This window comes from Rhodococcus sp. NPDC060086, assembly GCF_042730275.1.
Taxonomy (GTDB): Bacteria; Actinomycetota; Actinomycetes; order Mycobacteriales; family Mycobacteriaceae; genus Rhodococcus.
In genome coordinates this window covers 1-57,671 of record NZ_JBHWWZ010000024.1, presented here as the reverse complement: position 1 = coordinate 57,671, position 57,671 = coordinate 1, and the positions used below count along the sequence as shown (strand labels likewise).

The following is a 57,671-nucleotide window of genomic DNA, read 5'->3' as shown; positions in this document are numbered from 1 at the left end:
CTCGGTGCGGCACACCTATCTGTCCCAATCCGTGTTCGTCGCTGCCGCGGGGCTGCCGCTGATACCCGGCGCCCTGCGGCACCGGTTGCTCCGCGGCGCCGGGGTGCGAGTGTCGGCGCCCAGCCTGATCCACCGCGGCGTGGTGGTGCAGGGGCTGGGCCGGTTGACGCTCGGCTCCGGGGTGTTCGTCAACCACGGGTGTTTCTTCGACACGGTCGCCGACATCACCGTCGGCGACCGTGTCTTCCTCGCCGATCATGTGCGGGTCCTCACCAGCAGTCACCGCACCGGACCGAACGCACAGCGCGCCGGGCCGCTCACCGGAGAATCGGTACACATCGGGGACGGCGCCTGGATCGGGTCCGGGGCAGTGATCCTGCCGGGAGTGACGATCGGGGCCGGCGCGGTGATCGGCGCCGCTTCCCTGGTCACCGCCGACTGTGCCCCGAACGCACTGCATGTCGGCAGCCCCGCGCGGCACCGCCGCGACCTATCCTGACCGGCTCCCGATCGTCGGGGACGGCCTCACTGTGCCGCGCTGACCGAGGACATGTGGAAATCGGGGATACGCATCGGCGGCATCGCGGTGCGGGTGAACCAGTCGTTCCATTCCCGCGGCAATGTCCGCTCGGTCGCACCGACCTCGACGGCGCGACGCAACAGATCGAGCGGTGATTCGTTGAACCGGAAGTTGTTCACCGCGCCGCGCACCTGCCCGTCCTCGATCAGGTACACACCGTCGCGGGTCAGGCCGGTCACCAGCAGGGTCGACGGGTCCACATCCCGCAGGTACCACAGGGTCGTGAGCAGCAGACCCCGCTCGGTGCCGGCGATCATCTCGTCGAGGGTGGCATCCGAACCGCCGGTGAGCAGCAGATTCTCGCCGGGTACGGTCACGGGCGCGGAGAATTCTGCCGCCGCGGCCCGCGGATAGGCCAACGCGTGCACGGAGCCCTCGCGGATCCAGTCGACGCGCCCGACGTCGAGGCCGTTGTCGAACACCGACACCGTGTCGGTCGAGGCGGTCGCCGTGAGGAACGGTGGGCAGCGCAGGCCCGGCGCGCCCGGATCCGACGACAACGTCAACGGCAACGCCGCCACGGTCTCGCCGACGCGGGTACCACCCGGCCGTGACCATGCGGTGTGCCCTTCCTCGGCGCCGCGCCCGGCCATCGACCACATCAGATAGATCATCAGATCCGCCACCGCCGACGGTGGCAGCAGCGTCTCGTACCGGCCCGGTGGCAACGCCACCGAGGTGCCTGCCCACCCGAGCCGCCGGTCCAGTTCGGTGACCAGCGCCGCGGTGTCGACGTCGGTGAATTCGGTGGTGCCGGCCCCCGCCCACGCGCCGGCGCCGGACAGCCCGCCGCGTTTGGCGGTGATCTCGAGCGACCCGTCCTTCTGGGTCCACCGGCGCCGCAGCCCGGTGGAGGTGCCGAGCCAGGTGGTGTGCACCTGGTGGTGCGCGAACCCGTACAGCGGATCTCGTCCGGTGTCGCCGAATTCGCCGGCCAGCGCCTCGATCACGTCACCGAACACCTCGATGCCGGTGCCGGCCGCCGCGTCCGCCCAGTCGGCGGGCACTCCGTCGCCGGGCAGCAGCGGCATCGCGTCGGTGGCCTCGGCTGCGGTGTCGGCGGCCGCGACCGCCGCGGCCACCACCGCGGCGACCTCGTCGGCAGGCACACTCGGGGCGGTGACGATGCCGCAGCGGGGCTGCGGGTCGCGGCGAATGGCGATCACCGTCCAGCTGCGCGACCGCATCACCCCGTTGGTGGTCAGCGAACTGCCCGCCCACCGCACATTCGCGTCTTCGCTGTCGGTGACCAGCACGATCGTCTCGTCGGCGCGGGACGCGGCCAACGCGGAGTCGACGAGCCGGGGTGCGTCGATCATCGGCCGCTCTCCTGCCGGGTGTTGAGCACGTCGATCTGCCGCAGCAGCACCGACGGGCAGCCGTGGCTCACCGCCGCGATCTGTCCGGGTTGCGCTTTGCCGCAGTTCATCGCGCCGCCGAGCTGCCATGTCGAGCGGCCCCCGACCGCCTCGAGTGCACCCCAGAAGTCGGTGGTGGTCGCCTGATACGCCACATCGCGCACCTGCCCGGCGAGGCGGCCGCCGCGGATCCGGTAGAAGCGTTGCCCGGTGAACTGGAAGTTGTAGCGCTGCATGTCGATCGACCAGCTGCGGTCACCGACCACATACAGGCCGTCCTCGACCCCGCCGATCAGATCGGCGGTGGAGCGATCGACCTGCGGATCCGGTTGCAGCGACACGTTCGCCATCCGTTGCAACGGCACATGATGCGCCGAATCGGCGTAGGCGCAGCCGTTCGAGCGCGCCGCACCGGCCTTCGCGGCGAACGCCCGGTCGAGCTGAAACCCCACCAGCACGCCGTCACGCACCAGATTCCACGATTGGGCGGCCACCCCGTCGTCGTCGAACCCGACGGTGGCCAGCCCGTGCGGGTGGGTGCGATCGGCGGTGACGTGCATCGCGGCGCTGCCGTAGCGCAGCGACCCGAGCTGATCCGGGGTCGCGAACGAGGTGCCCGCATAGGCGGCCTCGTAGCCGATCGCCCGGTCGTATTCGGTGGCATGCCCGACGGATTCGTGGATGGTCAACCACAGGTTGGTCGGGTCGATCACCAGATCCGTCGGGCCCGCCGTCACCGTCGGTGCGTGCGCCTTCTCGGCCAGCAACTCGGGCAGCGCCGCGAGCTCACCGGACCAATCCCACACGGTGTCGGACGCGACGTACTCCCAGCCCCGCCCGGTGGGTGCGGCCAGGGTGCGCATCGACTCGAACGTCCCGGCCTCCCGGTCCACGGTGGTCGCCTCCAGATGTGGATGCACCCGCACCCGCTGCTGGGTGATCGACGAGCCCGCCAGGTCCGCGTAGAAGCTCTGCTCCTTGACCAGTTCGCATCCCGCCGCGACGTGATGCACCCCGTCCGATCCCTGCAACCTGCGTGAATAGTCGATCAATACCGCGATCTTCTCGCCGGTGGGCACCGCGAACGGGTCGATCTCGTAGTCCGAGCACCACCTGGTGTCCCGGTACACCGGTTCGGGTGCCCATTCGACGGGGTCGCGGTTGAGCGGGCGCAGTGCCCGTGCCACCGTCACCGCCCGCGTGGCCGCGTGTGCGGCGCCGTCGGGGTCCGGGTCGGGATGCGAGCCGAAACCCCAGGTCCCGTCGATCAGCACCCGCACCGCCACACCGAGATCCGACGCGTCCACTGCGGATTGGACTGCGCTGTCACGCAGCATCAACGATTCGGTGCGCACCCGATGCACCCGCACATCGGCGTGCTGGGCGCCGGCGGCGCGGGCCACCGACAGTGCCGCATCGGCGATGCGCAGCAACGGCAGCGCCAGGAAATCGGGATCGACGACATTCACCTGCAGCAGCGTATCGGCCCTGTTCATCCGAACTGCTGGATTCCGAGATTGATCACCATCGCTGTGACCACTATCAGGAGCAGGACCCGCACGAACCCGGCACCGCGCCGCAGGGCGGTGCGTGACCCGAGCACCGACCCGGCGACATTGCACACCGCCATCGCCAACCCGAGCGTCCACCACACGTGCCCGCCGAGGGCGAACAACACCAGCGCCCCCAGGTTCGACCCGAAGTTGAGGACCTTCGCCATCGCCGCCGAGGTGACGAATTCGCTGCCGAGCATCGCCGCGAACACGATGATGAAGAAGGTACCGGTGCCGGGGCCCAGGATGCCGTCGTAGAACCCGATGACCGCGGCCGCCCCCACGATCACCAGCACCACACGCAACACGCTCGGTTTGTGTGCCGGGGCGGTCCCGAGCGCGGGGCGCGCCGTGACGAACACCGCCACCGCCACCAGCACCACCATCACGAGGGGAATGAACGCGTCCGGGTCGATCAGCGACACCGCCGCCGCGCCCGCGGCCGCGCACCCCGCCGCGACCAGCGCCGCGGGGGCCAGGATCTTCCACTGCAACGGGATACGCCGCGCGAAGGTGAGCACCGCCGCGCCGGTGCCGAAGATCGCGGTGAGTTTGTTCGTCGCCAACGCGGCCTGCGGGGTGAGGTGCGGTGCGACGAGGAACAGGGCCGGCAGCAGGATCAGCCCGCCGCCGCCGACCACGGCGTCGACCCACCCGGCGGCTGTGGCCGCCACCAGCAGTACGGCCCAGTCCGCGGCGCTCATCACACCATTCGATCACGGCGCGGTGCGGTATCGGAGGCGGCGCACACGAACGATGCCGGGTCGGGAGAAAAATCGCGGTGCCGTTCGTTGATCGGGTAACGGCCGGTCATCCCAGAGCAGACGGTGCGGCCGGCACCCGGAAGGACCGCCATGTACCTGTTGTTGTTCCTCGCCTACGTGGTCGCGGAGATCGCCGTGCTCGCCTGGCTCGGCTCCACGCTCGGCGCGCTCGTCACCGTGCTGCTGTTCCTGGGGGTGAGTGTGCTCGGCTACGCAGTGCTGGCCTCCCGCGGGCGCCGCGCACTGCGTGATCTGACCTCGTTGCGCGGCGGCACACCGCCGAACCTCGATGTGACGCCGGAGCGGATGCTCACCGATGGTGCGCTCATCGGTGTCGGCGCCGCCCTGGTGTTGATGCCCGGGCTGATCACCAGTGTTCTCGGCATCGTGTTGCTGCTGCCGACCCGCGCGGTGCTGCGTCCGCTGGTGCGGATGTTCGCGGCGCGGCAGGTCGCGCGGCACGGCGCCACCGTGCGGGGGACCCGCACGGTGGTGGTGGACGGGCAGGTCGTCGAGCACACCGTGCTCGGTGCCGATCCGCGCCTGACCGCACCCGCCGCGAGCGACCCGGTGATCCGCAGCGACGGGGTGCTCGAGGGCGAGATCGTCGACACCCCGCCCCGCCGACACCCGTGACGAGAGGGCAGACTGGACTCTCGTGAGTTCAGCACCGCGCACCCAGCTGCTCGTCGGCGGCCGCATCTACAGTTCCTCCGCCCCGGACGCGACCGCGATGGCGGTCACGGACGGGCGCGTCGTGTGGGTCGGTCAGGACCGCCCGGGGAAGGCATTGCATCCGGACGCGGAGATCATCGACCTCGGTGGGCTGTTCGTCGCCCCCGGGTTCGTCGACACCCACATGCACGTCACCGCCCAGGGGCTGACGGTCACCGAGCGGAATCCGCTTGCGGTGGACCTGTCCGATGCCGGTAGCTGCGCCGAGATGCTGCGCCGGGTCGCGGAGTTCGCCGCCATCCATGACACCGCCGTCATCTGGGGGCAGGGTTGGGACGAGACCACCTGGCCCGATGCGGCGCCGACCACCGCGGATCTCGATGCTGCGGCTCCCGGCCGGGCGGTGTACCTCGCGCGGGTCGATGCGCATTCGGCGGTGGCCTCCACCGCGTTGCGGGCGGCCGCGCAGGTCACGAGCCTCGACGGCAGTCACCCCGAGCAGCCGCTCACCGCCGCCGCGCATCATGCGGTGCGCGCCGCCGCGCACGCGGCGCTGACCCCGCAGCAACGCGCTGGCGCCCGCACCGCGGCCCTCGACGACGCGGCCGCGCACGGGATCGTCGCGGTGCACGAGTGTGGTGGCCCCGACATCTTCGGTCTCGACGACTTCACCGAACTGCTCGCCCTCGACCATCCGGTGCAGGTGCGCGGCTACTGGGGGCAGGCCGTGACGACGGTGGAGCAGGCGCGCGCGGTGCTCGCGGACACCGGTGCCCACGCGCTCGGCGGGGATCTGTTCGTCGACGGCGCATTCGGGTCGCACACCGCGTGGTTGTCGGAGCCGTATCTCGATGCGCCGGACTGTTGCGGCCGCAGCTATCTCGATGTCGACGCGATCGTCGCGCACCTGCGGGCCTGCACCGTCGCCGGGATCCAGGCCGGATTCCATGTGATCGGTGACGGTGCGGTCGCTGCGGCGCTCACGGCGGTCGAGCAGGTCGCCGCGGAGTTGGGTGGACCCGCGGTCGCGTCGTGCGGGCATCGTCTCGAGCATGTCGAAGCGGTCACCGCCGCGCAGGCGCAGGTGCTCTCGCGGTACGGGATCCTGGCGAGCATGCAGCCGGGGTTCGATGCGGCGTGGGGTGGCACGTCCGGGATGTACGCGCAGCGGCTCGGCACCGAGCGGGCCGCGGCGCTCAACGATTTCGCGGCGATCGCGGCGACCGGCACGTCGTTGGCGTTCGGGTCCGATGCGCCGGTGACCGCGCCGCGCCCCTGGGCGATGCTGCGGGCGGCGGTGCATCACCGCACCGAGGGCAGCGGCATCTCGCCGCGCGCCGCGTTCGCCGCGGCGACGCGGGGTGCGTGGCGGGCCGGTGGGGTCCGGGACGGTCTGGCGGGAACGTTGGATCCGGGGGCGCCGGCGTCGTATGCGGTGTGGGAGGCGGGCGAGTTGGTGATCAGTGCCCCCAAGGACGGGGTGCAGCGCTGGTCGACGGATCCGCGGTCGCGGGTCGCGCCGCTGCCGGATCTGACTCCGGGTACCGAGGATCCGGTGCTGGTGCGCAGTGTGCATCGCGGCCGTGTGGTGTACGAGCGGTGAGCGCTGTCCCGCAGGACGCTGCGCCGGCCGCGCCGGGGGCCGGGTCGACGTGGACGCGGCGGCTGACCCCGGTGTTGGTGCGGTCGCTCGCCGCCGTGAGTGCCGGACTGCTGGTGTTCGCGAGTTTCCCGCCGCGGCCGCTGTGGTTTCTGGCGCCGGTGGGGATCGCAGTCCTGGTCACGGTGGTGACGGCACGGCCGATGCGGCGGTGGGCGGGGTTCGGGTACGGCTATCTCGCGGGGCTCGGGTTCCTGGTGCCGTTGTTGCCGTGGATCGGGGTGTATGTCGGTCCGCTGCCCTGGTTGGCGCTGGCCGCGGTCGAAGCGCTGTTCGTCGGCGTGTTCGGGGCGTTGGTGGTGCATCTGCGGTCGATGCCGGCGGCGCCGCTGTGGATCGCGGCGGCGTGGTCGCTGACCGAGTATCTGCGTTCGTCGGTGCCGTTCGGTGGATTTCCGTGGGGCCGGTTGGCGTTCGGGCAACCGGACGGGTTCCTGGTGTGGCTTGCCGCGGTCGGGGGCGCCCCGCTGGTGTCGTTCGCGGTGGCGTTGATCGGCAGTGGTGCGGCAGCGATCGTGGTCGCGGTGGTGCGTGGCCGCGCCCGCCGTCCCGGTACGCCGGGGCAGGGTGACTCGGCTCGCGGTGGTCTGCTGCCTGCGGTGACATGGACGGTGTTGGCGCCGCTCGCAGCGTTGGCGGCGTGGCCGTTGGTCGTCACCCCGGACACTGCCGACTCGGTCGGGCGGGAGGTGACGGTCGCCGCGATCCAGGGCAGCGTGCCGCGCCTGGGTCTGGAGTTCAATGCGCAACGCAAGGCAGTGCTCGACAACCATGTCGCGCGGACCCTCGAGCTTGCCGGGCAGGTCCGTGCCGGGGAGGTCGACGCCCCGGATGTGGTGATCTGGCCGGAGAACGCGTCCGACATCGATCCGCTGCGCAATGCCGACGCTGCCGCGGAGATCACCGCGGCGTCCGCCGCGATCGGCGCCCCGATTCTCGTGGGTGCGGTGTTGGTCAACGGTGACGGCACCACCACCAACTCGGTGATCGTGTGGGACGCGCAGGGCGGGCCCGGTGAGCGGCACGACAAGCGGATCATCCAGCCGTTCGGCGAGTATCTGCCGTATCGGTCGTTCTTCCGGTTGTTCTCCGAATACGCCGACCGCGCCGGGTTCTTCGTGCCGGGCAACGGTGATGGCACGGTCACCGCGGCGGGCATCACGATCGGTGTGGCCACCTGCTACGAGGTGGCGTTCGACCGGGCGTTCCGTGATTCGGTCGAGGCCGGTGCACAGCTGCTGGCGGTGCCCACGAACAATGCCACTTTCGGGGACACGGAGATGACGTATCAGCAGTTGGCGATGTCGCGAGTGCGTGCCGTCGAGCACGGTCGCAGCGTGGTGGTCGCCGCGACGAGTGGGGTCAGCGCGGTGATCGACCCCGACGGTCGGGTGCAGCAACGCACCGCTCTGTTCGAGCCGGCGGCGTTGGTTGCGCGCGTGCAGTTGCGGCAAGACGCTACGCTGGCTAGTCGGTTCGGACCCGTACCGGAGCTCGTGCTCTGTGCCGGGGCCGTGGCCGCCGCCGGTGTCGCCCTCGTGCGCGACCGCCGGCGACGCGATGCGTCGGGGTCACAGCCCGAGTCCGGCGCAGCATCAACCCCGGCCACCGGCCGGTTCGACAGGGAGGACCTTTGATGGCAGCGGTGACGCCGGCCGGGGACACGAGCGCACCGAGCGCCCGCACCCTGGTGATCATTCCGACGTACAACGAACGTGAGAACATCGGACGGATCGTCGAGCGGCTGCACGCTGCGCTTCCGCACACCCACGTGCTGATCGTCGATGACGGCAGCCCCGACGGCACCGGCGGGTTCGCCGACGAGCTCGCGGCGGCCGACCGAAAGGCGGATGGAGCAGGTGGGCGCATCGAGGTGATGCACCGCACCGAGAAGAACGGTCTGGGCGCCGCATACATTGCCGGGTTCCGGTGGGGTCTGGAGCGCGGCTACACCGTGCTCGTGGAAATGGACGCCGACGGCAGTCACGCCCCCGAGCAGTTGCATCTTCTGCTCGAGCGGGTCGATGCGGGTGCCGATCTGGTGCTGGGGTCGCGGTATGTGCCCGGCGGCACGGTCGTGAACTGGCCGTGGCATCGGGAGGTGCTCTCCCGCGGCGGCAACATCTACTCACGGCTTGCGCTCGGGGTGGCTGTCCAGGACATCACCGGCGGCTACCGCGCGTATCGGCGGCATGTGCTCGAAGCCCTCGATCTCGATGCGATCGCCTCGCACGGCTACTGCTTCCAGGTGGATCTGGCGTGGCGGACCCTGCAGGCCGGGTTCGACGTCGCGGAGGTGCCGATCACCTTCACCGAACGGGAGATCGGTGAATCGAAGATGAGCGGCAATATCGTGCAGGAAGCGCTGCTCAAGGTCACGCTGTGGGGACTCGCGTCGCGGGTGTCGAAGGCACGGGCTCTGCTGGCGCGGGCTCTGCCGGTGAGGTCGACCGGGCGCTGACGCTCGTCGGGGATCGGCCGTCGCTGTTCACCGCGGGGGGTCGAACGGGCCGCGCGCCACGAGGTCGGTTTCGACCCCGAGGTGTGCGCAGAGGCGGCGGATCGCGGTGCAGTCCTGTACCACCGGTTGCGCGGCGGCCGCCGCGGCGGTGTCGGTGAGCATGACCTGTCCGCCCGGGATCTGCTCGTGCGCGAGGATCGCGGCCCAGGTGTCCATGTCGTTGCCGGTGAATGCCTCGATCCCGGTGGCGAGCGCGTCGAGCAGCAGTTCGCGTTCGGTCGCGTCGAGTTCGTCGAACACCATGGTCAGTAGTTCCCCGGCGAGGGAGCTGTGGCACAGTTCGTCGCGGCGATGCACGGCGACGGTGCTGCGGTTGACCGGCTGGACCGTCTCGTCGCCGGTGAACAGACCGAGGTAGGCGCTGATCGAGGTTTCGGCGACGGTGGTGAACGCCAATCGGATCAGCGCCGCGTGCCGCGGGTCGAGGGCGTGGGCGACCGCTGCGTCGTGGGCGCGGACGGTGCGGCACGGCGGCAGGGCCGCATCGGGCATCGCCCAGCCGCGGCGTCGGCGGGTCAGCGCGTTGACGTTCTGGTGCATGAGCGTGTGGTATTGCTCGTCGACCATGGCCTGCAGTACCCCGACGGTGACGGAGTCGTGGGGGCCGAGACCGAACACGTCGGCGGTGATCAACCCGAATCCGGGATTGACGACGTGCTGTTCGATGTCGATGACATTTTTGTTGTAGGCGATCCAGGCCCATGCCTCGATCCGGGCGCGGTGCTGCTCATCGAGCGCGAGGTAACGCGGGTGGGTGTGGAACGGGATCATCGTGTCGGGGAAGTCGCGGAGCGTCGGCTCGAACATCGCGTCGAGGTCCGGTTCGGTCTTCTTGACCGCGGCGCGGCGACCCCAGGAGCGCGACAGTCCGCGGATCACAGCGCTTTCGACGGGGTCGGTCGGGTCGTGGTCGGGTAGTTCCGGTGGACGCAGCCGGGCCCGCACCGGTGCGGGGGCGGTGGTGGGTGCGAGTGGGATTGCGAGGTCGGGATCGATCATCGGGGCCCCCCGTGCTCGAGGTCGGGTCCGGGTGCTGCGGACGGCAGCATCGTCAGTAGGTGCCCGCACAGGGCACGATACCGGTCCAGTTCGGGTGCGAGTGGGGTTCGTGCCCGGGTCATCACCGCCGCGAACGCGTCGAACCGGTGGTCGGTGGCAGCCGCGTCGAGTTCGTCGAGGGCGTCGCGTAGTGCGCGGCGGGCGTGCGCCGCGTACGGGTTGGCCGCCTGGATGTCGTGGTACACCTCGGGCGCGCCGGAGGCGACGCGCGCGAGGAGGGCGCGCAGCAGCATGTGCGGCGGTGGGGCGGTGGCGTCCGCGGCGGTGGGCGGGTCGAGGGACTCGAGCGCCAACCCGAACGCGAGGACCGTCGCGTGGGTGAGGGCCTGGGTGGTGGCGGTGATCCGGTCGTGTTCGTCCGCGCCGACCGGGACGACGTGCGCGTCCCAACTGCGTAGCGTCGCGACGAACCGCTCGACCTGCGGTCCGTCGTGGTAGACGACGGTGGCGACGGGGCGGCCCGCGATGGCAAGGGACGGGGCGAACATGGGATTGATGCCGAGGGCCGGGTGGCCGGGTAGTTCGGTGTGTACGGCGCCGGCCATCGCGGTTTTGACGGACAGAGTGTCGACGAGCAAGGTGCCGGGCGGTAGCAGGGTCGCCAGGGTGGGGAGCGCGGCGAGGGCCACCGGTTCGGGGACGGCGAGGACCACGGTCGCGGCGGCGCGCAGTGCGGATTCGGCGGTGGGGGTCGGTGCCGTCACGTCCGCGCGGAGGGTGGTGCACTGCGGATCGTGTTGTCGGGTAGGGGGATCGGTGGGGTTCGGGTCGAGGATGTGGATCCGGTGGCCGTCGCGTCGGAGCGCCGCGACGAGCATCGCGCCGACGGCGCCACTGCCTCCGGCGACGACGACCGGCCCGGTGGGTGCCGCCGTCACCGGCGGGGTCCGTCGGTGAGCGAGGCGATGTCGCGGGGTTCGGTCGCGCCGGTGCCGCCCGCGCCGGGGTCGGCGAGGCAGCGGCGCATCGCGACGGCTTTGACCAGGGTTTCTTCGAGTTCGTCGTCCGGATCGGACAATGCGACGATCGCGCCGCCGATGCCGAAGCTGACCTGATGGTCGGTGGCGACCATGGTGCGGATGACGATGGACAGGTCGACCGTGCCGGTCAGGGACAGATATCCGAGTGCCCCGGAGTAGACGCCGCGTGGCCCGTCCTCGAGTTTGTCGATGATCTCCATCGTGCGCAGTTTCGGTGCGCCGGTCATCGAGCCGCCGGGGAACGCGGCCCGCACACAGTCCACCGCGGTCATGTCGGGACGCAGGGTTCCGCGGACGGTGGACACCAATTGGTGTACAGCAGAGTAGGTTTCGACGTCGAAGAGGGTGGGGACGTGCACCGATCCGGGGGTGCACACCCGGGAGAGGTCGTTGCGTACCAGGTCGACGATCATCAGGTTTTCCGAGCGGTCCTTCTCGCAGTGCCGCAGGTGCTCGCGCAGGGCGTGGTCCTGTGCGGCGGTGGTGCCGCGCGGCCGGGTGCCTTTGATCGGTTTGGATTCGACGACGCGGTCGGTGCCGATCCGCAGGAACCGTTCCGGGGATGCGCTGAGCACCGACAGTCCGGGAAATTGCAGCAGGGCGCTGTACGGGGTGGGGCTGATGCTGCGCAGTACCCGGTAGGTGCGCAGGGGGTCGATGTGCCGGTCGACGGTCGCGGTGTTGGTCAGGCACACCTCGTAGGTTTCGCCGCTGCGGATCTCGGCGAGGCACTGGCCGATGAGTTCGAGGTAGCGCTGCGGGTCGTGCCGTACCCGGATGTGCTCGTCGCGGTCGGCGCGCACGAGCAGCGGCGGCGGCGGGGCAGGCACCGAGTCGGACAGGGTCGCGAGGACCGCGGCGGTCTCGTCGAACCACGCCGCGGTCGCGGCTTCGCCGACCCGGTCGCTCAGGGCGAGCAGGTAGCAGCGGCCGGCCTCGTGGTCGAGGACGACGGCGCGATCGGCGAACACCATGGCGGCGTCGGCGACGGGGGAGGTGTGCACCAGTTGGCCGCCGGCGTCGGCTTTGAGTTCGTAGCCGAGATAGCCGACGTAGCCGAGCCCGAAGGTGAACGGTAGGTCGTCGCGGGGGGCGACCTGCCGCTCGGTGAGACGCCGGTCGAGGTGGTCGAAGAACGTGCAGTGGTAGGAGGTGCTGCTGCCGTCCCGGTGATGTTCGTGCACAAGGGTTTCCGCGACGCTGTAGGTCACGAATTCGGCGCGGGGTCCGGCGGCGTCGCCCATCACCGTGAACCGGGAGTCCGGTTCGAGCGCGTCGCTGCCGTCGAGTAGGAAACTGTGCGGGCCGGCCGCGAACAAGGCGTCGTACACCGCGTGCGGGTCGGGGTGGCAGTCGAGGGTGCGGCTTTCGAGCACGTACCGCGCTGCCGCCGGTGCCGGGGGCGGCGCGGCGACACCGTTGCGGCTGGTGCGGGCCTGCGTCGCGGTGGTGGCACGGAAGTTGTCGAGCAGTTCGAATCCGTAGTCGGTGCCGATGGATTCGGGGTGGAACTGCACCCCGAACAGGGGGCGGTGGCGATGCGCAACGGCCATGAGCAACCCGTCGGCGGTGCGGGCGAGCACCTCGAACTCGTCGGGTACCTGCTCGACGATCAGCGAGTGGTAGCGCACGGCGGTGAAGGGGGACGGGATGCCGGTGAACAGCCCGGTGCCGTCGTGCAGGATGTCGCTGGTGCGGCCGTGCACCGGTTCGGGGGCGCGGACCACGGCGCTGCCGAACAGGTGGCACAGCCCCTGATGTCCGAGGCACACACCGAGCACCGGGACGGGCAGTTCGGTGAGGGCGCGGGCGCTGATCCCGAAGTCGCGTTCGCGGTCGGGACGCCCGGGCCCGGGGGAGATGACGACGTTGTCGAAGTCGAGGGTGAGGATCTCGTCCCAGGCGGTGTCGTTGGTGACCACGATCGGGGGTGTGCCGTTGACGCGGGTCAGCAGGCTGTAGAGGTTGTAGGTGAACGAGTCGTAGTTGTCCACGAGCAGGGTGCGGACCGGGGGGGACGCACCGGGGGCGGGTGAGGACGCGGACGCCGACATGACGGGGTCAGCTCCGGCGTTCGCTGGATGCGGTGTCGTCCCGGTGGCTCGGCGCGGTGTCGTCCCGGTGGCTCGGCGCGGTGTCGTCGCTGTCGGTGACGATGAGGTCCTCGACCCGGCAGGCCTCGCCGATCAGCAGGTCGTAGAGTGCACGCACGAACTCGGCGGACAGGCCGTGGCGGTCGGCGTAGTCGCGGGCGCGGCGGTGGACGAGTTGCATGCGGCCGGGTTGCAGCACCGCGATGTCGTGTTGCTGTTTGAGTTCGGCGACGCGTGTGCACAGTGTCAGCCGGTCTCGGACGGCGTCGAGCAATGTCCGGTCGACGCGATCGAGTTCGACGCGCAACGCCTCGAGCGCGGCCGCAGCATCGGCGCCGGCGTCTTCGATGTGTGTGGTGGTGTCGATGTGCCTCGTGGTGTCACTGCCGGTGACGGTGTTGTTGTCGTTCACGTGTATTCACCCCCCGGGTGCTGCCAACCGGATGATCGTCGGATGATCGGTGCGTGATGTGAAGGTGGTGCCGGCGACCTGTTCTCGTCCGGCGGGTTCGCCCATAATTGCACGCCCATCCGCGGGGGTGCCCGCCATTTGATCTTTTTGTGGCGTGTCCGCGATCTGAGGTGGCCCTGCAATCCTGGGAAAAGGAAATGCCGTTGCGGGAATGGAATCCCGCAACGGCATCGCCGAGTGCGCAGCTCGGGTGGTGAGACCCGGTGGGGGTCGTTCAGCCGCGCCGCTTGCTCTTGATCAGGTCGAGACGTTCCTTGAGGAGTTCCTCGAGGTCCTCGACCGAGCGACGCTCGAGCAGCATGTCCCAGTGGGTGCGCGGCGGCTTGGTCTTCTTCGGCTCGGGTGCAGCTCCCTCGAGGAGGGTGCCTTCGAGGCCGTTCTTGCACATCCAGGTGCCGGGGATCTCGGCTTCGTCGGCGAACGGCACGTCGAACTCTTCGCCGTTGTCGCAGCGGTAGCGTGCCATCCGACGCGGCGCAAGATCGTGGTCACGGTCGGTTTCGTAGCTCACCGCCCCGAGTCGGCTGCCTCGCAGTACACGATCTGCCATGGTGGTGTCCTCTCTCGTAATGCTCCGCCCGGTGGGGCCCGGTACCGACGCGGCGTGTGCCGGGCGGTTCCCACGTCCACACCATGTCAACGTCGGCGGGGCCGAATCCGTTCCCGAACCGGGGACGCGGCCGATCTGCCAGTTTACCGGCACGGGTTCTGCGCTCGGTAACGTGTCACCCTATGGCCGGACGGGAACGCAGACCAGCGAGTTGTCTGTGGTGTGGACGACCGGTGCCGGAGGTCGGGACGGGGCGTCGTCGCCGCTATTGCCGCCAGTCGTGCCGGCAACGTGCCTATGAGCAGCGTGCCACCGCGACGAGCACGGGGCCGGCGGCCGATGCGGTGGTGTTGTCGTCGGCGGAGGCCGAGGCCGTGACCGATCGGGCGTTCGAGGTGCGGTGCGCCGCCGAGGACGTGGCGACCGCCGTCGACGAAGGTGCCGATCCGGTGGAGCTGCGCCGGTTGTGTGCCGAGCTGGTAGAGCTGGCGCGGGCGGCCGAACGACTCCGCTGAGGGTGCGTTGCCCGGCCGCCGTCTCGCCCGGTCGTTGGTCGTGTCGGTCAGACGAAGAATCCGCCCATGGTGTAGATGACCTGGCAGAACGCACCGTTGACGTACTGCACCGATCCGAACAGTGCCGCCATGACGGGTCCGGAACCCGGCGCGATGGTGGTGGAGAGCTGCGGGACCCCACCGACCTGATCGTCGAGGGTGGCGACACCGGCCCGGAAGTTCTCCATGTTCATCCACACGAACTTCAGGTCGGCGGCGGCCGGTTGGACGGGGATGGTCGGCTGCACGAACACCTTCATCTCCCCGAACCCGATGTCCGGGTCGGCGTGCGGGCCGGGATGTGCCCACCCGGAGGTCATCGCGAATGGAGTGAATCCGCCGCCGCAGCCGGGACCGACCGTCGGTGCGGGCGTCATGAACGGCTGCGGGATGTTTCGCGGCGGCGGTTCGAGGATCGTGGGGGTGCGCGCGGCGTCGACGAGTCGGTCGAGGGCGCCGACGAGGTCCGGCGAGCCCGCGAGGTCGGCGCGCAACTGGTCGACGGGCACCCCGGCAGGGGCGGGATCGGCGGCGGCGTGGGCGGGGACCGCGACGGCGAGTGCAGCGGCGAACAGGACACCGAGTGAGCGGGCGAACCGGCGACGCGACATCTGATGCTCCTTCGTGGGGTGTGGCAGTGGTGCGTCAGGGGGAACGGTCGGGCGCGTACCACGAGTAGTGGGACAGGTGTGATTCGAGTTTCGACAATAGGCACCGGGGGCGGGTTTTCGCGCGGTTTCGGCATTTGTCGTCGTGAATCGGACATTCCGGATTCGGATATCGAACAGTGATCGAATCGCGATGGAAAAGTAATTGTTCTCGCGGACAAAAATGGCATTCGCCATATTCCGGCTCCGCTCGAATTACCGACCGGTATCGCATGCGGTCTCGTCGCTTTTTCTGCGACGCGAAACCGCACCGGGACGCGACGGATGTGGTCTAGCTTGGGGAGTGCTTCCGATCACTCGGAACAATGCACGACCGGAAAAAGTGGGGCACCGATAGGGCCACCATGACGCGATGTCGGGGCGCGCCGGTTATCGGCCACATCGCTTCTCGGAGGGGTAATGTCGTTGCGATCTCATGAGCCGGCGCTGCCCGAAGGCGCCTTCCCGTTGTCGTCCGCGCAACGGTCGATCTGGTTCGCGCAGCAACTCGCACCGCACGTGCCGATCTGCATCGCGCAGTACATCGATCTGCGCGGCGACGTCGACGTCGATCTGCTGTGCCGGGTCTCGTTGCTCGCCGGCGGCGAGTTCCAATCCGCATACCTGCGGATCCTCGAAGTCGACGGCGAGCCCTATCAGGTCGTCGACAGCTCCATCATCTCCGAGACCATCCCGCAGTTCGACTTCCGCGGTGAACCCGATCCCCTGCGCGCCGCCCGCGACTGGATGGACGCCGACTACGCCCGACCGGTCGACCTGAGCACCGATCTGCTGGTGAACATGGCGGTCCTGCAGGTCGCCGACGACCGGTACTTCTGGTACACCCGCATCCATCATGTCGCGCTCGACGGCTATGCCGCGATGACCATGCTCAACCGGGCCGCCGCGCTGTACACCGCGGCGCACGAGCAGCGCGAACCCGACCCCGCGCGGGCCGCGGACCTGCGCACCCTCTACGACTGGGACCGCGACTACCACGGCTCGACCCGGTACACCTCCGACCGCGACTACTGGCTCGAACGGGTCGCCGGACTCGAAGCCGGCTCGACCCTCGCGCACCGCGACGCCCCGACGGCTGCGCAGAGTCTGCTCACCGGCAGCGCACTGCCCGATGACCTCGTGGGCGCCCTGGCCGCGAGCGACGACACCACCGCCGGTTCGTCGTCCACGGCGACGGTCATCGCCGCGTTCGCCACCTACCTGGCGCGCATGACCGGCCACGACGACGTGGTGATCAACCTGCCCGTTTCGGCGCGCACCACCGCGGTCGTGCGGCGCAGCGGCGGCATGCTCGTCAACACCGCGCCGCTGCACATCCGGCTCGCCGCCGACGACACTCGCCGCGCTCTGGTGCAACGGGTCCAGCTCGAGCTCACCGGGGCGCTGCGGCACCAGCGATTCAGCCTCGAGGACATCCGGCGCGAGAGCGGCGCGGCCGGAGATCCGACCCGGTACGCCGGGCCGATGGTCAACGTCATGCTCTTCCACCAGGAGATCACTCTCGGTGACATCCGCGGGGAATTCCACATCATGACCTCCGGCCCCGTCGAGGACCTGCTGGTCAACATCTATCAGAGCGGGACCCCCGCGAAGACCTTCATCGATTTCCGCGGCAATCCGCATCGCTACGACCGCGACGAACTCACCGAGCACCACACCGCGTTCGTGGCAGTGCTCGACGCGTTCCTGCGTGCCCCCGCGGACACGCCGCTCGACCGGATCGACACGGCCACCGCCGAGATCGGCCGTCGCCGCAGGCATGCCGTGGCGACCGCGGCATTCTGGCGCCGCACCCTCGCCGGGGCCCCCGAACAGCTCCGGTTGCCGCGCACCTCTCCCGGCGCCGAGCGCGCGGCGGACACCGAGAAGGACCCGTTCGGCACAGTCGAGGTGGCCGTCGCCGTCACGTCCGCGGACCTGGCCGCCCTGTGCGAGGGCTCCGACGACACCTGGTATCCGGCGCTGCATGCCGCCACCGCGATCGTCGAGGCCCGGCTGACCGCAGAGGAGAGCACCGTCATCGGCAGGCCCGGCCCCGCGGTGGTGCTGCCGCTGTGCGCTCGCGTCGACGCTGCGGAATCGTTCGCCGCGTTGCTCGCCCGCCTCACCGCCCTCGATGCGCAGGCCGCGGCGCACGACGAGATCACCGCCGACGACCTCGCTGCGTCCGGCCCCGTCCCGATCCCCCCGGTGGTCCTGTCGGTCACCACCTCCACCGAACCTCTCGAGCCCACTGCGCTGCCCGCTACCGCGCTGCAGTCGGCCGCCGCCTTGACCCTGCACGTCACGGTGAGCGCCGACGGGATCGCGGTACGCGCCGTCTTCCGTCGCGCCGAGATCGACGCACACACCGCCGAGGACTTCGTGGTCCGCGTCGGCCGCGTCCTGGCCGCAGCCGGGGACGACCCGGACTGCGCGGTCGGTGACCTGCCCGTCGTCGCCGCGGGCGAACCGGCCGGATTGCTGCCGGCACGGGGACGCCCGGCCATGTCCCCGCAGCTGTGGCCCGAACTGCTTTCCGCGGTCGCCGCGATCGTCCCCGACAGTCCCGCCCTCGTGTGCGGCGACCGGTCGGTGACCTACGGCGAACTCGACCTGTGGTCCAACCGCCTCGCTCGCATCCTCATCGACGCGGGGGCCGGACCGGAACGCATCGTCGCATTGGGTATCGCACGGTCCCTCGAGTCGGTCGCCGCGCTGTGGGCCGTCGCCAAGGCCGGTGCGGCATTCGTGCCGATCGACCCGGCTTATCCGATCGACCGTATCGAATACATGCTCACCGATTCCGGTGCCGTGCTCGGGTTGACGACCGGCGCGCACCGCACGCACCTACCCGACCTGGTGCCGTGGCTCGAACTCGACGACCCGGACCTGCGCGACCGCATCGAGCGCACCTCCGACGTTCCCGTCACCGACGCCGACCGGCCCTGCGACCTGCGCTTCGATCACGCCGCCTATCTGATCTACACCTCCGGCTCCACGGGTCGCCCCAAAGGCGTGCTCGTGCCGCATCGGGGCCTGGCGAATCTGTCGGCGACCCTGCACACCCGGCTCGCGCCGCCCCCCACCGCACGGGTCTCGCACTTCTCGTCCCCGAGCTTCGACGCGTCGATCTTCGAGTACATGACGGCATTCGCGGTCGGTGCGACACTCGTGGTCGTCCCGGCCACCGTGTACGGCGGCGACGAACTGACCGAGCTGCTCAACCGCGAACGCGTCACCCACATGTTCGCCACCCCCGCAGCGTTGGCGTCTCTCGATCCGGCCCGCCTGCAGGCCGGGTCGATCACTGTCGCCGGGGAGGCCTGCCCGCCGGAACTCGCCGCCCGGTGGGCGCCCGGTCGTCGCATGTTCAACGCCTACGGACCGACCGAGACCACCATCGTCGTCACCATCACCGAACCGCTCGTCGCGGGGGAGACCGTCACCCTCGGGGCTCCGGTGTGCGGGGTCACCGAGGTGGTCCTCGACACCCGGCTGCATCCGGTGCCGCGCGGCGTGGCGGGCGAACTGTACGTCGGGGGCCCCGGCGTCACCCGCGGCTACTTCGACCGTCCCGGCCTGACCGCGACCCGGTTCGTCGCCGACACCTACGGTGCGCCCGGATCCCGCACTTACCGCACCGGTGACGTGGTGCGCTGGCATCACGACGACACCATCGAATACCTCGGTCGCTCCGATTTCCAGGTCAAGATCCGCGGTTTCCGCATCGAGCTCGGCGAGATCGACGCTGCCCTGACCGATCACGACACCGTCGCGTTCGCCGTCACCCTCGGCCGCACCGCCCCCTCCGGCGATCCCATGCTGGTGGCGTATGTGCTGCCCGAGACCGGCCGGGCCATCGAGACCGACGCACTCACCGAGCACCTGCGGCAGCGGCTCCCCGCGCACATGGTGCCCGCCGCGCTGGTGGCGCTCGATCACATCCCGCTGACCCCGGTCGGCAAACTCGACCGCCGTGCCCTGCCCGAACCGGTGTTCACCACCACCGTCAGCGACGGCGCCCCGGTCTCGCCCACCGAAACCGCGGTGACGCAGATCCTGTCCGACCAGCTCGGTGTCGAGCGGGTCGGACTCGACGACAGCTTCTTCGACCTCGGTGGCAACTCCTTGATCGCCACCCGCGTGGTGGCCCGCCTGGGCGAGGCGTTCGGCACCGAGGTGGGGGTGCGAACCTTGTTCGAGGCGCCCACCGTGCGGACCCTCGCCGCGCACCTCGACGCGAGTGGTGCCTCCGCGCACCGGCTCCGGGTGCCGCTGACGGCACGGCCCCGACCCGAGCGGGTGCCGGTGTCCGCGGCGCAGCGGCGCCTGTGGTTCGTCAACCAACTCGACACCACCTCCGCCGCCTACAACATTCCCGTTGCCATCACCTTGACCGGCACCCTCGATGTCGCCGCGCTCACCGCCGCGGTGCGCGATCTGCTCGACCGGCACGAGTCGCTGCGCACCCTGTTCCCCGCGACCGCCGACGGACCGATCCAGCAGATCCTGCCTGCGACCGACCTCGACCTCGACGCGGCCCCGGTCGACGCGGCCGAGCTCGAGCGGGCCGTCGCCGAGGTCGTCACCGCCGGGTTCGACGTCACCGTCGACCCACCGGTCCGGCTCCGGCTGCTGCGGGTGCACGACGAACAGCACGTCGTCGCCGTGGTCGTGCATCACATCGCGGCGGACGGCGCGTCGCTGGCGCCGCTGGCCCGGGACCTGATGACCGCCTATCTCGCGCGCCGTGACGGGCAGAGCCCGCAGTGGAATGCGCTGCCCGTGCAGTACGCCGACTACACCCTGTGGTTCGACGAGATGCTCGGCACACTCGACGACGCCACCTCCCGCGCCGCCGAGCAACTCGGCTTCTGGCGTACCCGGCTCGCCGGCGCACCGGAGATCGGTGCGTTGCCCACCGACCGGCCGCGGCCCCCGGCCCAGTCGTTCCGCGGCGCCACCGTCGACTTCGACATCGCGCCCGCCCTGTACCGGAAGATCACCGCGGTCGCGCATGCGCACGGTGCCACCGAGTTCATGGTGGTGCACGCCGCACTGAGTCTGCTGGTCGCGCGCTTGTCCGGCAGCGACGACGTCACCATCGGCACCCCGGTCTCGGGGCGCGGGGAACGTGCCCTCGACGACCTGGTGGGCATGTTCGTCAACACTGTCGCGCTCCGCACCGCGGTGCCCGCGGCGACGCCGTTCGGCACCTACCTGCAGGCGGTACGCGACGGTGACCTCGACGCGTTCGCGCACGCCGACCTGCCGTTCGATGCCCTCGTCGATCTGCTCGCCGGGGCCAGGTCGGCGGCGCATTCGCCGCTGTTCCAGGTGATGCTCGCCTTCCAGAACAACGACACCGCTCACCTGGAGCTACCCGACCTGACCGTCGATATCACCGAAATCGACACCGCCACCACTAAATTCGACCTGCATCTGACTGTCACCGAGATGCCGGGGCCCGACGGCGGCACCGAGTCGCTGCGCGGCGCCCTGTCGTACGCCACCGACCTGTTCGACGCCGACACCGCCGCCGGATTCGCCGACCGTCTCGTGCGGCTGCTCACTGCCGCGGTGACCGCACCCGGCCGTGCCGTCGGCGACCTCGATCTGCTCACCACCGGCGAACGCACCCGAGTGCTCGGCGAGTGGAACGACACCACCACGGCACTGCCCGCCGGCGACACCCTGCTCGATCCGTTCGCCGTACAGGTCGCCGCCACCCCGCACGCCCCCGCCGTCGTGGCCGGCGTGCACACCGTCGGCTACGCCGAGTTCGACGCCGCCACCAACCGGCTCGCCCGCGTGCTGCTGCGCCGCGGCGCGGGGCCGGGCCGGGTCGTCGGCCTGGCCGTGTCCCGTTCGCTCGACCTGCTCGTCGGCATGTACGCCATCGTCAAGACCGGTGCCGCCTACCTGCCCCTGGACCCCGAGCATCCCGCGGAACGCACCGGCTATGTGCTCGGCAGTGCCCGCCCCGCGCTGGTCGTCACCGTCACCGCCGACGCCGGGTGCCTCGCCGGCGCCGAGGTGGAGGTGCTGCACCTCGACACCCTCGACACCGGCGCCGAATCCGACGCCCCGCTCACCGACACCGACCGTCGCCGGGCGCGCGGCGACGACCTCGCCTACGTCATCTACACCTCCGGCTCCACCGGCCGCCCCAAGGGCGTTGCGGTGACCCACCGCGCCATCGTCAACCGGTTGCGCTGGATGCAGCACACCTATCCGCTGACCACCGCCGACACCGTGCTGCAGAAGACCCCCGCGACGTTCGACGTGTCGGTGTGGGAGTTCTTCTGGCCGTTGCACACCGGGGCACGGCTCGTGCTCGCCGCGCCCGGCGGACACCGCGACCCCGACCATCTGCTCGAGCTCATCGACACCCAACAGGTCACCGTCGCACATTTCGTGCCGTCCATGCTCGCGGTGTTCACCGCCGCCGCGACCCGGCCGGGCGCCGGTACTTCACTGCGGCACCTGTTCGCCTCCGGAGAGGCCCTGCCCCCGGAGACCGCCGCCGCGACCCGCCGCGCCTTCCCTCAGATCGAGTTGCACAACCTGTACGGGCCCACCGAAGCCGCCGTCGACGTCACCGCCTGGACCACCAGCGACGACGACACCGGCACCGTGCCCCTCGGCAGCCCGGTGTGGAACACCCGCACCTACGTACTCGACGGCCGCCTGCATCCGGTCCCCGCCGGGGCGGTCGGCGAACTGTATCTCGCCGGGGTGCAACTCGCCCGCGGCTATCTCGGGTGCGGCGCACTGACCGCCGACCGGTTCGTCGCCGACCCGTACGGGCCTGCGGGGGAGCGGATGTACCGCACCGGCGACCTCGCCACCCGCCGCCGCGACGGCGCCCTGCTGTACCTGGGTCGCAGCGACTTCCAGGTCAAGGTCCGGGGCCTGCGCATCGAACTCGGCGAGATCGAACATGCTCTGCGCAGCCATCCGGACATCGCACAGGCCGCGGTGCTCGTGCATCACCTCGCCGACGACGTGCTCACCGGCTATGTGGTGCCGCACCCGGACCGCGCCGTCGACCCCCGCGCGGTCACCGCCGTGGTCGCGCAGCAGCTCCCCGACTACATGGTGCCCACCACCGTGATCGTGCTCGACCGGTTCCCGGTCGGGGTCAACGGCAAACTCGACCGCGGCGCCCTCCCCGCACCCGAGAAGTCCGCACCCGACCGCGGCTACAGCCCGCCGCGCACCCCCGTCGAACAACTCGTCGCCGACACCTTCGCCGAACTCCTCGAAGTACCCCGGGTGGGGTTGCACGACAGCTTCCTCGACCTCGGCGGCGGCTCTTTGCTCGCGATGCGCCTCGCCGCACGCCTGTCGACCACCCTCGGCACCGACCTCGGCATCCGCGACCTGTTCGACCATCCGACCGTCGCCGCAGTCCTCGACCACGTGCACCGCACCTCCGTCGATGCACCCGACGCAGCCCGTCCCGCACTCACCGCCGGGCCTCGCCCCGATCCGCTGCCGCTGTCGCCGGCACAGCAACGGATGTGGTTCATCAACCAGTTCGACACCACCGCCCCGGCCTACAACATCGCCGTAGCGCTCCGCCTGACCGGACATCTGGAGCTGGCCACGCTGCGGGCCGCGGTCACCGACGTCGTCGCCCGCCACGAATCGCTGCGCACCCGCTACCCGTTCGCCGACACCGGACCCATCCAGGTGATCGTCCCGGCCGCCGCGGCCTCGCTGCCCGACTTCACCGTCACCGCGATCGACGCCGACAGCCTGGACACACACGTCGAGAAGATCGCCACCACCGGATTCGACGTCGCCACCGAAATCCCCGCCCGCATCCGGTTGCTCGCGCTCTCCGACACCGAGCATGTGCTCGTGATGGTCCTCCACCACATCACCGGCGACGGATTCTCCCTCGGCCCACTGGCCCGCGATGTCATCACCGCCTACACCGCCCGCGCGGCCGGGCACAGCCCCGGGTGGGCGCCGCTGCCGATCCAGTACGCCGACTACACGATGTGGCAACGCGCGGCGCTCGGCGACGAGACGGACCCCGGGTCCCTCGCCGCGCGGCAGTTGTCGTTCTGGCGTGAACGGCTCGACGGAGTTCCGGAACTGCTCGAATTGCCCCTCGACCGGGTCCGCCCGATGCAGCAGAGCCGCCGTGGTGCGCGGGTGCCGTTCACTCTCGACGCCGCCACCCACCGCCGGCTGGTGGCGTTGGCGCGCCGGCACGACACGTCGGTGTTCATGGTGGTGCACGCCGCGCTGGCGGTGCTGCTCGCCCGGCTGTCGTCGACCTCCGACATCGCGATCGGCACCCCGGTCGCGGGCCGCGGGCACCGCAACCTCGACGACCTGATCGGCATGTTCGTCAACACCGTGGTGTTGCGCACCCGAGTCGACGACACCGAACCGTTCGCGGCGTTGCTGCAGAAGGTCCGCGACGACGACCTCGCGGCGTTCGATCACGCGGACCTTCCGTTCGAACGTCTCGTGGAAGTCCTCGATCCGCCCCGGTCGACGGCGTATACACCGCTGTTCCAGGTGATGCTCGAATTCCAGGACACCGAACGCCCCGAGGTGGTGTTGCCGGACCTGACCGTCGGGGTCCTCGATCTCGCGGCACCGCTGTCACTGTTCGATCTGCAGTTGTCGGTCGCCGAAACCGTCGGCAACGACGGCCCGGCCGGGATCGCGGCATACTTCACCTACGCCACCGACCTGTTCGACGCCGCCACGGTGGTCTCGTTCGCGGACCGCTTCGCCCGCATCGTCGAGGCCGTCACCGCGGGTGCGGAGATCCCCGTCGGCGACATCGGTATCGTCACCGCTGTCGAACTGGCCGCTCTCGCGCCGGCCCGCGGCAGGCCACCGGTCTCGCCGCAGCAGTGGCCCGAGATGCTCACCGCCATCGCCGCGATCGTGCCCGATTCGGTGGCGTTGTCGTTCCGCGGCCGCCAGGTGACCTACCGGGAACTCGACGACTGGTCCACCCGCGTCGCCCACCTGCTCATCGACGCCGGAATCGGACCGGAAAACGTGGTGGCGCTAGGTATTTCACGGTCGATCGAATCGGTGGCGGCGGTGTGGGCAGTCACCAAGACCGGCGCCGCGTTCGTGCCCGTCGACCCCACCTACCCCTCCGAGCGCATCGACTACATGCTCACCGACTGCGCCGCCGCCCTCGGGGTGACCACCCGCGAGCACCGCGACCGGCTTCCCGGGACCGTGCCGTGGCTCGTCCTCGACGACCCCGGCCTGCGTGCACGCATCGCCGCGGCCTCCACCGAGCCGATCACCGACACCGACCGCACCACGCCACTACTGTTCGACCATCCCGCCTACCTGATCTACACCTCCGGCTCCACGGGCCGCCCCAAAGGCGTCGTCGTCACGCACCGCGGCATGACCAACCTCAACGCCGAGGTCCGCGACCACTTCACCATCACCCACCACGCCCGCGTCTCACACCTGGCATCCCCGAGCTTCGACGCGTCGATCTTCGAATACACCAAAGCGTTCTGCGCCGGCGCGACGCTGGTGATCGTGCCGCCCGACGTGTACGGCGGCGACGAACTCGCCCGGCTCCTGCGCGACGAACAGGTCACCCACGCATTCATCACCCCCACCGCCCTCGCCTCCCTCGACCCGCACGACCTCGACACGCTCCGCGTCCTCGTCGTCGCCGGGGAGGCCTGCCCGCCGGAACTCGTCGCCCGCTGGGCACCCGGCCGGCAGATGTTCAACGGCTACGGCCCGTCCGAGGCCACCATCGAAACCAGCGTCAGCCCGGCCCTGCACCCCGACGAGGTCGTCACCGTCGGCGGCCCCGCCGTCGGCTTCCACCAGGTGATCCTCGACGACCGGCTGCGCCCCGTCCCCATCGGCGTGGCCGGCGAACTGTACATCGCCGGGCCCGGTGTCGCCCGCGGCTACCACCGGCGCCCCGACCTGACCGCCGCCCGGTTCCTCGCCGACCCCTATGGGCGGGGCGGGGAACGGATGTACCGCACCGGCGACGTCGTGCGCTGGCGCGCCGACCACACCGTCGAATACCTCGGCCGCTCCGACTTCCAGGTCAAGGTCCGCGGGTTCCGCATCGAACTCGGCGAGATCGACGCCGCCCTGACCGGCCACGACCACATCGTGTTCGCACACACCGCCGGCCACACCGCACCCTCCGGCGACACCGTGCTGATCTCCTACGTGCTCCCCGAGACCGGCACCGACGTCGACCCCGCCGCGGTCCGCGCGCACGTCGCCGCACGGCTGCCCGCCCACATGGTGCCCGCGACCGTGGTGGTGCTCGACGAGATCCCCCTGACCCCCGTCGGGAAACTCGACCACCGCGCCCTGCCGGTACCCGACCTGACCGCCGCCGGCGGTGAGCACCGGCCGCCGGCCACCGACCTCGAACGCATCGTCGCCGAGATCGTCGCCGACGTCCTCGGACACGAACGGGTGTCGGTGGAGGACAACTTCTTCGACATCGGCGGCAACTCCCTGATCGCCACCCGCGTCGTCGCCCGCGTGAACGCCGCGCTGGGCACCGACGCCGGGGTGCGCGCCCTGTTCGAGGCCCCCACCGTGCGCTCCCTCGCCGTGCGGGTCCTCGACGATCACGGCGGCCACGGCCACACCCCGCTGGTGCCCGCCGTCCGCCCGGAACGACTCCCACTGGCCCCCGCCCAGCAACGCATGTGGTTCGTCAACCAGTTCGACACCACCTCCGCCGCCTACAACATCCCCCTCGCGATCCGCCTCACCGGCCGGCTCGACCTCACCGCGTTGAACGGCGCCGTGTCGGACCTGCTCGAGCGGCACGAGACGCTGCGCACCTGGTACCCCGGTGACGAGCACGGCCCACGGCAACTGATCTCGACCACCGACAAGGCCTTCACCGCGCTCCGACCCGAAACTCTCTCGGCCGCCGACCTGCCCGGCCGGGTCGCCGAGTTGATCGGCGCCGGCTTCGACGTCGCCACCGCCGTGCCGGTCCGCGCGGCGCTGCTCGCACTGTCCGACACCGAAACTGTCCTGGTCGTGGTGGTGCATCACATCGCCGCGGACGGGGCGTCGATGGCGCCGCTGGCCCGCGACCTGATGACCGCCTATCTCGCCCGCACCCGCGCCGCCGCCCCAGACCTGCCGCCGCTGACCGTGCAATACGTCGATTACGCTCTGTGGCAACAGGATCTGCTCGGCGACCCCGCCGACCCGGCGTCGCTCGCCGCCACCCAACTCGACTTCTGGCGCGACACCCTCGCCGATCTGCCGGAGGTGCTGCCGCTGCCCACCGACCGGCCGCGACCCCCGCAGCAGTCGTTCCGCGGCGCCGTGCACCGCTTCGACGTCGACCCCGGCGTGCACGCGGCGCTGGTCGATCTCGCCGCCGCGCACAACGCCACCGTGTTCATGACCGTGCATGCCGCCCTCGCGGTGCTCCTCGCGCGGCTGTCGTCGACCTCCGACATCGCGATCGGCAGCCCCGTCGCCGGGCGCGGGCATCGCGCCCTCGACGATCTGGTCGGTATGTTCGTCAACACCGTGGTGCTGCGCACCCCCGTCACCGGCGCCCTGTCGTTCAGCGATCATCTGCACCGCACCCGCGAGGTCGACCTCGCGGCGTTCGGGCACACCGAACTGCCCTTCGAGAAACTCGTCGACGCGCTCGACCCGACCCGCGCCACCGATCATTCCCCGCTGTTCCAGGTGGTCCTCGAGTTCGGCAACACCGACCGCGCCCACCTCGAGTTGCCGGAGTTGACCGTCGAGGCGCTCGACGCCGACCTCAACGTCGCGAAGTTCGATCTGCAACTGAACGTGCAGGAAAACCCTGGCGGCGGTCTGAGCTGCGCGTTCACGTACGCCACCGACCTGTTCGACGCGGCGACCGCCGCGGCGATCACCGACCGGTTCGTGCGGTTGCTCGCCGCGGTCACGGACGATCCGGCGCGACCGGTCGGCGATCTCGATCTGCTCACCGACCTCGAACACGCCACCGCGGCGAGCCGCGCGGAATTCTCTGCGGCGAGCCGCGCGGATCTGTCTGCGGCGAGCCGCGCGGATCTGTCTGCGGCGAGCCGCGCGGGTCTCTCTGCGGCGAGCGGCGACACCCTGCTCGATCTGTTCCGGCTCGGCGCCGCCCTCGATCCCGACGCGGTCGCGGTGACCGCCGACGACGGGCAGCTGACCTACCGCGAACTCGATGAGCGGGTCCACCGCCTCGCGCGGCTGTTGCTCGAGCACGGCGCGGGCCCCGACACGCTCGTCGCCGTCGCCCTGCCCCGCACCAGTGAACTCGTCGTCGCGCTGCTCGCGATCCTCGACAGCGGCGCCGGATACCTGCCGATCGATGTTGCGTACCCGCCGGAGCGGCTCGCGTTCATGTTCGCCGACGCGCACCCGGTGTGTGTGCTCACCACCGCCGAACACGCCGCGTTCATGCCCGAGACCGCACCGGAACCGGTGCTGCTCGACGCGCAGGCCGTGATCGACCGGCTCGCGGCGCTGCCCACGACCGTCTTGACCGGCGGGGAGCGTCGGCCGGTGCACCCCGATCAGACCGCGTATGTCATCTACACCTCCGGCTCCACCGGCCGCCCCAAGGGTGTGGTGGTGCCGCACCGCACCGTGGTGACTTTGATGACCGACACCCGCCCGCAGTTCGGTTTCGACCAGCACGACGTGTGGACGCTGTTCCACTCCTACGCCTTCGACTTCTCGGTGTGGGAACTGTGGGGTGCCCTCGCACACGGCGGCCGTCTCGTCGTTGTCGACTACCACACCGCCCGCACCCCCGACGAGTTCCTCGCGTTGCTGCGCCGCGAACAGGTCACCGTCCTGAACCAGACGCCGACCGCGTTCCAGCAGCTCGTCGAGGCCGACCGGGTCGCGGGGGGACCGCCGCTGCCGTTGCGCTGGATCATCTTCGGTGGGGAGGCCCTCGATCTGGCGCAGCTCGACCGCTGGTACCGCCGCCACGACGACACCACCCCCACCTTGGTGAACATGTACGGCATCACCGAAACCACCGTGCATGTCACCGCGTTGCCCCTGGGGCGGGCGCTGGCCGCGGAGGCGAACGCCAGCCTCATCGGCGCACCCTTGCCGTCGCTGCACCTGCACATTCTCGATGGGCGGCTGCATCCCGTCCCGACCGGCACGATCGGGGAACTGTATGTCTCCGGTGGGCAGCTGACCCGCGGCTATCACGCCCGCCCCGACCTGACCGCCACCCGCTTCGTCGCCGACCCGCACGGCGCCCCCGGGACGCGGCTCTACCGCACCGGCGACCTCGCCCGCCGCACCCGCAGCGGCGACATCGAATACGTCGGCCGCAGCGACTTCCAGGTCCAGATGCGCGGTTTCCGTATCGAACTCGGCGAGATCGAGGCGGCGCTGCTGCGCAGCCCCGGGGTCGCCCGCGCGGTGGTCGTGGTGCACCACGACGACCGCGCCGCCACCGACCGGCTCGTCGGCTATCTGGTGCCGCAAACCGGTGTCGATCTCGACGTCGATACCGTGCTGGCGCAGGTCGCCACCGACCTCGCCGCGTATATGGTGCCCGCCACTCTCGTCGTGCTCGACACCCTGCCGGTCGCGGCCACCGGCAAACTCGACCGCCGTGCGCTGCCCGCCCCGGATTTCGCGGCCCGCTCCGCGGTGACCCGCGCCCCGGCCGGGGACCGGGAGATCCGGCTCGTCGAGTTGTTCGCGCAGGTCCTCGGTCTCGACACCGTCGGGGTCGACGACTCGTTCTTCTCCCTCGGCGGCGACTCGATCATGTCGATCCAGTTGGTATCGCGTGCCAAGGCCGCCGGGCTCGAACTGTCCCCGCGGGACGTGTTCGAGCACAAGACGCCCGCGGCGCTCGCCGCGGTTGCCGGCACCACCGTCGCCCCTGCCGTGTTGGCGGAACTGCCCGGCGGGGGCGTCGGTGAGATGCCGCTGCCCCCGATCGTGCACTGGATGCTCGACCGGGGCGGCAGTTACGACCGCTACACGCAGGCCGTGCTGCTGCGGCTACCGCACGACCTGACCGGACCCGTGCTGACCACACTGATCCAGGCGCTGCTCGATCGGCACGACATGCTCCGCGCCCGCCTGTATCCGAGCGTCGCTGCGCCGCGCGGCGCAGCGCTGTACGTCGACCCGCCCGGCGCGGTGCACGCCGACACGGTGATCCATCGGGTGCCGGTCACCAGTGCCGCCGACACCGACGAGTTCTTCACGCTCGCCTCGCAGGAACTCGACGCGGCCGCGGATCGGCTCGACCCGTCGGCCGGGGTGCTGCTGCAGGCGGTGTGGTTCGACGCGGCGACCGGCGCCGGCCGGTTGCTGCTGGTGATCCACCATCTTGCGGTGGATGGGGTGTCGTGGCGGATCCTGGTGCCCGATCTCGCGGCGGCGTGGGCGGCCGGTCTCGATCCGCACGCCCCGGCGGCGCTGTTGCCGCCCGCGGCGGGTACGTCGGTGCGCCGCTGGGCGCATGCCCTGGCCACGACCGCGCAGGACCCGGACCGCCGCACCGAACTCGGCTTCTGGCGCCGTACCGTCGATGTCGTCGACCCGCCGGTGGGGGACCGGCCGTTCGATCCGGCCGTCGACGTCAACGCCACCGTGGCGACGGTGGAAGCCGTGCTGCCCACCGCGGTGACCGAGGCGCTGCTCACCACGGTGCCGGACCGGTTCCACGGGTCCGTCGAGCACGGTCTGCTCACCGCCTTCGCGCTCGCCGTCCTCGCGTGGCGCCGCGACCGCGGTCAACACCGGCATGAGGTGCTGCTCAACGTCGAAGGGCACGGCCGGGAGACGACCGCCGCCGACGGCGCCGACCTGTCCGGCACCGTCGGCTGGTTCACCACCATCCACCCGCTGCGACTGGACCTGGCCGCCGTCGACCTCGACGATGCGCTCACCGGGGGTCCCGCCGCAGGCCGCGCTATCAAGGCCGTCAAGGAACACCTCGCCGCGGTCCCGGATCACGGAGTCGGTTTCGGTCTGCTGCGGTATCTCGCCGACGACACCGCCGCCGAACTCGCGGCGCTGGCGACCCCGCAACTGAGTTTCAACTATCTGGGGCGCCCCACTGTCGGCACCGACACCGCTGCCGAGGTGCCGTGGTTGCCGATCGGGGCATTCGGTCGTGGCGGCACGCAGAGCCCCGACATGCCCGCCGCCGCCGTTGTCGATCTCAATGCCGTGACCGTCGACGGCCCCGACGGGCCGGTGCTGCGCACCTTCTGGTCGTTCCCGGCCGGGTTACTCGACGATGCCGAGGTCACCGCGCTCGCCGCCCGGTTCACCGCCGCCGCGACCGCCCTCGCGAGGCATGCGCGCAACCCGCACGCCGGGGGTCTGACTCCGTCGGATCTGCCGCTGGTGCGGCTCGATCAGCCCACCCTCGAACATCTCGAGGACCGGTACGGGCCGCTCGAGACGGTGTGGCCGACCGCGCCGCTGCAGACCGGGTTGCTGTTCCACGCGCTGCTCGCCGGGGACGACCCGGACGCGTATGTAGTGCAACTCGTCCTCGACGTCGCCGGCCGGCTCGATCCGGCGCGGCTGCGGCGCGCGGTGCAGGTGCTGCTGCTGCGGCACCCGAATCTGCGGGTCGCGTTCACCGGCGACGGCGGCGACGGATATGTGCAGGTCGTGCCGACGCACACCGACGTACCGTTCACGGTCGCGGACACCGGCGACGACCCGGATCCGGAGGCCGCCGCCGCCCGGTTGCTCGCCGCCGACCGCGCCACCGGCTTCGACACCACCGCCGCACCGCTGCTGCGGGTCACCGTCGTGCACATCGGCCCGGACCGGCACCGGGTCGCCCTGACGAATCATCATCTGCTGCTCGACGGCTGGTCCACTCCGGTCCTGATCAGGGAACTGCTGGTGCTGTATGCCACCGACAACGACACCACGGTCCTCGAACGACCGCAGAGTTTCGGTACCTATCTGGCATGGCTCGCCGACCGCGACCCCGACACCTCGATCGAGGCCTACCGCCGCGTGCTCGCGGGGGTCGATGAGCCGACGCTGCTGGCTCCGCAGCACCGTACCGGTGCCACCACCGGCGTCTCCGACGACCTCGACGTCGAGGTGAGCGCCGAGTTGTCGGCGCGCCTCGACGCGGTCGCCGCCGCGCGCGGAGTCACCGTCAACACCCTGGTGCAGGTCGCGTGGGGTGTGGTTCTCGGTGCGCTCACCGGACGCCGCGACGTGGTGTTCGGTGCGACCGTCTCCGGGCGGCCCCCGCAGGTGGCGGGGATCGAAACGATGGTCGGGTTGTTCATCAACACTGTGCCGGTGCGCATCACGGTGCATCCGGGCGACACCGTGGGGGCGCTCGTCGACCGGGTGCAGGCCGAACAGGCGGCGCTGCTCGATCACCATCATCTCGATCTGAACACTCTCGACCGGCACGTCGGCGGCGCCGTCCGGTTCGACACGTTGACCGTGTTCGAGTCGTATCCGGTCGATGCGGCGGGGATGAGCGAAGACACCGACATCGCAGGCATGCGCATCACCGGGATCACCGGCCGTGATGCGGCGCATTATCCGCTGAGCATCGTCGCGCACGCCGATACCGTGATGCATCTGCGGATGAAGTACCTGCCGGAGGTGTTCGACAGCGGTGAGGTCGCGGTGATCGCCGACCGCATCATCGCGGCCCTGACCATCTTGACCGGCGACCCCGGCGCGCTTCTCGCGCAGCGCCCGGTGCTCACCGCCGCCGAAGCGCGGGCGCTGACCCCGGGACGCGGACCGGAGGGCGGTTCGACGCTGACCCTGCCGGAGTTGTTCACCGCCACCGCGGCGGCGCATCCCGACGCGATCGCGGTGACCGACGGTGACGTCGCGGTGACCTACCGGGATCTCGATGCCCGCTCCGATGCGCTGGCCCGCCGCCTGCTCGACGACGGCGCCGGCCCCGACGCCGTCGTCGCCCTGGGCATCGCCCGTTCCGTGGAGTCCGTGCTCGCGATGTGGGCGATCACCAAGACCGGGGCGGCGTTCGTGCCGGTCGATCCGCATTACCCGGCGGAGCGGGTCGCGTTCATGCTCGCCGACTGCGGTGCCACCGTCGGGGTCACCACCGCAGCGCACCGCGCCGGGTTGCCCGACACGGTGCGGTGGTTCGACCTGCACAGCCTCGATCTCCGCAGCGCCGACCTGCACAGCGCCGCGATCGGAACCACCGGTGTCTCCGCTCCGATCACCGACGCCGACCGGCGGACACCGTTGCGTCTCGACCACGCCGCCTACCTGATCTACACCTCCGGCTCCACCGGCCGCCCCAAGGGGGTGGTGACCACCCACCGCAGCCTGCACAATTTCGCCCTGGATCAGCGCGACCGGTTCGGCGCCGGCCCGGGCTCGAACGTCATGCATTTCTCGTCGCCGAGCTTCGACGCATCGATTTTCGAATACCTCCTGGCCTTCGGATCCGGCGCCACCCTCGTCGTCGTGCCCCCCGAGTTGTACGGCGGCGCCGAACTCGGCCGGTTCCTCGCCGACCGCGCCGTCACCCACGGGTTCATCACCCCCGCAGCGCTCGCGTCGCTGGATCCGGCCGACCTGACCGCGTTCGTCGACCTCGCCGTCGGCGGAGAGGCCTGGCCGGCGGACCTGCTCGACACCTGGACGCCGGGCCGTCGTCTCGTCAACGCCTACGGGCCCACCGAAACGACGATCATGGCCGCGATCAGCGACCCGCTACGCCGCGACAGCGTCCTGACGCTCGGGCCGCCGCTGCGCGGGGTGCACGCCGTGATCCTCGACGACCTGCTGCGCCCCGTCCCGGTCGGGGCGTCCGGCGAGCTGTATCTCGCAGGCACCGGCCTGGCGCGTGGCTATCACGCCCGCCCCGATCTGACGGCGGGCCGGTTCGTCGCCGACCCGTACGGGCAGGCGGGGGAGCGGATGTACCGCACCGGCGATGTGGTGCGGTGGGTCGGCGACCCGGCCGGCCGGCTCGAGATCGACTACGTCGGCCGTGCCGACTTCCAGGTCAAGATCCGCGGGTTCCGCGTCGAACTCGGCGAGATCGACGCTGCCCTCAGCACCCATCCCGATGTCGGGTTCGCCGTCACCGTCGCGCACACCGCCCCGTCGGGGGAGACGGTGCTGGTCGCCCACTGCCACCCGGCCACCCCCGGAACCCTGGACCACCACACCATCAAAAACCATGTTGCACAACACCTTCCCGCGCACATGGTGCCCACATTCATCACCGTCCTCGACGAGATCCCGCTGACCCCCGTCGGGAAACTCGACCGCGACGCCCTACCCGTGCCGGACCTGACCCGCACCGGCGCCGACCACCACCCACCCGCCGAAGGACTGGAAACCGTCCTCGCCGAGCACCTGCGCGAACTCCTCGGACTCGACACCCTCTCCGCGACCGACAGTTTCTTCGACATCGGCGGCAACTCCCTGATCGCGACGCGCGCCGTCGCCCGGCTCGGCGACCACCTCGGCCGCGACATCCCCGTGCGCGCCCTGTTCGAACACCCCACCGTGCGCGACCTCGCCGCGCACCTGCACGCAGCCGAGGGCACCGACGAACACGCCGGGCCACGCACCGGCCCCACCGCGGCGCCGCGCCCCGACCGCATCCCCCTGTCCCCGGCCCAGCAGCGCCTGTGGTTCGTCAACCAGTTCGACACCACCTCGGCCGCCTACAACATCCCGCTTGCGATCCGGCTCAGCGGGCATCTGTCCCGCGCCGCGCTCGGCGCCGCCCTGCATGATGTGCTGTCCCGGCACGAGGCGCTGCGCACCGTGTACCCGGCCACCGCGGACGGACCGCACCAGCGCATCCTCGCCGCCGACGACGTGCCGTTGACCCTCGATGTGGTGCCCGCCGGTGCCGACACGGTCCTCGCCGCGGTCGGCGACTTCACGGGCGCCGGTTTCGATGTCACCGTCGATGTGCCGCTGCGGGCGCGGGTGTTCGCGCTCGGCCGCGACGAACACATTGCGGTGCTCGTGGTGCACCACATCGCCGCCGACGGCTCGTCGCTCGCGCCACTGGCCCGCGACCTGATGATCGCCTATCAGGCCCGCACCCGCGGTGACGCCCCCACCTGGGCGCCGCTGCCCGTCCAGTACGCCGACTACGCCCTGTGGCAACACGACCGCCTCGGCGACCCGGCCGACCCCCGCTCTCTCGCCGACGCCCAGATCCGGTTCTGGCGCGACACCCTCACGGACCTGCCCGAGGTGTTGCCGCTGCCCACCGACCGGCCCCGCCCCGCGCAGCAGTCGTTCCGCGGCGACGTCGTCCGCTTCCCGATCGACGCAGCGCTGCATCAGCGGCTCACCCGGCTGACCGCGGCGCACGGCACCACCGTGTTCATGGCGATGCACGCCGCCCTCGCCGTGCTCCTCGCACGACTGTCGGGCACCTCCGACATCGCCGTCGGCAGCCCCGTCGCCGGCCGCGGCCACCGCGACCTCGACGAGGTGGTCGGCATGTTCGTCAACACCGTGGTGTTGCGCACCCCGGTGCCGGCGGCGGCGACGTTCGCGGCACTGCTCACCGACGTCACCGACCGCGATCTCGACGCCTTCGCGCACACCGACATCCCGTTCGAGACCGTCGTCGAGACCGCCGACCCGATCCGCTCCACGGCGCATTCCCCGCTGTTCCAGGTGTCCCTCGAATTCCAGAACACCGAACGCGCCGCGCTCGAGTTGCCGCACCTGACGGTGCAGGGCGTCCCCCTCGATCCGACGGTATGCAACTTCGACCTCGAGCTGCTCGTCGCCGACGCTGGAGGCACCCGCGGCGCTGCCGACGCCGCTGGTGTCCTCGACACCGGCACCGAGGGGGGCGGTCTCGAGGCGGCGTTCGTGTACGCCACCGACCTGTTCGACGCCGCCACCGTCGCCGGGTTCGCGGCGCGCCTGACCCGGCTGCTCGACGCCGTCACCACCGACCCCGACGTCCCGGTCGGCGAGATCGACCTGCTCACCGACCTCGAACGCGACACCCTGGTGCCTGCGAGGGGCCCGGACAGCGGCGACGCCCGGTTGTGGCCCGATCTGCTCGACGAGGCCGTCGCGATCGATCCCGCGGCGGTCGCGGTCGTCGACGGGGACCGCACCATCGCCTACCGCGAACTCGACCACGCCGCCACTGCGCTGGCGCGGCTGCTCCTCGACCGCGGCGCCGGCCCCGACACCGTGGTCGCACTCGCCCTGCCCCGGTCGATCGACTCGGTGACCGCGGTGTGGGCCACCACCCGCAGCGGTGCGACGTTCGTGCCCGTCGACCCCACCTATCCGCCCGAACGGATCGAGTTCATGCTCACCGACAGTGCCGCGACCGTCGGGATCACCGACACCGCACACCGCGGCGCCGTCCCGGACACCGTGGACTGGATCGTGCTCGATTCCGGTGAGGTCCGCGCCGACCTCACAGCCCGCGACACCACTGCGATCACCGATCGGGACCGCCCGGTGCCGCTACGCCCCGACCACGGCGCCTACCTGATCTACACCTCCGGCTCCACCGGCCGCCCCAAGGGCGTGACGGTCACCCACCGCGGCCTCGCCGACCTCGCCGCCGAGGAACACGACCATCTGCTCGTCGAACCGGGCAGCCGCGTCTCGCACCTGGCGTCCCCGAGTTTCGACGCATCGATCTTCGAGATGATGATGGCGCTGTCCGCGGGGGCGAGCCTGGTGATCGTGCCGCCCGGCGTGTACGGCGGCGACGACCTCGCCGCGGCGTTGCGGGCCCACCGCGTCGACCATGCGTTCATCACCCCCACCGCCCTCGCCTCACTGGATCCGGCGCAGGTCCCCGACCTGCAGGTGTTGCTCGTCGCGGGGGAGGCGTGCCCCCCGGAGCTGGTCGACCGCTGGGCCGACGGACACCGGATGATCGATGCCTACGGCCCCACCGAAGCGACCATCATGACCTCGCTGACCGACCCGCTGCGCGCGGGGCAGCCGGTGACCATCGGCCGCCCGTCGCGTGGCTTCCGGTCGCTGGTGCTCGATGCGCGGCTGCGGCCGGTCCCGATCGGGGTGCCCGGCGAACTGTATGTGGCCGGGCCCGGCCTGGCGCGGGGCTACCATGCCCGCCCGGATCTGACGGCGGGCCGGTTCGTTGCGGACCCCTGCGGCCGGGGCGAGCGCATGTACCGCACCGGTGATGTGGTGCGGTGGGTCGGGGATCCGGCGGGCCGGGTCGAACTCGAGTATGTGGGCCGCGCCGATTTCCAGGTGAAGATCCGCGGGTTCCGGGTCGAACTCGGCGAGATCGACACCGCGCTCACCGGCCACGATCAGGTGGTGTTCGCGCACACCCTCGGACACACCGCCCCCTCGGGGGAAACGGTGCTCGTCTCGTATGTGCGCGCCGCCGAGGACACCGCACCCGACCCGGTCGCGCTGCGCAGGCACGTCGCCGCACATCTGCCCGGGCACATGGTGCCGACGGTGATCGTCGTCCTCGACGCCATCCCGCTGACCCCGGCCGGGAAACTGGATCGCCGCGCGCTGCCCGCACCGGACTTCACCGCCCGCACCGCCGAGGGCCGCGCTCCCGACACCGACCTCGAACGTCTCGTCGCGGACGTGTTCGCCACCCACCTGGGTCTGACCGCGGTGCCCGCGGACGGCAACTTCTTCGAACTCGGCGGTACGTCGCTGCTCGCCACCCGGCTCGTCCCGGATCTGTCGCAGCGCCTCAACCGCCGGGTCGGTTTGCCGGCGCTGTTCACTCATCCCACGGTCGCCGACCTGGCGCAACACCTGAGTGGGGACGCGGACAGCGGCACCGTCGACGACGCCCTGCGGGTGTTGGTGCCGCTTCGGGAGGGCACCGCACCGGCGTTGTTCTGTGTGCATCCCGCGGCGGGGCTGGCCTGGGGATATGCCGGGCTCACCCAGCACCTCGACGGGGAACGCGCCGTGTACGGGCTGCAGCTGCCCACTTTGAGTAATTCCGGCACCGTCGACAGCATCCGGTCGCTGGCGGTGCGCTACGCCGAGGAGATCCGCCGGGTGCAACCCCACGGGCCCTACCATCTGCTGGGCTGGTCGCTCGGTGGGATCGTGGCGCACGCCGTCGCCGTCGAACTGCAACGCGCCGGGGAGGTCGTCGACACCCTCGCGTTGCTCGATGCGCACCTCAACGTGTCCGGTGGCGCGGCCCCGGCGGTCAAGGACATGCTTCGCGATCTCGGTGTCTCCACCAACGGCGGTGCCGATCCCAGCTACGCGGAGGCGCTCGTGCTCCTCGAGCGCACTTTCGGGGAACTGTCGGGGCTGACGGCGCAGCACCTCGAACGGTTGCACACCGGGTCGGCGGCCGCGGCCCGTGCGGCGCGGCGGCATTCGCCGGTGACCTTCCACGGCGATGTGCTGTTCTTCACCGCCACCCGCTCCGCGGGGTCGGTGCCCGCCGTCGCCGCGTGGCACGACATCGTCGACGGCGAGATCCACCAGTTCCGGATCGACTGTGAACACCACGAGATGGTGGCTCCGCCCGCGGCGCAGGACATCGCCGCGGTGCTCATCGCGCGTCTCGAGGACAGCGATGTCAGTGTGCGGCGCGGGCACGGTCGGTGGGGGATCGGTACGGAAGTGGTGCGCTGAGCGGGTGCGGCGCCGGGGCAGGGGCCTCGCCGCTCTCTCCGGCCGATTATCCCCGGCCGATGAGGGAGCCCACCGCATCGAGGACTCGGTCCAGTCCGAACGTCCACGCGGCCTGCGGGCTGTAGGAGGTGTTCAGCGCCGCTCCGGCAGCGGCGCCCACCCGCCGAGCGAGCGGGAAGTCGTCGCCGACGTATCCGGCGAGGCGCCGGTGCCACGCGGACCACACCTCGGCCATGTCGGCGGCCCGGGGGTCGGGGCGGCGTGCTTGCGCCGCCGCACGGGTGAAGTCCGCGACGAAGGTCAGCGCGGCGTCGCGGTCGAGGTCCGTGAGCCCGGTGTGATCGAAAGCGTGCAGGTCGTGGTCGTAGGCGGCGATGGTGCCCGGCCCCAGGGAGGCACGCTGGTCGGTGACATCGAGCAGCCACCAGTGCGCGGTGTACAGCGCGAGGTCCGCTTCGGCGACCTGCCGGACCCGGGCACGCCAGTCTTCGCTCGGATAGGGAGCGCGGGGTCGGCCGGCGCGCGCGGCGTCGATCATGAGCACCAGCAGGTCGTCGCGGGAGCCGACGTGGGTGTAGAGGGCCATCCCGGAGATGCTGAGGTCCGCGGCGAGTCGGCGCACGGTCACGGCGTCGAGTCCTTCGGCGTCGGCGAGGGTGATGGCGGTCGAAACTGCTTGTGCGGTAGTGACTTTCGACTTCGGTCCGCGGGTGCCTCCGCGGGGTGCGTCGGGATGCTCGCGCCACAGTAGGTCGATCAGGTCGCGCGCCATGGGTCTCTCCTGCGGTCGGGGGTACCGGTAGTGATGGCGACAAAATCGGCGGATTACCAGGTCGGAGCTTCTGCAATCATCGTCGACAGCATTCCACACCTGGCTGCTGGACCTGCATATTCGACCGTTGCTTCCCCATTGCTACCGGCACCCTTCGTAGGAGGGTTCGTCTCGCGGGCGGTCTGACGGAGCTGCGCTTCGATGCTCGTCCGGATCTGCGGAGGCAACCGCTTGTTCTGCGTCACGTGAGCGTCATGGCGCACGAGCGCCGCGGGCTGCGTCCCGTCGGCCCCAGCCTGCGGTGCGAGCATCGACCGCGACCGGTACGACGATGTGATCGTTCGTTCCACTCGTTGGACCGTTGAGTGTCTTCTGAGTGTCTTCCGCGAAAGGTCGCGGACCGAACGGTCCCTACCTACGCCGCCACGACGTCCAGGTCGTGTGGGCGCTGACCGGTGATCGCGAGCGAGCCTCGGTCATCCCGAACGCCCATGGGATCCCCACGTCAGGTTGACCACTTGACTTGACCTACTTGACCGAGGACGATCAAGGCATGAGCACGCCACTGAAGAAGGTCGTCGACGATCAGCTGGACGCCAGCGGGATGGCGGCGGAGCAGCTCAGCATAGACGACGCACAGTATGTAGCCGAGGGTGTCAAAAATGTGCTGTCGAACCTCAAAGCGCGCCGAACGTGGGAAAAACACCTCGGCCCGATCCTGACCCATAAGCAGACCCTCGACCTGACCGGCTGGTCCAAGCAGGCTCTCAGCCAGGCGGTCAAAGACAACCGAGTACTGCGCTTGACGGCCAACGACGGCAGTGTCGGGTACTGGTCGGGAGGATTCACCGACACAGCCCCGTACCGTCCGATCCTGGGGATCAAGAACGTTCTTGCCGCGTGGGCCCATTCTGGCGTCGAATCCTGGACCACTGCCTCATGGATGTCGAGCGCACAGCCGGAGCTCGACGGCCGGACACCTCGGCAAGCCCTCCTCGACGGCGACACTGCCGATGTCGAGAAGCTGGCCGGTCAGGCTTCGGGACGGCTCGCTTCGTGAGCGCTCCCCGCGCTCGGCAACATCTGAAACCACCGCCGTCCCCGGATGAACTCCGGGGACGGTTCCCTGAGGTCACCCTGGCCGCCCACACGACGCTCTACCGCAATCATGCGGCCGGACTGGGGGCGTGGTGGTTCAGCAGTAACGGTGCCGGACGATTCGACCTCGCAGGATCCGAAGGGACCTGCTACGCCGCCGAAAGCGAACTTGTCACTGTGCTCGAGGCTTGGAGCGGGATCGACGTCATCCCACGTCCGGACACCGCGAAGCGGGACATCTCGGCCGTGACCGTTCATGGGGATCTGCGCCTGGCCGATGCAACTTCGAATCGGGCGATCCAGTTCGGGGTGACGGCGGAGATGTTCACTACCTCCGACTATCCGCTGACGCAGCAGTGGTCGAAGGCGTTGCGCAGAGCGGGATTCGACGGAATCCGATACTGGGCACGCCACGACCTGACTCACGTCGACGCATGTATCGCTGTGTTTGCGCCCAGTGGTGACCACACCAGCACGGCAATGAAGCCCAGTGACTTCGGGGTGCTCGTCACCGAGAACCTGCTCGACCGTCCCGATCTGTGGAAGGCATTGGAGCATGAGGCAGGGATTGTGGTCCTCGATATCCCTGGAAGCCTCTGACCATATGCGCGGCGGCGGTCGCGAAACTCTATACACTAAATACGTTATACGTCGCATAAGGTTTACCGCCCCTGGAGGTTCACCATCAAGATCACCGGCACCGCCCTGTCCCTCAATGTCCCCGACACCGCCGCCTCCGCGGACTTCGCGAAGACTCACTTCGGATTCACCGAGGCCATGTCCGACGATGGCTTCGTCTCCCTCGCGCACCCCAGCGCGGGACTGAACATCGTCTTCCTGCGCACCGGGTTGGGCACCTTCACGCCCGCCACCATCGCAGGTCCCGCCGGTCAAGGCATGTTGATCGCCTTCGTCGTCGACGACCTCGATGCCGAATACGCCCGCATCGCCGCAGCGGGCGCGAGGGTGATCACCGAACCGGAAACCGAACCGTGGGGGGAGCGCTTCTGTCAGTTCGCCGACCCCAACGGCATCGTGTGGCAGCTCGTGCAATGGGTCTGACCCGCACCCTTTCATGACATGAAGCCAACGCATGTTGCACTATGCAAATTATGCGTTGGATTTATGTAATGGGAGTCACTTCAATGGAGGCATGCCCAGCAGCCCTCCCGCGACGTCGGACATCGACCTCTTCGCCGACGACGTCCTCACCGACCCCTACCCGACATTCGCAGCACTGCGCGACCTCGGTCCGGTCGTGTATCTGCCCACCAACAACATCTACGCCCTGACCCGCTACGACGTCATCCGCGGCGCCCTCACCGACACCGACACCTTCTCCTCCCGCACCATCGGCTTCAACCCGATGGTCAACGACGCACTCCAGGGCACCTCCCTCGCCTCGGACCCGCCCGTGCACACCGAGCTGCGCGCCACCCTCACCGAGAATCTGTCCCCCCGCGCCTTGCGCGGCCTGAAGGGCACCATCGAGGCGAAGGCCGACGCCCTCGTCGCCGAACTCGTCGCCGCGGGTTCGTTCGAAGCCATCGACAGCCTCGCCCGCGCCTTCCCGCTCGAGATCGTCGCCGACCTGATCGGATTCACCGGCGACGTCCGCGAGAACATGCTCCGCTGGGGACAGGCCGCCATGGAGGTCATCGGCCCTCTCAACCAGCGCACCGCCGAGAACTTTCCCATCGCGGGCGAACTGTACGAATGGTGCTCGAAGGTGCAGGCCGAGGATCTGACCCCCGGGTCGGTCGGGCGCGGCATCTTCGACGCCGAAGCCCGCGGCGCCATCCCCGCGGACACCGCAGGCCACATCATCCACCAGTACCTCGGCGCCGGGGTGGACACCACCATCGCCTCGATCGGCAACATCGTCGCCTTGTTTGCGGCGTTCCCCGACCAGTTCGATCTCGTCCGCGCCGACCCCACCCTGGTACCGGCCGCATTCAACGAGGTGCTGCGCTACTGGGCGCCGCTGCACGCGTGGGGCCGCGGCGTCACCCGCGAGGTGAACATCGACGGCACCGTGATCCCCGCCGGTGCGCAGGCGGCGATCCTGTTCGGCGCAGGCAACCGCGACCCGCGGCACTACGACGACCCGGACACCTTCCGCATCGCCCGCAACCCGGTCGATCATCTGTCCTTCGGATACGGCCCGCACGGGTGCGCCGGGCAGGGTCTCGCCCGCCTCGAGGCCCACGCCGTCATCACCGCCCTGGCCACCCATACGCGACGTCTGGTGGCCGCCGACCCGATCCGCGTGCCCAGCAACACCACCCGTTCCATCGACGAACTCGAGATCCTGGAGGCCTTGCCGTCATGAAGATCACCCTCGACCGCCCCCGCTGCGAAGGCCACGGACTGTGCGAAGAAGCCGCACCCGAGCTGATGCACCTCGATGACGACGGCGACCTCGTCCTCGACGTCGACGAGCTTCCCACCGACGACCCCCGCGCGACGGCAGCCGGGGCCGCCGTACGCGTGTGCCCGGTCGCGGCCCTGACGCTCTCGTCATGAGCAGCGAGCCGCGCGAGATGAACCGCATCATGGTCGTCGGCAACGGTATCGCCGGACAGACCGCCTGCGACAGCTTGCGCACCGCCGGATTCGACGGAGACTTGACCATCGTCGGCGACGAACCACATCCCGCGTACTCTCGGCCCGCGCTGTCGAAGGCGCTCCTCGTCGACGGCGGCTCGCACGAGCTCGCGCCGCCCACCCACCGCGCCACCGAACTACTCGGGGTACGCGCCGTCGGTCTCGAGGTCGCCACCCGGCGGGTCCGGCTCGACGACGGCACCGACCTGGGTTACGACGGGCTCGTCATCGCCTCCGGGGCACGGCCACGGCAACTCGGCGCCGGGGCGCTGACCTTGCGCACCGTCGATGATGCGCTGCTGCTCCGAGAGCGGCTCGCGTCGAGTCCGTCGGTGGCGGTCGTCGGCGCCGGCCCACTGGGCATGGAGGTCGCCTCGGCAGCGGTGCAGGCCGGCTGCCCGGTCACCGTCGTCGCCGACACCACACCGATGCGCCCCCAGTTCGGGCCGTACCTGTCGGAGGTGTTCACCGCTGCGGCCCTCGCCGCGGGCGCCGAGATCGTCTACGGCACCGCCACCGGGATCGACGCCACCGGCGTCACCCTCGACGACGGGACCCGTCTCGATGCCGACCTGGTCGTCGCCGCGATCGGCGATGTGCCCAACATCGAATGGCTCACCGACTCCGGTCTGCTCACCGGTGGCCGCCTGGTCGTGGATTCGCGGGGCCGGATCGCGCCGGGCATCGTCGCGGCCGGGGACGTCGCTGCACTCCCGGTCCGTGGGAGTGTCCGCCGGATCCCGTTGTGGAGCAGCGCCATCGAGCAGGCCAAGATCGCCGCGGTCGCGTTGCTGCGCGGCGATGCCGCACCCTCGTTCGACGCCGATCCGTACTTCTGGACCGAGCAGTTCGGGCTCACACTCAAGGCGGTCGGGCACCTGCCCGTCGCCGGCACCCCCGACTTCCTGGTCGGGAGCGAAGCACACGGGCCGGCGTTGATGCACTGGCGCCACCTCGACGATCCCGACGGACCCGGGGTCGCGGTCGCCGTCAACCACCGCATTCCCATCCCGAAACTGCGGCGTGCCGCCGCGACCGGACAGCAGGCCGTCACCGCGACCACTGCCGCGTACAGTCCGTGTGGATGAATCCACCCCCGGGACACAGGGCCGACCCCGACCTGGCGCGACTTGCCTCGATCAACCTCAACCTGCTGGTGCCGCTGTTGGCGTTGCTCGAGGAGGGGTCGGTCACCCGCGCGGCGGCCCGGGTGGGCATGACCCAACCCGCCATGAGTCACGCGTTGAGCCGGATGCGGCGCCTGCTCGGTGATGAGCTGGTGACTCGGCGGGGGAGCGGGCTGGTGCTCACCCCGCGCGCCCTGGAATTGATCGCCCCGTTGCGGGAGGTGCTGCGGCACACCGCGCGGGTGGTGAATTTCCCCGGGTTCGATCCCGCGCGCGACGGCCGGACCATCACGGTGGCGATGACCAGCAGCACTGCGTTCGTGCTCGGCCCCGCCTTGGCGCGGCTGATCGCCGAGCGCGCCCCGAATGCGACGTTGCGGATCCGCAACTTCGTCGAGCCGCAGGCCGGCGACTTCACCGACGACGGCGTGGACGTCGTCCTGTTGTCCGAGGCCTTCACCTCGCCGTATCCGCGTGAGCGGCTCCACGAGAACCGGTGGGTGGTGATCGCCCACCCCGACACCGATCCCGAGGCCTCCGCGCTGGATCTGCTGACCGCGGTGCCGCATGTCGCGTACGACTCGCGGCACCGGGTGCCCCCGTACGCGGCGTTGGACGCCCACGGTGTGCAGTACCGCATCGGCCGGTTGATCTCCGATTTTCTGCTGGTGCCGCATCTGGTGGCGACCGCCGGGGGCGTTGCGGTGCACACCTTCCGTGTCGCTGCCGCGATGGGCGACCGGGCGAACCTGCGGGTCGAGGAGTTCCCCCTGCCGGTGTCGCCGTTGGGTGTGGACATGGTGTGGAATCCGCACCTCGCAGATGTCGAGTTCATCGACTGGTTGCGTGCGATCCTCCTCGACGCGACCGCATTCGGGCCGGGCAGCTCACCGTCGGACGTCAGCGGCGAGTAGATAGCACCACGAGTCGGTCAGTTCGTCGAGGCAGATCTCGCGGGGTGTGTTCCAGCCGACCTCGAAGTAGCGGCGGGACAGATGCTCGAGCTGGCCGAACGCCAGCACGCAGCGGATCCGGCGGCGATCCGTTGTGAAGCGGTTCGCGCGGTTCAGGCCTTCGGTCATCTCGGCGACCGCGCTCTCGAACCACTGTTCGGTCCGCGCGACGACGTCCGGTTCATGGGCAGCCTGATACGACGCGGTGAGATAGGGCTTGATCTCGTCCCACTGGGTGAATTTGCGATCCAGATAGGTGCGGATCTCCGCGCGTGAACCGGACGCGACGACCTCGGTCAACGGGGGGTCGTCGGGAGAGGTCAGGATCGCGTCGGCCTTCGTCAGCAGTGCACTCATCACCTCGGCTTTGGAGGAGAAGTGCAGGTAGAAAGTGGTGCGTGTGGAGCCGGCGGTGGTGGCGATGTCATCGATCGTGGTTGCCGCGTATCCCTTGGTGCCGAACAGGTCGAGCGCCGTGGTCAGGAAGAGCTCGTAGGTCATCTGCTTCTGGGCGGCACGGAGCGACATGGGTCCTGATCCTAGCGGCCTCGCGGTACGCGCACCTGCCGAAAGAGACCATTGAGGCCAGTAACTTCTCCTGATGCAAACTCACTTGACGTGATGTAATCCGAATGGCTACTGTGACAACTACCACGCCGAGCCGATATGCCGTCGATCGAAAGGACACGCCGATGAGTGGCCCCAGCACCTCCGTCGACACCCCCACCACAGCCACCGCCCACACGGTCCTGGGCCCCGTACCCGCCGACCAGCTCGGCGTGACATCGATCCACGAGTCGCTCCTGTCGGTCCTGCCCGGCGCCCAGTACGCCCACGACCTCACCCTCGACCGCGTCGACATCTTCGACACCCTCGAAACGAAGCTGACCGACTTCAAAGCGGCGGGCGGCGGCACCCTCGTCGACGCCACCGGCCAATTCCACGGCCGCGACCTCCCCCTGCTCGAAGCCCTCTCCCGCGCGACCGGCGTCCACATCATCGCGTCCACCGGCCAGGGCCCCGAGTCGATGCTCGGCGGATACTTCCTCACCCCGCAGACCAATCCGCCGACCCCGTGGCCGGCGCAGAAATGGGCCGCGCTCTTCGCCGCCGAAATCAGCGAAGGCATGGTCGTACCGCGCATCGAACGCCGCGGCGCCGCCGGCCTGATCGCCACCGCCGTGACCCGCGCCGGCGCGACCGCCACCGACACCGAACTTCTCCGCGGCGCCGCCCGCGCTGCACTGCAGACCGGCGTCGCGCTCTCGTTCCTGCCCGGCGCCGACCCACTCGGCGAACTCGAGATCGTCCTCGCTGAAGGCCTCGAAGCCGACCGGGTCGTGGTCGGCGGCGTCGATCGACTCGGCTCCGACGGCCTCGCCCAGAAACTCGCCGCCCGCGGCGCCTACGTCACCCTCGATCACGTCGGCACCGAAGGCCACCACGAGGACAACCTCGGCGCCACCGGCTACCTGACCGACACCGCCCGCGTCGCACTCGTCGCCGACCTCGTGGCCGCCGGCCACACCGACCGGATCCTGCTCTCCAGCAGCGCCACCGGAGCTGCCTTCGGGCACCCGGCCACCGACGTCGCCTTCACCCACATCCTCGACAGCTTCGTACCGGCCCTGCGTGCCGCGGCGATCGACGACGCCACCGCCACCGCGATCCTCGTCGCCAACCCCGCCGCCCTGCTCGCGGTCCGCTGAACGTCCCCGGCCCGACTCTCTCGAACACGAGGTGAATCCCATGTCCCACGTCAACACCGTCCTGGGCGCCATCCCCACCGCGGAACTCGGCTTCGTCGCCGTCCACGAGCACATCGGCTACGGCATGCCCGGCTCCGAACTCGACACCCAATGGTGGAAAACACCCGAGCAACGCTACGACGAGACGGTGCCGAAACTACGGACCTTCCACGAGAACACCCTGCCCTACGGCGGCGCCACCTTCGTCGACGCCACCGGCATCTGCAACGGCCGCGACGTCAACTACTACCAATCGCTCTCCGAGAAGACCGGCGTGCACATCGTCGCCTCCACCGGCTTCGTCGGCGGCGACACAGCCCTGCCCTTCTTCGAACGCGCCGACGTCGACTACCTCACCGACCAGTTCATCCACGAAATCACCGTCGGCATCGGCAGCACCGGCGGCAAGGCCGGCATCATCAAAGTCGGTGTGAGCCGCGGCTTCAAGATGAAAGACCTCGACCTGCGCATCTACCGGGCCGCCGCCCGCGCCGCGCTGGCCACCGGGGTACCGATCTTCACCCATCTCGCCGTCGACGTCGAACCGGCCATCGACATCTTCCGGGAAGAAGGACTCCCGCTCGACCGGGTCCTGTTCGGCCACGCCGACGACGGCGTCAGCCAAGGCAAGGTTCGTGACCGCTGGATCGCCGAGCAGGGCGGACGCATCGGCTTCGACACCTTCGGCTACGACCTCGAACTGCCCGACCCACCGTTCTGGGGCCGACCACGCCAAGAGCGCCTCGACCACTTCCTCGGCTACCTACGCGACGGCCTGGTCGACCGGGTCCTCGCCTCCGCCGACGCCAACTGCAGCCCACTGGGCTGGCCCGGAGTCAAGGGCCACACCGTCAACTACCTCTTCGAGACGCTCATCCCCGCCCTGCACGAAGCCGGCATCGACGACGCCACCATCCACCGGATCTTCGTCGAACTCCCCGCCGACTTCCTCGCCGTCACGACCTTCGCGACCACGAACTGAGAAAGAGCACCTCCATGGACGTCCAGAATCTCAACATCGCCATCGTCGGTGCCGGCTACGCCGGCGCCGCCACGGCCAGGGCCCTGATCAACCTCGGCGCACACGTCACCGTCTACGAACAGGCCGCCACCGTCGGTGAGGTCGGCGCCGGCATCGGACTGCGCCCATCCTCGCTCGCCCAGTTCCGGAAGCTCGGCATCCTCGACGACGTCGAACAGGTCACCTCACCCAGCGAATCCTTCGAGATCCTCACCGCCACCGGCAATCTCATCGCCGAAGAGACGTGGCCCGAAACCGAGGAACACGGCACCACCACCCGGTTCGTCCACCGCGCCGACTTCATCGACGTCCTCACCGGTGTCCTGCCCCCCGGGGTGATCCAGCTCGGCCACCGCCTCGACACGATCGTCGACAACGGCACCGACGCCACCCTCACCTTCACCAACGGCAACACCGTCACCGCCGACCTCGTCATCGGCGCCGACGGCATCCGCTCCCGCGTGCGCACCGAACTGTTCAGCACCGCAGAACCCGTCTTCGCCGGCGAACACGCCTACCGCGTCATCGTCGACAACGACAAGACCCACGGCGTGCCACTCGACAGCAAACTACGCATGTACCTCGGCCACGGCACCAAGGTGTACGTGCTGCCGCTGCAACACCGCGGCCAGGTCTCCTACGACGTCACCGCACTCAACGCCGACCCCACCCCTGCCCCGCAGATGACCCGCGACAACCTGCTCGCCACCCTCGACGGCTTCGACGAACGGCTCGTCGCGATCGCCCGCGACCTCGACTGGGACCAGGTCAACATCCGCGCCGTCTACGACATCGACCCCATCGAGCGCTGGCATTCCGACGCCGTCGTCCTCGTCGGCGACGCCGCCCACGCCATGTGCCACCACCAGGGGCAGGGCGCCAATTCGGCCATCCTGGACTCCGGTGCACTCGCCGATGCCCTCGCGACCGCCGACTCGGTCCCCGCCGCGCTCGCCGCCTACCAGACCAAACGCAAACCCATCACCGACGAACTGCAACGCATCTCCCGGCTCGGCTGGTCCGAAGACGAGGTCAACAGCGTCTTCCCCGGTCAGAAACTCGGCGAGATCGCCTCGACGGTCGAGGCCTGAACCATGGCACTGCATCCGACCATCGCCGAGATCCTCGCGAACCTGCCCCACCCGGAAGGCCCCCTCGACCCGGCCGCCATGCGCGCCGGTGACGACGCGCAGGTCCCGCCCCTCGAAGAGCGACTTCCCCTGCACACCGTCGACGACACCATCGCACACACCCCCACCGGGGATGTCCCGATCCGGATCTACACCCCCGCCGACGCCGACACCTACGGTGTGCTCGTCTACTTCCACGGCGGCGCCTTCTTCCTCGGCAGCCTCGAGACCCACGACCACGTGGCGCGATCCCTGGCCCACGAGACCGGACTGAAGGTCATCGCGGTCGACTACCGGCTCGCCCCGGAGAACGCCTTCCCTGCCGGACTCGACGACTGCTACGCGGTGGTCCGGTGGGTCGCCGACCACGGCGACGAACTCGCCTGGGACGAGAACACGCTCGCGATCGCCGGCGACAGCTCCGGCGGCACCTTCGTCGCCGCTGTCGCCGCACTCGCCCACGACGACGGCTTCGAGCGCATCACCCACCAGGTGCTGTACTACCCGTCGCTGGATCTGGACTTCGACGTCGACCGCTATCCGTCGCTGCGTCAGAACGCCGAAGGCTACGGCGTCGAAACCGCCGGATTGAAGGGCTTCAACTCCTTCTACACCGACAGCGGCGCCGACCCCGCCGACCCGCGCGTCTCACCCCTCAAACGCACCGACCTCACCGGGCTGCCTCCGGCACTGATCGTCACCGCGCAGTACGACCCCATGCGCGACGAAGGCGAACACTACGGCGCGCGACTCACCGACGCCGGCGCCGAGGCCACCGTGTCCCGCTACGCCGGCGCCAACCACGGCTTCGTCCAGCACTTCTCGTGGATCCCCGACTACCACCAGGTCTTCGCGGAGACCGCCGCGTTCCTCAGGGGCGACCGGAAGTGAGCCGCCCCGTGGTACCGATCCACCCCATGCAGTCGCCCTGGGGCCGATTCCACCTCTACACCTTCCTCATCGACGCCCCCGAAATGGCGATCGTCGACACCGGCATCGCCTCCTCCCCGGCAGACGGGATCACACCGGCGCTCGAGGCCCTCGGCCGCCGCATCGAAGACGTGAAGTGGATCCTGCTCACGCACGGCCACATCGACCACATGGGCGGCGCGTACGCTCTCTGGGAGATGACCGGCCGCCAGGCGCAGGTCGTCATCGGCGCCGCCGACGCACCGCTGCTGCGCTCACGGCAGGCCCACGTCGACGAGTACCTCACCGGCCGCGGCCGGTACCTCCACGACCCCGAAGGCGCCGCCAAGGTCGCCGCCGCGGGCCACGCGGTGATCTCCGGTGAGATGGAACCCACCATGCAGGTCACCGGCGGCGAGCAGATCCGTCTCGGCGCCGTCGACGGACAGGAGGTGACCGTCTCCGTCCACGCCATCCCCGGCCACACACCCGGCTCCGTCGCCTACGTCCTCGACGGACAAGACGACGTGTTCGTCGGCGACGCCGTACAGGTCCACGGAGCCGCGAACGGCTTCCCAGGCTTCACGGACCCGGCCGCGTACCGGCGCAGCCTCGAATACCTGCGCGACGAGATCCGGCCCCGGCACCTGTATCTGGGCCACCCCTACCGACGGACCGACGGCACCCCGTACGGCGTCGAACTCGACGCCGAGCAGGCCGCCGAGGCGCTCCGCGAAAGCCTCGACATCGAACACCGGGTGGGCACGGCCGCCCACACCTGCCTGTGCGCAGAACTCCACGACACCGATTCGCCGTACTCGCCGTTCACACCGGTGGCCGACGCCCTCGGCTACACCCACGATCCGACCCTCGAACCGTCGCCGTTCTTCACCTCGATGCACGGCTACTCCCTCGAACACCGACACCGCCGGCCCCACCGAGAGGAACAGCGATGACCGACACCACCTGGCACACCATCCAGGCCGGCGAACAGCAGATCGCCGTCACCAAAAACCTGCGGATCCCCATGCGCGACGGCACCGCACTGGTCGCCGACGCCTACCGCGGCGTCGACGAACCCGACGCGGTGACACCCCGGCCCGCGCTCGTCGCGCTGAGCCCCTACGGCAAAGAACTGCAAGCCCTCGCCCTGACGATGCCACCGCAGCGCCGCCCGTCGCCCATGTGGGACGGCTGCATCGAAGCCGGCGACATCGCGCGTGTCGTCGCGAACGACTACGTCCACGTCATCGGCGACCTCCGAGGCTCCGGAGGATCCGAAGGCGAACACATCGGCAACTACAACGCCGGGGGAGTACCCCTCGGGCAGGACGCCTACGACTTCATCGAATGGGTCGCGGCACAACCCTGGTGCGACGGCAACGTCGGCATGATCGGCATCTCCTACTTCGGATCGATGCAGGTCCTCGCCGCCGCCGAACGCCCGCCGTCACTCAAGGCCATCTTCGTCTCCGGCGGGCACTACGACTTCTACGAGACCACCTACCACGGCGGCATCATGTGGCTCATGCCCCGCGCCGCCCGCGAAGGCCGCGGCGGCGACTCGGGCTGGGCATTCACCGACCGCGTCAAATCCCGCATGCTCGAAACCTACTCGGCCGAGGACATCGAGAAACTCGTAGCGGAACGACTACAGGACCCCGACATTCAGTCCTGGCCGAACCTCGTCCACACCCTGCACTACCCGACGAACCACGAAGCCTGGTTCGACATCGTCATGAACGACGTCGACGGACCCTGGTACGAGGAACGCAACCCGGTCAACCTCGCCGAGAACATCGACATCCCCGTCTGGCTGCAGATCGACCAGGGCCGCGGATGGACGATGGACGGCACCATCGAATGCTTCGACCGCATCCCCGCGGCGAACAAGAAGCTCACCATCGGCCCCTACCCGCCCATGCAGTCGCGCCCCTTCATCGAGGAACACGACAAGATGTTCCGCTGGTACGACAAGTGGCTCAAGGGCATCGACAACGGCATCGACACCGAACCCGCCGTCTCCGTCTTCGTCGAAGGCACCCGCGAATACGTCGAAGGCGACGCCTTCCCGCCGAAGCCGGTGGAACATCGAGAGCTGTTCCTCCGGCCGCGGGGCAAACTGTCCTTCGAGCCCGAAGCCATGGGCGTCGAACACGCCGCCCCCGGCGGATTCTTCCAGGCGCCGCTGACGGTGACCGACAAGGTCGAAATCCTCCGCTGGTCGACTTCGGTGTTCGAGGAGCCGACCGAGCTCATGGGAACCGGCGCGTTCCACCTGTACGCCGCAATCGACCAGGACGACACCAACTGGATCATGCGACTGTGGGACGAACGTCCCGGCGGCGCGCGTCAGCTCCTGACCACCGCGTACCTCAAAGCGTCGATGCGTGAACTCGATCTCGAACGTTCGACCCCGGACAGCCCCGTCCACCCGCTGACCCGCAAGGTGCCGGTCGAACCCGGTGTCATCGAGGAATACGTGCTGCGCGTCTACCCGTTCGCCGCCACGATCCTGCCCGGCCACAAGATCGTGGCCGAATTGTCTTGCAACGAACCGTTGTTCGACGACCACAACGCGCTGCTGCCGCCGGACGCGTTCCACGTGCCGGTCGGCCGTCCGGTGACCCACAAGATCTATCGCGACGCCGCGCATCCGTCGCGGCTGGTGCTGCCGTTCAGCGTCGACAGCGCAGGGGAGTAGCGCCACCGAACTCCCGGGCCGGTGTCGCTTGCAGCGACACCGGCCCGCATCATTCCAGCTCGGTGAGCGCCGCCGGTGCCCACCGCGGCCACCGCACCGATCCGATCGGCGCACCCGCCGCGAACCGCGCCACCGGCGCCGGAGTCCCCGAAGCCGTGTCGTACACCGTCGCCTGATCCGCGCGGAGGATCGCCTCGACCACCAGAGGCCACAATCGTCGATACCGCGCCCGGATCTTGTCGTCCGGCACGGAATGTCCACCCGCGGACACCCGGTGCGCCACACGCGCGACCGACATGGCCTCGGGCACCACCATCACATGCAGCACCACCACGAACCCGGCGCGCTGCGCCCGATCGATCAGTTCGAGCTTCGACTCGTGCGAGAACACCGTCTCCGCGATGAACGAGCGCCCCTCGGCGACGAACCGGTCCCGCACCGTCGCCGCCACCTGCGCCGCCTCGTACGACATCTCCTCGGCCCGATCCGGCCACCGCTGCCGCGCGATCACATCCGCATTGACGAACACACTGAGCGGCAGCAGCGGAGCAAGCGACAACTCCACGAACGTCGATTTACCGGCCCCGTTCGGACCGACCACCAGATCCAGACGCCTCATGCGTCGTCGAGCACCCGCGTCGTTCCATCCGGATGCTGCTCGACCAGACGCCCCTCGTCATCGAGCACGACCGTCGTGACACCGCGCCCGGCAAGCACACCGACATAGTCGATATCTGCCAGATGGTCGGCGAGCCGGGTGTCGGTCTCCGCGTTGAACAGGCGCCCCTCGGCATCAGTGAGATCGGCGAGCGGGCGCGACCCGGACAACGCGTCGTGCACTCGGCGCAGCGAGGCGCTCTCGTGGGCGGTCATAGCCCGTCCGATCCGTGCCCAGTATTCGAGTTGCTGACGTCCGGTGCGGTTCTGCCGGCCGCCCTCGGCGATGGCGCTGTCGACGAGTTCGGCGTCGAATCGGGTGACCTTGTCGGTGGACGGAGCCATCACGACCTCCTCGTGTTGCAGTCTGCTACCGATTGTAGCGGGGTGCAACGACGAACGCCCGGCCGGACCCTCACAGGGGATCGGCCGGGCGTCGAGGGGGCCGGTCAGCGAGGAAGGGGACTGTAGAACACCAAGCCGTTGCCCTTGTTGTCGTACACCACCGCGCGACGCTCGTGTGCATCGTCATATGGACCCTTCACGATGCCGCCGCCGGCCTCTTCGATGGCCTTCGCGGCGCCGTCCACGTCGTCGGTCTTGATGCCGACGACAACCTGGCCGTGAATCGGATGGTCCACCGAGGTCGCGAGCGCCAGGGTGACGCCACCACCGTCGAGGGCCGCGAAATGTGTGCCGTCACGGAATTTGAGACCCATGCCCAGGGTGTCGCTATAGAACTTGATCGACTCGTCGAGATCGTCGGTAGAGAGCACGATCATCTTCACTTCATGGCTCAAGATTGCCTCCTCGGACGAAAGTTGCCTCAGCGTAACGCGACCCAAGCCCGATCGGTCAGGGTCGATGGTCACCCGTTGCCGGAACCCTGTCGCGGTTCGCAGCCGTCGGGAAGCGATAGTCCCGCGGTGACCACGAATGGATAGGTACCTTGCCGACCGGTGGGCGTTAGCCCCGGCGGAGACGCCGGCGGAGCCGCACCATTACCAACGGAGCACCGAGCGCTACCTTGCAGCTCAGTTGCGGGCAGTGACCTCAACCTTTGCGCAGGATGCTGCCGATGGTGTCGGCGAGCGGACCGGACTGGCCGATGAGGGCCAGGTCGATGGCGTCGTGGGTGGCATTACGCTTACGAATCGACTTGGCTTGCACCCCGATGAGAAACTCCTTGCTCAAGAGCAGTGCGTCCAGGTCGTCGTACATATCGAGCAAGCGGGTCAACTCGCAGATCGTCAGTTCGACGGTGCCGAGGAGAGGGTCGTTCATGGATGCGCGGTCGAGGCGGTCGCGCAGCTCGGCCACGAGTAGGTCGTCGGCGGGGGTGTCGTCGCGGTGCACGAACTCGAGGGTAGCGATGCCGCGTCCGGAGTGTGTGAGTGCACCCGTGTGGCCGATCGCACGGGGCTTCCGAACGCCTAGAATATGATGCACATCACTACTCCGAGGAGGTGTGCGATGACCACACCTGAGATGCAGGAAATCGATCAAAGCAAACTCGAGCAGACCCTCGGGCAACTGGTCACCGACATGGGTGCCGCGATGAACGGTGCACTGGTCATGATCGGCCTCGACCTGGGTTTCTGGGAAGCGCTCGACGGCAACGGCCCGACGACTTCCGATGCGCTGGCAGAACGCACCGGCGTACGTGAACGCTATGTGCGGGAATGGTTGTCGGCGCAAGCCGCAAGCGGGTACCTCATGCACGACGCGAGCGCCGGCACCTTCACGCTTGCGCCCGAGCAGGCGATGGCGTTCGCTCGCCCGGACAGCCCGGTCTATCTCGCCGGCGGCTACCATCTGGTCAGTGCCGTGTTCAAGGACAGGGAGAAGATCACCGAACGAATACGTCGGGGCGAAGGATTCGGATGGCACGAACATGACACCGAGTTGTTCACCGGAACCGAACAATTCTTCCGTCCGGGCTACCGCACCAATCTCGTCGACGCGTGGCTCCCTGCACTGAATGGCGTCGTCGACACGCTCACGGCGGGCGCAGCGGTGGCCGACATCGGCTGCGGGCACGGCGTATCCACGACGCTCATGGCGCAGGCATTCCCGAACTCGACCGTGCACGGCTTCGACTACCACGACGGATCTATTACTCGAGCACGAGAGCTGGCGGCCGAGCAGGGGATCGAGAACGTGGACTTCGTCGTTGCGTCGGCGGCGGACTATCCGGGTCGCGACTACGCTCTGGTGTGTTACTTCGATTGTCTGCACGACATGGGCGACCCGGTCGGTGCACTGAAACACGCACGCGACACGATGGCCGACGACGGCACGGTGATGCTCGTCGAACCGTATGCGCACGACGATCTCGCCGAGAATCTCAATCCGGTGGGGCGGATGTACTATGCGGCCTCGACGGTGCTGTGCACGCCGTCGTCACTCGATCAGCCGGTCGCGCTCGGTCTCGGTGCGCAGGCAGGTGAACAGCGACTCGCCACGGTCGCGGCCGAGGCCGGATTCGGTAGCTTCCGTCGCGCGACAGAAACGCCGTTCAACTTGGTTCTGGAGGCGAAGGTCTGAGCCGGATTACGTCACAGTGACGTTTTGGGCTTGCGGGGCCGTGTTGCCGGGGGAGCGGGTGCCGAGCGTGTTCGGGCCCAGAAATGGCGACGATCGTGTACGCGACCATGAAGAGAGCTGCCGGAGAAATATGACGCCGGTCGTCCGGTCTCCATAGGAGACGAAGTTCCACAGGTAGAGCGGGTGGGTCGTGACGGCCGCGGCGACCAAAACCAGGCAAACCAGAATTAGTAGCGCGATGGGTAAAACGTCACAGTGACGTTTTCATGGGAGTCGGCCGGTGTGTGGGGGCGGGTCGAGATACCGGTCAAGGTTGATCAATCCGAGGCGGACGACGGCGCCGACGGCACCGGTGGGACGGCAGGTCGGACGTTCGCCGACGCAGGCGGCCGGATCGCCATGAGTCCGGTGCTGGTGAAACGTCGGGGCATCGGCGGTGACGCCACGGCGGGTCGACACACCGCGCGAAGCGTGCGTCGGCAGTCGATGTGCGGGACAGTCGCCGGCCGTCGTAAAACCCCAGGTGAACCCGCATGCCAAATTTGCCGATAATCTACATTATGTCAAGTAATGGAAATCTGGGCCTACCCGACCACTGTTCGGGGCGGGTCCCGGCGTGGCGCGCAAGTATGACGAACCATGCCGTGGCGCGTCGCGGTGCCGACCGTGCGGTGAGACCCTCCCGCTGTCGCCACCCCCTTTCGGGGCGCTGTCGCAGGCCTGCCCGCATCGAAGCCTGCAGACGCGGCCGCCTCAACATCGGCGTGCAGCCGAATGGATCGCCCGGCGCATATGGTTGTCGCGCGTCATCGACTCATCGACTCATCGACTCATCGACACGTCGACGATCAGGCACGCCGACCGCATGGCCCCGGTGTGGCGAATCAGGTAGGCCCGCCCCCACCCCAAGGCGCCCTGCCCCACTCGGGTTGATCTTGATGGATAATCACCATTATCCATGAAATGGATTGAGCGACAACAACTATAGAAGGTGCTTCCGTCCTATCGACCTCGAGAGGCTGCACATGCCCGATTCGAACGGCGTCGCACCGGAGTGGTTCGTCCCCCGCGCACCGCGGGGTCTGGTCGCTCGCTGACGCTGTATCCGAGCGTCCATGCCTCGGCCTGCTGCGCAGCCCTGCTCGTGCGACGCACCACGAGATGAGGACGAGTACGAAGGACTGCGCACACGCGTGCCCGACGCACCGCTCCCCTCCCCCTGCCCGGAACGACGATCCGCGATCTTTTCCGGTGTCGGCGGCTCAGGCCATCAGCCGTGCGGCAATGCTTCGGTACTGTGCAGCGCAAGTTTGATTACCGTGCGTTTCCTATTCGAGGAAGGCTTCCGATGACTGCTGCCGTGTGGCTGACTCCCGGACAGTTGTCCGAACGCTCCGGCGTTGCGGTGTCGACGTTGCACTACTACGAATCCCGCGGGCTGATCGACAGCCGTCGTACGTCCGGCAATCAGCGACGCTACCGGCGCGACACATTACGTCGAGTGGCGTTCATCCGGATCGCGCAGGGCGTGGGGGTGTCGCTGGAGGACATCAAGAACGCCCTCGATTCGCTGCCCGACAGTCGGGTGCCGACCGCGGAGGATTGGGCGCGTCTGTCGCTGATGTGGCACGACGAGTTGACCCGCCGCATCGAGGCGTTGACCGAGTTGCGTGACGATTTCTCGGGATGCATCGGGTGTGGGTGTCTGAGCCTGAAGAGTTGTCCGTTGGCGAACCCCGGCGACGTGCTCGCGAAGGAGGGTCCGGGCCCTCGTCGGCTTCCGGTGCGGGGCGACTGAGTCGCCCGAAGGTACCGCACGAGAATCCGCACCGGCCCGCGCGTCATCCTCCGGGACTTTCCTCCGCCTACACGGGTTTCTGCAGGTCGTGAGGCCACGGAAAGCCGTGCACGTGGAGGAAGGCTGTCAACGGCACCTGAAAACTGACCCCTTTCCGGCAACCGAAAATTGACCCCTCGAGTCATGCGACAGCCACTACCCCTCTGCAGCACGGCCAGTAGGCGTGCGACCCAGATCGCGGCCCCTGAGCCGGTAACTATCACCCTTGAGCGAGACCACGTCGGCATGGTGGACCAGACGATCGATCATCGCCGCGGCGACGACCTCATCGCCGAACACCTCACCCCACCGGCCGAACGGCTTGTTCGAAGTGATGATCAAACTGGCCCGCTCGTAACGACTGGATACCAACTGGAAGAACAGGTTCGCCGCCTCGGCCTCGAACGGGATATAGCCGACCTCGTCGACGACCAGCAACGGATAACGGCCGAGCTTGATCAACTCGGCTTCCAAC

General features: G+C 69.5%; 37 protein-coding genes and 1 pseudogene. 22 read left to right on the top strand and 16 right to left on the bottom strand.

Features of this window, described 5'->3' with window-relative positions; all coding sequences use genetic code 11:
• Nucleotides 1–337: 337 nt before the first annotated feature.
• Nucleotides 338–487: pseudogene (locus ACFWB0_RS15175) on the top strand (acetyltransferase); the annotation flags it as partial.
• 38 nt (nt 488–525) lie between these two features.
• Here the strand turns inward: ACFWB0_RS15175 and ACFWB0_RS15170 are convergent.
• Genes ACFWB0_RS15170 through ACFWB0_RS15160 form a run of 3 tightly spaced genes read right to left on the bottom strand, consistent with a single transcriptional unit; the run spans nt 526 to nt 4,195 of the window.
• Entirely contained in the window at nt 526–1,899 is a 1,374-nt protein-coding gene (locus ACFWB0_RS15170; protein WP_378491281.1) for a metallopeptidase TldD-related protein, read from the bottom strand.
• Complete coding sequence (locus tag ACFWB0_RS15165; protein ID WP_378491280.1) at nt 1,896–3,434, bottom strand: TldD/PmbA family protein; 1,539 nt, start codon at nt 3,432–3,434, stop codon at nt 1,896–1,898. Before ACFWB0_RS15165 ends, ACFWB0_RS15170 begins: the two co-directional genes overlap by 4 nt.
• Nucleotides 3,431–4,195, bottom strand: coding sequence for a TSUP family transporter (locus ACFWB0_RS15160; RefSeq protein ID WP_378491279.1), 765 nt, complete (start codon nt 4,193–4,195; stop codon nt 3,431–3,433). The genes ACFWB0_RS15165 and ACFWB0_RS15160 overlap by 4 nt, the downstream gene beginning before the upstream one ends.
• Before the next feature lie 150 nt (nt 4,196–4,345).
• On the opposite strand from ACFWB0_RS15160, the gene ACFWB0_RS15155 reads away from it, so the two are divergent.
• The 4 genes from ACFWB0_RS15155 (at nt 4,346) to ACFWB0_RS15140 (ending at nt 9,051) form a co-directional block, all read left to right on the top strand.
• The gene (locus tag ACFWB0_RS15155) at nt 4,346–4,891 is read left to right on the top strand and encodes an FxsA family protein (protein WP_378491278.1); all 546 of its coding nucleotides are present in this window, start codon (nt 4,346–4,348) and stop codon (nt 4,889–4,891) included.
• 22 nt (nt 4,892–4,913) lie between these two features.
• Complete coding sequence (locus ACFWB0_RS15150) at nt 4,914–6,533, top strand: amidohydrolase (protein ID WP_378491277.1); 1,620 nt, start codon at nt 4,914–4,916, stop codon at nt 6,531–6,533.
• Between the two features lie 62 nt (nt 6,534–6,595).
• Entirely contained in the window at nt 6,596–8,227 is a 1,632-nt protein-coding gene (gene lnt / locus ACFWB0_RS15145; RefSeq protein WP_378491298.1) for an apolipoprotein N-acyltransferase, read from the top strand.
• Complete coding sequence (locus tag ACFWB0_RS15140; protein WP_378491276.1) at nt 8,227–9,051, top strand: polyprenol monophosphomannose synthase; 825 nt, start codon at nt 8,227–8,229, stop codon at nt 9,049–9,051. The genes lnt and ACFWB0_RS15140 overlap by 1 nt, the downstream gene beginning before the upstream one ends.
• Before the next feature lie 27 nt (nt 9,052–9,078).
• On the opposite strand, the gene ACFWB0_RS15135 is transcribed toward ACFWB0_RS15140, so the two are convergent.
• The 5 genes from ACFWB0_RS15135 to ACFWB0_RS15115 form a co-directional block, all read right to left on the bottom strand.
• Nucleotides 9,079–10,110: a diiron oxygenase gene (locus ACFWB0_RS15135; protein WP_378491275.1), complete on the bottom strand. Its 1,032-nt coding sequence runs from the start codon at nt 10,108–10,110 to the stop codon at nt 9,079–9,081.
• The gene (locus ACFWB0_RS15130) at nt 10,107–11,048 is read right to left on the bottom strand and encodes a prephenate dehydrogenase dimerization domain-containing protein (RefSeq protein WP_378491274.1); all 942 of its coding nucleotides are present in this window, start codon (nt 11,046–11,048) and stop codon (nt 10,107–10,109) included. Before ACFWB0_RS15130 ends, ACFWB0_RS15135 begins: the two co-directional genes overlap by 4 nt.
• Nucleotides 11,045–13,204: an aminodeoxychorismate synthase component I gene (gene pabB, locus ACFWB0_RS15125; protein ID WP_378491273.1), complete on the bottom strand. Its 2,160-nt coding sequence runs from the start codon at nt 13,202–13,204 to the stop codon at nt 11,045–11,047. The genes ACFWB0_RS15130 and pabB overlap by 4 nt, the downstream gene beginning before the upstream one ends.
• Nucleotides 13,205–13,211: 7 nt before the next feature.
• Nucleotides 13,212–13,655, bottom strand: a complete 444-nt coding sequence (locus ACFWB0_RS15120; protein ID WP_378491272.1) for a chorismate mutase family protein — start codon at nt 13,653–13,655, stop codon at nt 13,212–13,214.
• A gap of 274 nt (nt 13,656–13,929) precedes the next feature.
• The gene (locus tag ACFWB0_RS15115; RefSeq protein ID WP_378491271.1) at nt 13,930–14,265 is read right to left on the bottom strand and encodes an RNA polymerase-binding protein RbpA; all 336 of its coding nucleotides are present in this window, start codon (nt 14,263–14,265) and stop codon (nt 13,930–13,932) included.
• Nucleotides 14,266–14,447: 182 nt separating this feature from the next.
• On the opposite strand from ACFWB0_RS15115, the gene ACFWB0_RS15110 reads away from it, so the two are divergent.
• Nucleotides 14,448–14,780, top strand: a complete 333-nt coding sequence (locus ACFWB0_RS15110; RefSeq protein ID WP_378491270.1) for a hypothetical protein — start codon at nt 14,448–14,450, stop codon at nt 14,778–14,780.
• Nucleotides 14,781–14,827: 47 nt separating this feature from the next.
• On the opposite strand, the gene ACFWB0_RS15105 is transcribed toward ACFWB0_RS15110, so the two are convergent.
• Nucleotides 14,828–15,430, bottom strand: a complete 603-nt coding sequence (locus tag ACFWB0_RS15105; protein WP_378491269.1) for a hypothetical protein — start codon at nt 15,428–15,430, stop codon at nt 14,828–14,830.
• Nucleotides 15,431–15,886: 456 nt separating this feature from the next.
• Here ACFWB0_RS15105 and ACFWB0_RS15100 point away from each other — a divergent pair, with 456 nt between their 5' ends.
• Complete coding sequence (locus ACFWB0_RS15100) at nt 15,887–38,086, top strand: non-ribosomal peptide synthase/polyketide synthase (RefSeq protein ID WP_378491268.1); 22,200 nt, start codon at nt 15,887–15,889, stop codon at nt 38,084–38,086.
• Nucleotides 38,087–38,132: 46 nt separating this feature from the next.
• Here ACFWB0_RS15100 and ACFWB0_RS15095 read toward each other — a convergent pair whose 3' ends face one another.
• Complete coding sequence (locus ACFWB0_RS15095; RefSeq protein WP_378491267.1) at nt 38,133–38,858, bottom strand: TetR/AcrR family transcriptional regulator; 726 nt, start codon at nt 38,856–38,858, stop codon at nt 38,133–38,135.
• A 553-nt stretch (nt 38,859–39,411) separates the two neighbouring features.
• Here ACFWB0_RS15095 and ACFWB0_RS15090 point away from each other — a divergent pair.
• From ACFWB0_RS15090 to ACFWB0_RS15060, 7 genes are all read left to right on the top strand, one after another.
• Nucleotides 39,412–39,918, top strand: a complete 507-nt coding sequence (locus ACFWB0_RS15090) for a hypothetical protein (RefSeq protein ID WP_378491266.1) — start codon at nt 39,412–39,414, stop codon at nt 39,916–39,918.
• A complete protein-coding gene (locus tag ACFWB0_RS15085) occupies nt 39,915–40,556 on the top strand; it encodes an RES family NAD+ phosphorylase (RefSeq protein ID WP_378491265.1) in 642 nt (213 codons plus the stop codon). The genes ACFWB0_RS15090 and ACFWB0_RS15085 overlap by 4 nt, the downstream gene beginning before the upstream one ends.
• 84 nt (nt 40,557–40,640) lie before the next feature.
• Nucleotides 40,641–41,018, top strand: coding sequence for a VOC family protein (locus ACFWB0_RS15080; RefSeq protein ID WP_378491297.1), 378 nt, complete (start codon nt 40,641–40,643; stop codon nt 41,016–41,018).
• 91 nt (nt 41,019–41,109) lie between these two features.
• Nucleotides 41,110–42,288, top strand: a complete 1,179-nt coding sequence (locus tag ACFWB0_RS15075) for a cytochrome P450 (protein WP_378491264.1) — start codon at nt 41,110–41,112, stop codon at nt 42,286–42,288.
• A complete protein-coding gene (locus ACFWB0_RS15070; RefSeq protein ID WP_378491263.1) occupies nt 42,285–42,482 on the top strand; it encodes a ferredoxin in 198 nt (65 codons plus the stop codon). Before ACFWB0_RS15075 ends, ACFWB0_RS15070 begins: the two co-directional genes overlap by 4 nt.
• Nucleotides 42,479–43,651, top strand: a complete 1,173-nt coding sequence (locus ACFWB0_RS15065; protein WP_378491262.1) for an NAD(P)/FAD-dependent oxidoreductase — start codon at nt 42,479–42,481, stop codon at nt 43,649–43,651. The genes ACFWB0_RS15070 and ACFWB0_RS15065 overlap by 4 nt, the downstream gene beginning before the upstream one ends.
• Entirely contained in the window at nt 43,648–44,604 is a 957-nt protein-coding gene (locus ACFWB0_RS15060; protein ID WP_378491261.1) for a LysR family transcriptional regulator, read from the top strand. Before ACFWB0_RS15065 ends, ACFWB0_RS15060 begins: the two co-directional genes overlap by 4 nt.
• Here the strand turns inward: ACFWB0_RS15060 and ACFWB0_RS15055 are convergent.
• Nucleotides 44,578–45,171, bottom strand: coding sequence for a TetR/AcrR family transcriptional regulator (locus tag ACFWB0_RS15055; protein ID WP_378491260.1), 594 nt, complete (start codon nt 45,169–45,171; stop codon nt 44,578–44,580). The genes ACFWB0_RS15060 and ACFWB0_RS15055 overlap by 27 nt on opposite strands.
• A 164-nt stretch (nt 45,172–45,335) precedes the next feature.
• Here ACFWB0_RS15055 and ACFWB0_RS15050 point away from each other — a divergent pair, with 164 nt between their 5' ends.
• The 6 genes from ACFWB0_RS15050 to ACFWB0_RS15025 are packed head-to-tail and all read left to right on the top strand — an operon-like array spanning nt 45,336 to nt 52,155.
• Nucleotides 45,336–46,352, top strand: coding sequence for a phosphotriesterase (locus ACFWB0_RS15050; RefSeq protein WP_378491259.1), 1,017 nt, complete (start codon nt 45,336–45,338; stop codon nt 46,350–46,352).
• A gap of 40 nt (nt 46,353–46,392) precedes the next feature.
• Nucleotides 46,393–47,373 (top strand): phosphotriesterase, encoded by a 981-nt coding sequence (locus ACFWB0_RS15045; protein WP_378491258.1) that lies wholly within the window; start codon nt 46,393–46,395, stop codon nt 47,371–47,373.
• A 14-nt stretch (nt 47,374–47,387) separates the two neighbouring features.
• Nucleotides 47,388–48,503: an FAD-dependent oxidoreductase gene (locus ACFWB0_RS15040; protein WP_378491257.1), complete on the top strand. Its 1,116-nt coding sequence runs from the start codon at nt 47,388–47,390 to the stop codon at nt 48,501–48,503.
• Between the two features lie 3 nt (nt 48,504–48,506).
• Nucleotides 48,507–49,433: an alpha/beta hydrolase gene (locus ACFWB0_RS15035; RefSeq protein ID WP_378491256.1), complete on the top strand. Its 927-nt coding sequence runs from the start codon at nt 48,507–48,509 to the stop codon at nt 49,431–49,433.
• Nucleotides 49,434–49,459: 26 nt separating this feature from the next.
• Entirely contained in the window at nt 49,460–50,407 is a 948-nt protein-coding gene (locus tag ACFWB0_RS15030; protein WP_378491255.1) for an MBL fold metallo-hydrolase, read from the top strand.
• Nucleotides 50,404–52,155, top strand: a complete 1,752-nt coding sequence (locus tag ACFWB0_RS15025; RefSeq protein ID WP_378491254.1) for a CocE/NonD family hydrolase — start codon at nt 50,404–50,406, stop codon at nt 52,153–52,155. The genes ACFWB0_RS15030 and ACFWB0_RS15025 overlap by 4 nt, the downstream gene beginning before the upstream one ends.
• Nucleotides 52,156–52,204: 49 nt before the next feature.
• On the opposite strand, the gene ACFWB0_RS15020 is transcribed toward ACFWB0_RS15025, so the two are convergent.
• From ACFWB0_RS15020 to ACFWB0_RS15005, 4 genes are all read right to left on the bottom strand, one after another.
• Complete coding sequence (locus ACFWB0_RS15020; RefSeq protein ID WP_378491253.1) at nt 52,205–52,774, bottom strand: AAA family ATPase; 570 nt, start codon at nt 52,772–52,774, stop codon at nt 52,205–52,207.
• Nucleotides 52,771–53,157 (bottom strand): hypothetical protein, encoded by a 387-nt coding sequence (locus ACFWB0_RS15015; protein WP_378491252.1) that lies wholly within the window; start codon nt 53,155–53,157, stop codon nt 52,771–52,773. Before ACFWB0_RS15015 ends, ACFWB0_RS15020 begins: the two co-directional genes overlap by 4 nt.
• Before the next feature lie 104 nt (nt 53,158–53,261).
• The gene (locus ACFWB0_RS15010; RefSeq protein WP_378491296.1) at nt 53,262–53,594 is read right to left on the bottom strand and encodes a VOC family protein; all 333 of its coding nucleotides are present in this window, start codon (nt 53,592–53,594) and stop codon (nt 53,262–53,264) included.
• A 271-nt stretch (nt 53,595–53,865) separates the two neighbouring features.
• The gene (locus ACFWB0_RS15005; protein WP_378491251.1) at nt 53,866–54,168 is read right to left on the bottom strand and encodes a hypothetical protein; all 303 of its coding nucleotides are present in this window, start codon (nt 54,166–54,168) and stop codon (nt 53,866–53,868) included.
• A gap of 117 nt (nt 54,169–54,285) precedes the next feature.
• Here ACFWB0_RS15005 and ACFWB0_RS15000 point away from each other — a divergent pair, with 117 nt between their 5' ends.
• Both ACFWB0_RS15000 and soxR read left to right on the top strand, forming a co-directional pair.
• Nucleotides 54,286–55,359 (top strand): class I SAM-dependent methyltransferase, encoded by a 1,074-nt coding sequence (locus ACFWB0_RS15000; protein ID WP_378491250.1) that lies wholly within the window; start codon nt 54,286–54,288, stop codon nt 55,357–55,359.
• Between the two features lie 1,348 nt (nt 55,360–56,707).
• Nucleotides 56,708–57,157, top strand: a complete 450-nt coding sequence (gene soxR / locus ACFWB0_RS14995) for a redox-sensitive transcriptional activator SoxR (protein ID WP_378491249.1) — start codon at nt 56,708–56,710, stop codon at nt 57,155–57,157.
• A 195-nt stretch (nt 57,158–57,352) separates the two neighbouring features.
• Here the strand turns inward: soxR and ACFWB0_RS14990 are convergent.
• On the bottom strand, nt 57,353–57,671 hold a 319-nt coding region (locus tag ACFWB0_RS14990), incomplete at its 5' end, for an ATP-binding protein (protein ID WP_378491248.1).

What these genes read in the sequence shown, in the direction of transcription:
- ACFWB0_RS15170 (WP_378491281.1), bottom strand. Translation starts at nt 1,899, where the DNA reads ATGATCGACGCACCCCGGCTCGTCGACTCCGCGTTGGCCGCGTCCCGC.
- ACFWB0_RS15165 (WP_378491280.1), bottom strand. Translation starts at nt 3,434, where the DNA reads ATGAACAGGGCCGATACGCTGCTGCAGGTGAATGTCGTCGATCCCGAT.
- ACFWB0_RS15160 (WP_378491279.1), bottom strand. Translation starts at nt 4,195, where the DNA reads ATGAGCGCCGCGGACTGGGCCGTACTGCTGGTGGCGGCCACAGCCGCC.
- ACFWB0_RS15155 (WP_378491278.1), top strand. Translation starts at nt 4,346, where the DNA reads ATGTACCTGTTGTTGTTCCTCGCCTACGTGGTCGCGGAGATCGCCGTG.
- ACFWB0_RS15140 (WP_378491276.1), top strand. Translation starts at nt 8,227, where the DNA reads ATGGCAGCGGTGACGCCGGCCGGGGACACGAGCGCACCGAGCGCCCGC.
- ACFWB0_RS15135 (WP_378491275.1), bottom strand. Translation starts at nt 10,110, where the DNA reads ATGATCGATCCCGACCTCGCAATCCCACTCGCACCCACCACCGCCCCC.
- pabB (WP_378491273.1), bottom strand. Translation starts at nt 13,204, where the DNA reads ATGTCGGCGTCCGCGTCCTCACCCGCCCCCGGTGCGTCCCCCCCGGTC.
- ACFWB0_RS15115 (WP_378491271.1), bottom strand. Translation starts at nt 14,265, where the DNA reads ATGGCAGATCGTGTACTGCGAGGCAGCCGACTCGGGGCGGTGAGCTAC.
- ACFWB0_RS15110 (WP_378491270.1), top strand. Translation starts at nt 14,448, where the DNA reads ATGGCCGGACGGGAACGCAGACCAGCGAGTTGTCTGTGGTGTGGACGA.
- ACFWB0_RS15105 (WP_378491269.1), bottom strand. Translation starts at nt 15,430, where the DNA reads ATGTCGCGTCGCCGGTTCGCCCGCTCACTCGGTGTCCTGTTCGCCGCT.
- ACFWB0_RS15100 (WP_378491268.1), top strand. Translation starts at nt 15,887, where the DNA reads ATGTCGTTGCGATCTCATGAGCCGGCGCTGCCCGAAGGCGCCTTCCCG.
- ACFWB0_RS15095 (WP_378491267.1), bottom strand. Translation starts at nt 38,858, where the DNA reads ATGGCGCGCGACCTGATCGACCTACTGTGGCGCGAGCATCCCGACGCA.
- ACFWB0_RS15090 (WP_378491266.1), top strand. Translation starts at nt 39,412, where the DNA reads ATGAGCACGCCACTGAAGAAGGTCGTCGACGATCAGCTGGACGCCAGC.
- ACFWB0_RS15075 (WP_378491264.1), top strand. Translation starts at nt 41,110, where the DNA reads ATGCCCAGCAGCCCTCCCGCGACGTCGGACATCGACCTCTTCGCCGAC.
- ACFWB0_RS15070 (WP_378491263.1), top strand. Translation starts at nt 42,285, where the DNA reads ATGAAGATCACCCTCGACCGCCCCCGCTGCGAAGGCCACGGACTGTGC.
- ACFWB0_RS15065 (WP_378491262.1), top strand. Translation starts at nt 42,479, where the DNA reads ATGAGCAGCGAGCCGCGCGAGATGAACCGCATCATGGTCGTCGGCAAC.
- ACFWB0_RS15060 (WP_378491261.1), top strand. Translation starts at nt 43,648, where the DNA reads ATGAATCCACCCCCGGGACACAGGGCCGACCCCGACCTGGCGCGACTT.
- ACFWB0_RS15055 (WP_378491260.1), bottom strand. Translation starts at nt 45,171, where the DNA reads ATGTCGCTCCGTGCCGCCCAGAAGCAGATGACCTACGAGCTCTTCCTG.
- ACFWB0_RS15050 (WP_378491259.1), top strand. Translation starts at nt 45,336, where the DNA reads ATGAGTGGCCCCAGCACCTCCGTCGACACCCCCACCACAGCCACCGCC.
- ACFWB0_RS15045 (WP_378491258.1), top strand. Translation starts at nt 46,393, where the DNA reads ATGTCCCACGTCAACACCGTCCTGGGCGCCATCCCCACCGCGGAACTC.
- ACFWB0_RS15040 (WP_378491257.1), top strand. Translation starts at nt 47,388, where the DNA reads ATGGACGTCCAGAATCTCAACATCGCCATCGTCGGTGCCGGCTACGCC.
- ACFWB0_RS15035 (WP_378491256.1), top strand. Translation starts at nt 48,507, where the DNA reads ATGGCACTGCATCCGACCATCGCCGAGATCCTCGCGAACCTGCCCCAC.
- ACFWB0_RS15030 (WP_378491255.1), top strand. Translation starts at nt 49,460, where the DNA reads ATGCAGTCGCCCTGGGGCCGATTCCACCTCTACACCTTCCTCATCGAC.
- ACFWB0_RS15025 (WP_378491254.1), top strand. Translation starts at nt 50,404, where the DNA reads ATGACCGACACCACCTGGCACACCATCCAGGCCGGCGAACAGCAGATC.
- ACFWB0_RS15020 (WP_378491253.1), bottom strand. Translation starts at nt 52,774, where the DNA reads ATGAGGCGTCTGGATCTGGTGGTCGGTCCGAACGGGGCCGGTAAATCG.
- ACFWB0_RS15015 (WP_378491252.1), bottom strand. Translation starts at nt 53,157, where the DNA reads ATGGCTCCGTCCACCGACAAGGTCACCCGATTCGACGCCGAACTCGTC.
- ACFWB0_RS15010 (WP_378491296.1), bottom strand. Translation starts at nt 53,594, where the DNA reads ATGATCGTGCTCTCTACCGACGATCTCGACGAGTCGATCAAGTTCTAT.
- ACFWB0_RS15000 (WP_378491250.1), top strand. Translation starts at nt 54,286, where the DNA reads ATGACCACACCTGAGATGCAGGAAATCGATCAAAGCAAACTCGAGCAG.
- soxR (WP_378491249.1), top strand. Translation starts at nt 56,708, where the DNA reads ATGACTGCTGCCGTGTGGCTGACTCCCGGACAGTTGTCCGAACGCTCC.